This is a genomic window from Microcoleus sp. CAWBG27, assembly GCF_020883145.1.
In the GTDB taxonomy this organism is placed as follows: domain Bacteria; phylum Cyanobacteriota; class Cyanobacteriia; order Cyanobacteriales; family Microcoleaceae; genus Microcoleus.
The window spans coordinates 1-57381 of the sequence record NZ_JAHREU010000053.1 but is presented as its reverse complement, the minus strand read 5'-3'; the positions used below and the strand labels follow the sequence as shown (position 1 = coordinate 57381).

44 protein-coding genes are annotated in these 57381 nt (G+C 46.5%); 29 read left to right on the top strand and 15 right to left on the bottom strand.

The annotated features are described in order from the left end of the window. Nucleotides 1–125 precede the first annotated feature (125 nt). The 16 genes from QZ938_RS24160 (at nt 126) to QZ938_RS24085 (ending at nt 16735) form a co-directional block, all read left to right on the top strand. A complete protein-coding gene (locus tag QZ938_RS24160) occupies nt 126–686 on the top strand; it encodes a Crp/Fnr family transcriptional regulator (protein WP_293365648.1) in 561 nt (186 codons plus the stop codon). Next, nucleotides 683–2605: a M61 family metallopeptidase gene (locus QZ938_RS24155; protein ID WP_293353328.1), complete on the top strand. Its 1923-nt coding sequence runs from the start codon at nt 683–685 to the stop codon at nt 2603–2605. Before QZ938_RS24160 ends, QZ938_RS24155 begins: the two co-directional genes overlap by 4 nt. Before the next feature lie 132 nt (nt 2606–2737). Then, a complete protein-coding gene (locus QZ938_RS24150) occupies nt 2738–3214 on the top strand; it encodes a TerB family tellurite resistance protein (RefSeq protein ID WP_293145884.1) in 477 nt (158 codons plus the stop codon). A gap of 594 nt (nt 3215–3808) precedes the next feature. Beyond that, on the top strand, nt 3809–4900 hold the full coding sequence (locus QZ938_RS24145) for a glycosyltransferase family 4 protein (protein WP_293353330.1): 1092 nt from the start codon (nt 3809–3811) through the stop codon (nt 4898–4900). 31 nt (nt 4901–4931) lie between these two features. Further along, complete coding sequence (gene map, locus QZ938_RS24140; protein WP_293145878.1) at nt 4932–5693, top strand: type I methionyl aminopeptidase; 762 nt, start codon at nt 4932–4934, stop codon at nt 5691–5693. Between the two features lie 273 nt (nt 5694–5966). After that, on the top strand, nt 5967–6941 hold the full coding sequence (locus tag QZ938_RS24135; protein WP_293353383.1) for an LD-carboxypeptidase: 975 nt from the start codon (nt 5967–5969) through the stop codon (nt 6939–6941). A gap of 218 nt (nt 6942–7159) precedes the next feature. Further along, a complete protein-coding gene (locus QZ938_RS24130) occupies nt 7160–7954 on the top strand; it encodes a hypothetical protein (protein WP_293353332.1) in 795 nt (264 codons plus the stop codon). A gap of 352 nt (nt 7955–8306) precedes the next feature. Further along, on the top strand, nt 8307–8504 hold the full coding sequence (locus tag QZ938_RS24125) for a hypothetical protein (RefSeq protein WP_293353334.1): 198 nt from the start codon (nt 8307–8309) through the stop codon (nt 8502–8504). Further along, nucleotides 8501–8770, top strand: a complete 270-nt coding sequence (locus tag QZ938_RS24120) for a hypothetical protein (protein WP_293353336.1) — start codon at nt 8501–8503, stop codon at nt 8768–8770. Before QZ938_RS24125 ends, QZ938_RS24120 begins: the two co-directional genes overlap by 4 nt. Before the next feature lie 311 nt (nt 8771–9081). Next, nucleotides 9082–9225 carry a hypothetical protein gene (locus QZ938_RS24115; protein ID WP_293353338.1) on the top strand — a complete coding sequence of 48 codons (144 nt, stop codon included), beginning with the start codon at nt 9082–9084 and terminating at the stop codon, nt 9223–9225. Nucleotides 9226–9251: 26 nt separating this feature from the next. Further along, the gene (gene hemE, locus QZ938_RS24110; protein ID WP_293145860.1) at nt 9252–10316 is read left to right on the top strand and encodes a uroporphyrinogen decarboxylase; all 1065 of its coding nucleotides are present in this window, start codon (nt 9252–9254) and stop codon (nt 10314–10316) included. A gap of 491 nt (nt 10317–10807) precedes the next feature. Further along, entirely contained in the window at nt 10808–11770 is a 963-nt protein-coding gene (locus QZ938_RS24105) for an NAD(P)-dependent oxidoreductase (RefSeq protein ID WP_293353340.1), read from the top strand. Between the two features lie 613 nt (nt 11771–12383). Further along, nucleotides 12384–13982: a B12-binding domain-containing radical SAM protein gene (locus QZ938_RS24100; protein WP_293353342.1), complete on the top strand. Its 1599-nt coding sequence runs from the start codon at nt 12384–12386 to the stop codon at nt 13980–13982. 524 nt (nt 13983–14506) lie between these two features. Continuing rightward, nucleotides 14507–14983 (top strand): Panacea domain-containing protein, encoded by a 477-nt coding sequence (locus tag QZ938_RS24095; protein ID WP_293145845.1) that lies wholly within the window; start codon nt 14507–14509, stop codon nt 14981–14983. Further along, a complete protein-coding gene (locus tag QZ938_RS24090; RefSeq protein ID WP_293363499.1) occupies nt 14964–15398 on the top strand; it encodes a hypothetical protein in 435 nt (144 codons plus the stop codon). Before QZ938_RS24095 ends, QZ938_RS24090 begins: the two co-directional genes overlap by 20 nt. A gap of 440 nt (nt 15399–15838) precedes the next feature. Beyond that, the gene (locus QZ938_RS24085; RefSeq protein WP_293353346.1) at nt 15839–16735 is read left to right on the top strand and encodes a M48 family metalloprotease; all 897 of its coding nucleotides are present in this window, start codon (nt 15839–15841) and stop codon (nt 16733–16735) included. 72 nt (nt 16736–16807) lie between these two features. Here QZ938_RS24085 and QZ938_RS24080 read toward each other — a convergent pair whose 3' ends face one another. Together QZ938_RS24080 and QZ938_RS24075 are read right to left on the bottom strand one after the other, a co-directional pair. Next, nucleotides 16808–18235 (bottom strand): hypothetical protein, encoded by a 1428-nt coding sequence (locus QZ938_RS24080; protein WP_293353348.1) that lies wholly within the window; start codon nt 18233–18235, stop codon nt 16808–16810. Between the two features lie 2 nt (nt 18236–18237). Further along, on the bottom strand, nt 18238–20895 hold the full coding sequence (locus tag QZ938_RS24075) for an NERD domain-containing protein (RefSeq protein WP_293353350.1): 2658 nt from the start codon (nt 20893–20895) through the stop codon (nt 18238–18240). A gap of 139 nt (nt 20896–21034) precedes the next feature. On the opposite strand from QZ938_RS24075, the gene QZ938_RS24070 reads away from it, so the two are divergent. Further along, nucleotides 21035–21196 (top strand): hypothetical protein, encoded by a 162-nt coding sequence (locus QZ938_RS24070; RefSeq protein WP_293353352.1) that lies wholly within the window; start codon nt 21035–21037, stop codon nt 21194–21196. Between the two features lie 189 nt (nt 21197–21385). On the opposite strand, the gene ftsH4 is transcribed toward QZ938_RS24070, so the two are convergent. Beyond that, nucleotides 21386–23251, bottom strand: coding sequence for an ATP-dependent zinc metalloprotease FtsH4 (gene ftsH4 / locus QZ938_RS24065; protein ID WP_293353354.1), 1866 nt, complete (start codon nt 23249–23251; stop codon nt 21386–21388). Nucleotides 23252–23688: 437 nt separating this feature from the next. Between ftsH4 and QZ938_RS24060 the strand changes: the two genes are divergently transcribed. Next, entirely contained in the window at nt 23689–25050 is a 1362-nt protein-coding gene (locus QZ938_RS24060) for an ATP-binding protein (RefSeq protein ID WP_293334630.1), read from the top strand. A gap of 266 nt (nt 25051–25316) precedes the next feature. Continuing rightward, a complete protein-coding gene (locus QZ938_RS24055; RefSeq protein WP_293334633.1) occupies nt 25317–25892 on the top strand; it encodes a hypothetical protein in 576 nt (191 codons plus the stop codon). Nucleotides 25893–26204: 312 nt separating this feature from the next. Here the strand turns inward: QZ938_RS24055 and QZ938_RS24050 are convergent, their stop codons facing one another. The 7 genes from QZ938_RS24050 to QZ938_RS24020 form a co-directional block, all read right to left on the bottom strand. Then, entirely contained in the window at nt 26205–27392 is a 1188-nt protein-coding gene (locus QZ938_RS24050) for a GNAT family N-acetyltransferase (protein WP_293353356.1), read from the bottom strand. Between the two features lie 259 nt (nt 27393–27651). Next, entirely contained in the window at nt 27652–28425 is a 774-nt protein-coding gene (locus QZ938_RS24045; protein WP_293353358.1) for a RibD family protein, read from the bottom strand. A gap of 82 nt (nt 28426–28507) precedes the next feature. After that, the gene (locus tag QZ938_RS24040) at nt 28508–29062 is read right to left on the bottom strand and encodes a Uma2 family endonuclease (protein ID WP_293145803.1); all 555 of its coding nucleotides are present in this window, start codon (nt 29060–29062) and stop codon (nt 28508–28510) included. 113 nt (nt 29063–29175) lie between these two features. After that, entirely contained in the window at nt 29176–29523 is a 348-nt protein-coding gene (locus QZ938_RS24035; RefSeq protein ID WP_293353360.1) for a type II toxin-antitoxin system PemK/MazF family toxin, read from the bottom strand. Further along, nucleotides 29484–30038 (bottom strand): hypothetical protein, encoded by a 555-nt coding sequence (locus tag QZ938_RS24030; protein ID WP_293353362.1) that lies wholly within the window; start codon nt 30036–30038, stop codon nt 29484–29486. The genes QZ938_RS24035 and QZ938_RS24030 overlap by 40 nt, the downstream gene beginning before the upstream one ends. Before the next feature lie 375 nt (nt 30039–30413). After that, nucleotides 30414–32621, bottom strand: coding sequence for a hypothetical protein (locus QZ938_RS24025; RefSeq protein WP_293353364.1), 2208 nt, complete (start codon nt 32619–32621; stop codon nt 30414–30416). Further along, complete coding sequence (locus QZ938_RS24020; RefSeq protein ID WP_293353366.1) at nt 32614–34659, bottom strand: ATP-binding protein; 2046 nt, start codon at nt 34657–34659, stop codon at nt 32614–32616. The genes QZ938_RS24025 and QZ938_RS24020 overlap by 8 nt, the downstream gene beginning before the upstream one ends. 568 nt (nt 34660–35227) lie before the next feature. Here QZ938_RS24020 and QZ938_RS24015 point away from each other — a divergent pair. The 4 genes from QZ938_RS24015 to mdh all read left to right on the top strand — a co-directional run bounded on the left by QZ938_RS24015 (nt 35228) and on the right by mdh (nt 38254). Beyond that, nucleotides 35228–35599 carry a photosystem I reaction center subunit IV gene (locus tag QZ938_RS24015; RefSeq protein ID WP_293145774.1) on the top strand — a complete coding sequence of 124 codons (372 nt, stop codon included), beginning with the start codon at nt 35228–35230 and terminating at the stop codon, nt 35597–35599. A gap of 2 nt (nt 35600–35601) precedes the next feature. Further along, nucleotides 35602–36510, top strand: a complete 909-nt coding sequence (locus QZ938_RS24010; protein ID WP_293353368.1) for a DNA-formamidopyrimidine glycosylase — start codon at nt 35602–35604, stop codon at nt 36508–36510. Nucleotides 36511–36712: 202 nt separating this feature from the next. After that, nucleotides 36713–36928 carry an NAD(P)H-quinone oxidoreductase subunit O gene (locus QZ938_RS24005; protein WP_293145768.1) on the top strand — a complete coding sequence of 72 codons (216 nt, stop codon included), beginning with the start codon at nt 36713–36715 and terminating at the stop codon, nt 36926–36928. Nucleotides 36929–37300: 372 nt separating this feature from the next. After that, complete coding sequence (mdh, locus tag QZ938_RS24000) at nt 37301–38254, top strand: malate dehydrogenase (protein WP_293145765.1); 954 nt, start codon at nt 37301–37303, stop codon at nt 38252–38254. Between the two features lie 723 nt (nt 38255–38977). Here mdh and QZ938_RS23995 read toward each other — a convergent pair. After that, nucleotides 38978–39154, bottom strand: a complete 177-nt coding sequence (locus tag QZ938_RS23995; RefSeq protein WP_293145759.1) for a hypothetical protein — start codon at nt 39152–39154, stop codon at nt 38978–38980. A gap of 492 nt (nt 39155–39646) precedes the next feature. On the opposite strand from QZ938_RS23995, the gene QZ938_RS23990 reads away from it, so the two are divergent. Beyond that, nucleotides 39647–44206 carry a PAS domain S-box protein gene (locus QZ938_RS23990; RefSeq protein ID WP_293353370.1) on the top strand — a complete coding sequence of 1520 codons (4560 nt, stop codon included), beginning with the start codon at nt 39647–39649 and terminating at the stop codon, nt 44204–44206. A 466-nt stretch (nt 44207–44672) separates the two neighbouring features. Here QZ938_RS23990 and QZ938_RS23985 read toward each other — a convergent pair whose 3' ends face one another. Continuing rightward, nucleotides 44673–48620 (bottom strand): EAL domain-containing protein, encoded by a 3948-nt coding sequence (locus QZ938_RS23985; protein ID WP_293353372.1) that lies wholly within the window; start codon nt 48618–48620, stop codon nt 44673–44675. Nucleotides 48621–49076: 456 nt separating this feature from the next. Between QZ938_RS23985 and acnB the strand changes: the two genes are divergently transcribed. The 5 genes from acnB to QZ938_RS23960 all read left to right on the top strand — a co-directional run bounded on the left by acnB (nt 49077) and on the right by QZ938_RS23960 (nt 53478). After that, nucleotides 49077–51692, top strand: coding sequence for a bifunctional aconitate hydratase 2/2-methylisocitrate dehydratase (gene acnB, locus QZ938_RS23980; RefSeq protein WP_293353374.1), 2616 nt, complete (start codon nt 49077–49079; stop codon nt 51690–51692). 155 nt (nt 51693–51847) lie between these two features. Further along, nucleotides 51848–52036, top strand: coding sequence for a hypothetical protein (locus QZ938_RS23975; protein WP_293145747.1), 189 nt, complete (start codon nt 51848–51850; stop codon nt 52034–52036). Further along, nucleotides 52029–52487, top strand: coding sequence for a hypothetical protein (locus tag QZ938_RS23970; protein WP_293353376.1), 459 nt, complete (start codon nt 52029–52031; stop codon nt 52485–52487). The genes QZ938_RS23975 and QZ938_RS23970 overlap by 8 nt, the downstream gene beginning before the upstream one ends. A 3-nt stretch (nt 52488–52490) precedes the next feature. Then, on the top strand, nt 52491–52946 hold the full coding sequence (locus QZ938_RS23965) for a nucleic acid-binding protein (RefSeq protein ID WP_293353378.1): 456 nt from the start codon (nt 52491–52493) through the stop codon (nt 52944–52946). Between the two features lie 142 nt (nt 52947–53088). Next, nucleotides 53089–53478, top strand: coding sequence for a cupin domain-containing protein (locus QZ938_RS23960; protein WP_293146115.1), 390 nt, complete (start codon nt 53089–53091; stop codon nt 53476–53478). Nucleotides 53479–53807: 329 nt separating this feature from the next. On the opposite strand, the gene QZ938_RS23955 is transcribed toward QZ938_RS23960, so the two are convergent. From QZ938_RS23955 to QZ938_RS23945, 3 genes are all read right to left on the bottom strand, one after another. Further along, on the bottom strand, nt 53808–54467 hold the full coding sequence (locus tag QZ938_RS23955) for a pentapeptide repeat-containing protein (protein ID WP_293353379.1): 660 nt from the start codon (nt 54465–54467) through the stop codon (nt 53808–53810). A 163-nt stretch (nt 54468–54630) separates the two neighbouring features. Then, a complete protein-coding gene (locus tag QZ938_RS23950) occupies nt 54631–56280 on the bottom strand; it encodes an ABC transporter substrate-binding protein (protein ID WP_293353381.1) in 1650 nt (549 codons plus the stop codon). A 251-nt stretch (nt 56281–56531) separates the two neighbouring features. Beyond that, on the bottom strand, nt 56532–57381 hold an 850-nt coding region (locus tag QZ938_RS23945), incomplete at its 5' end, for an adenylate/guanylate cyclase domain-containing protein (protein WP_293365647.1).

The following is a 57381-nucleotide window of genomic DNA, read 5'->3' as shown; positions in this document are numbered from 1 at the left end:
GCAAGACTCTTTGTTATTCTAAATGTGAGGAAATGCTCAAGCATTCTATTAAATTATTAATACATTACTTGAAGTTTGACGATATTCCCATTCCTGGAGCATTCATACCTTGATTCAGCAACGCCATGGAGGATTCTTGGGGTAACGCGATTTATTTTGTGGTGTCCGGCTGGGTCAAAGTCCGGCGCCTGTCAAACGATCGAGCTGTATCAATGGCTATTTTAGGACGGGGAGCTTTCTTCGGCGAAATGGCCATTCTTGATGAATCTCCCCGATCGAATGACGTACTTGCTCTATCGCCCGTGCGGCTGATCAGCGTTACGGCTCAGCGATTTATCCAAACCCTGTTTAAAGATCCGCAATTGCATCACCGGATGCTGCAACTGATGGTGCGGCGCCTGCGCCAAACCAATCTTCGCTCTCAACTACAGAACCGCCAGCCAGCGGTTAAACTAGCAAATACTTTAGTTGAGCTGGGAGAAAACTACGGTCAGAAAACTGCTGAGGGCAGAGATATCTTCAATATCCCTTATGAAGATTTAGCTGACGTTACAGGTATCGCCCTAGATGAAACCAGCAAAATTATGGAAAAACTAGATAGTAAAGGCTGGATCAAAATCGATCCAGAGCACCAAACTATCCATTTGATCAACCTCAAGCACTTGATGAATTTGGCAAGTCAATGACCGATGTCACTTATGAGGATACCTCGTCCGCTGCCGATCGCGCGATCGGACAACTAACAGCACCGACCATTCACTATTCGGTGGCGATGCCCAATCCTGAATCCCACCTGTTTGAAGTGACTTTGCGCGTGCAGGGTTGGTCGGAACCTGTGCTGGATTTAAAAATGCCTGTCTGGACTCCCGGTTCTTACTTGGTTCGAGAGTACGCCCGCCACCTGCAAGATTTTCGATCGCTCTCAGGCGATTCCCTGCGGGATAGCTATGCCGCGCGTGCTTTACCTTGGCGCAAGATTAGCAAAAATCACTGGCAAATCGAGACAAATTCAGTGTCGGATGTCACGGTTTGCTACCGGATTTTTGCCAACGAACTGACAGTACGAACCAATCATTTAGACTCGACTCACGGTTATTTTAATCCAGCAGCTCTTTGCTTTTTCTTGCCCGGTTTTGAGCGCAACTGCTATACGGTGACAGTGGTGCCACCGCAGCCCCAATGGCGCACAGTCACAACGTTGCCAACTGTTTCGGGCGATAATCTTACTTTCGCTGCTGCGGATTTTGACACCCTTGTCGATACTCCTTTTGAGATTGGATGTCACGAGTCCTACGATTTTGAAGTGCTGGGAAAACCCCATCAGCTTGTAGTTTGGGGACAAGGCAATTTAGAACCAGAACGGGCAATTGGAGATATCAAGAAAGTCATTGAGGTAGAAGCAGAAATGTTCGGCGGTTTGCCCTACGACCGCTATGTGTTTTTGTTGCATTTGTCTGGCTCTGGTTTTGGCGGCTTGGAACACAAGGATAGTTGCACTCTTAACTATTCGCGTTTTGGTTTTCGGGCCAAGGAAAAGTACGAACGGTTCATTCAATTGGTGGCTCACGAGTTTTTTCACCTCTGGAATGTCAAGCGCATTCGACCGAAAGCTCTCGAAATATTTGACTACGAGCAAGAGAATTATACTCCTTCTTTGTGGTTCTCTGAAGGCACGACCAGTTATTACGATTTGCTAATTCCTTTTCGAGCAGGTCTCTATGGCGTGAAAGGTTATTTCCAAAATCTTGCCAAAGAAATCACTCGCTTGCAGACGACTCCGGGGCGGAAGGTGCAGCCTGCGAGCGAGTCGAGTTGGGATGCTTGGATTAAACTTTATCGGAGGGATGCTAATAGCGATAATTCGCAGATTTCCTATTATTTGAAAGGGGAATTAGTTTCGTTTCTGCTGGATTTGTTGATTCGAGCTAAACACGGCAACGCGCGATCGCTCGACGATGTGATGCGTTTGATGTGGCAGCAGTTTGGCGGTGGTTCTCCTGAAAATGAAGATTTTGACCAGAAGTCGCCAACAGAGGCAAAGCAGGCGCATCTGACATCAAATGGCAAGTTAAATGCTCGCTCGCGGACGGCAGAAATAGGCTTTACTCCAGAAGAGTTGCAAAGTGCGATCGAGTCTGTAGCCGGCATGGATTTGAGTGACTTTTTTGCGCGCTATGTAGACGGTACAGAAGAGTTGCCTTATAACGAATATCTGGAACCTTTCGGGCTGCAAATTTGGGTAGATGAAAGCGAGCAAACGCCTCGGATGGGTTGGACGTTGGGAGCGGAAAACGGGCGGCAAATGGTTAAATTTGTCGAAGCAGAATCTCCGGCACAATTGGCGGGAATTGACGCTGGGGACGAGTTGCTGGCGATCGCAGGTTTTCGAGTAAATGCCGAACAAGTGGCTGAAAGGCTGAAAGACTATCAGCCGGGGGACACGGTAGAAGTGACAGTTTTTCATCAAGACGAACTGCGGACTTGTTCTGTTACTCTCGCCCAGCCGCGCCCCGGCCGTTATTCGATCGTACCAGTCGATCGGCCAAGCACTATTCAGAAACAAAACTTTACTGGATGGCTGGGTGTTCCTCTGTCGAATTTGTGAGATAAATAAAGGGAAGGGGAAGGAGAAGGGGGAACACAAAAAAGGACGATCGAATTACCAATTACCAATTACCAATTCCCCATTCCCCATTACCAATTTTCAATTCCCAATTAGCAATTACCAATTTTAATTATGCAAACCCCACCTCCTCCATCAATTACGCCTCGCCAGATGAACCTGCTGCGAATCGTTTCCTCTATGGCCTGGGCTGATGGCGAACTCGCAACAGAAGAAGTTAATTTAATGCTCGATCGCTTTTGCCGTTTGTTTGCCGCAGATGACGACGCCCAACAAATGCAACAGGAACTGCGGGATTACATCATGCAAAATATTCCCCTTGATGAGTTGATTCACCAACTAGAAACTCAAGAGGAAAAAGAATTAGTCTTGCAACTCGGCTATGAAGTGATTGCATCTAGTTCTCGGACTCCCGACGAACCAAACATTAACTCTGAGGAAGCCGCAGCTTATCAAAAATTAGTGCAGTTGCTGAATCTTCCAGAAGATACTGTCAAGCGTATTGAAGCAGAAGCATCATCGGCGACACCTACTTCGGAGGGAATTATAGAGAAGATAGCTCACAAATTAGAACAGTTCATCAAACGCTAGTTTGGGACTGGCGCGCGGCTGATTCCTGGTTGATTCCTGTATTTCTTGTTACTAAACCTGAAATTTTTAAGAGCAACCGGGAATAATTTCCATCGGTAAGTCTTTTTTGCTTAATACTTTTGGACTGGGTAATATAGCCCTTCTCAGATAGGTGAGGTACGTTGTTGGGCTTCAGCCCTCTTCGTTTAAGCGGTTATATAAGCTGTCAGTTATACCTCATATTTCTGATAAATGCTATACAATTTTTCCCAAATAATGTAACCTAACAATTATTGGGCTAGAGTGTTAGAAAGAGTTGTTGATTATCCCGGATATGTAATATCAAATTCGGCTGTCCCGGAATGATTGAACCGCAGAGGGCGCAGAGAACACAGAGGGAGAAAATAGAGAGATGAATCATCTGACGATGAAAGAGCAGATTTGATATATAGCCTTTCTCAAAAGGATGAGGTAGGTATAACTGACAGCTTGTATAACCACTTATTAGAATTAAGAGGGCTGAAGCCCAACAACATACCCGATATTTTTAATAACACCAATAACTAATAACCAATAACCAATAACCAATAACTAATAACTGAAAACTAATAACCAATGACTAATAACTCTTTAAAATTATTGTTTCTATCAACTTCTGTAGGTCAACTCGGTTCGGGGTTGGGCGGCGGAGTCGAACTTACAGTCTTGAACATTGCTAAAGAATTGCAGCGCCGAGGTCATAAAATAACTGTTGTAGCGCCAGTAGGTTCAGTCTTAGAATCAATTCCAGTCATTGAAATTGCGGGCGATTTGCAAGTAACTGCCCAAACACAAGATTACAACGATCCTATTGTGATGCCTGCCGATTCTGTGCTGGCAAATATGTGGGAATATGCTCGCCAAGTTCAAGATGATTGGGATCTGATTGTTAACTTTGCCTACGATTGGCTGCCGTTTTATTTGACGCCATTTTTTAACACTCCGATCGCACATTTTATCAGTATGGGCTCGATGTCGCGATCGTTCGATCGCATCGCCGGACAAATCGCTGTCAAATTTCCCGGTACGCTGGGAGTTTGCACGCTTACCCAAGCCCAAACCTTTGCCTTTGCTAGCGAGTGCGAATTGGTGGGAAACGGCGGCCTAGATTTATCGCTGTACGAATTTTGCAGCCAACCGGAACCAAAATTAGCTTGGTTGGGCCGCATTGCCCCGGAGAAAGGCTTAGAAGATGCTGTGGCGGCCGCAAAAATTACAGGCATTCCCCTAAAAATTATGGGCAAAATGCAAGATGAAGATTATTGGCACAAAATTTGTACAGATTACCCCGACGCTCCAGTAGAATATTTAGGGTTTCTGACCACAACGAAAATGCAAGAGCAAGTCCGCCAGTGCCGAGCATTGTTGATGACGCCGCGCTGGGTGGAAGCTTTTGGAAATGTGGCGATTGAGGCTTTAGCGTGCGGTGTGCCTGTGATTGCCTACGAGCGCGGGGGGCCGGCGGAAATTGTTCGAGACGGGCTGACGGGCTTTTTAGTGGAACCTGATAGTGTAAATGGCTTGGTAAGTGCGATCGACCGTTTAGACAAAATTGACCGCAGCGCTTGCCGGCGACAAGCAGAGGTAGAATACAATTTAGGAGCCGCGGGCGATCTTTTTGAACGCTGGTTCAAGTCTATTGTAAAATTGAGTCAAATAAACTCTTAATCGACCACAATAAAAGACCACAAAAATAACTATGTCAACTGAACGTTTAGTGCTTTTATCGAGCAGAGAAATCGAAAAAATGCGTCAAGCAGGCCGCTTAGCAGCTCAGCTTCTCCTGCATCTTGAACCAATGATTAAACCGGGTGTCAGCACTCTGGCAATTAATGACGAAGCGGAACGCTGGACTTTAGCCCACGGTGCAAAAAGTGCTCCGTTAGGTTATAAAGGATTTCCCAAATCTCTGTGTGCTAGTGTCAATGAAGTTGTCTGTCACGGCATCCCGAATGCCAAACAAATTCTCAGAAAAGGTGACATTATTAACATTGATGTAACACCTTTGGTTGATGGCTATCATGGCGATACTTCTAAAACTTTTTTTGTTGGGGAACCTTCACCTGTAGCTAAAAGGTTAGTTGAAGTAACTGAGGAATGCCTGAGAAGAGGAATTGCGGAAGTTAAGCCTGGTGCTCGTACCGGTGATATCGGTGCGGCGATTCAAGAATATGCTGAAGCCCAAGGTTTTTCGGTGGTGCGAAATTTTGCGGGACACGGCGTGCACCGCGTTTTTCACACTGAACCGGAAATTTTGCATTACGGTAAGCGGGGGACGGGGAAAAAGCTCAGACAAGGCATGGTTTTTACGATCGAGCCGATGATTAATGAGGGTACTTGGGATGTGGAAATTTTGGCCGATGGTTGGACTGCGATAACTAAGGATGGTAAGCTTTCGGCTCAGTTTGAACACACTCTGGCTGTGACTGATTCTGGGGTGGAAATTCTGACTTTACCGTAGGTATCAAAGGTGGAAATCCACTGCATGGAATTCCGAATTAGGTACGTAGTTCCGCCTGGGCGCTCTTAGTATTATATACGGAAAGAGCAATCCTAAATCATTTTCAAGCTCGGGAAATTATCAAATCCTTGCTATAAAATGAGTTGAGCAAGACGAGAGGTAGTCGTACCTTGAAACTTAGAGAGGATTACTATATTTACGAAAAGAGCGCTGAAGCGCAACTACTTACCTTTGAAAGAGCGCTGAAGCGCAACTACGTACCTTAATAGATAAATTATTAATATGAAATGGCTGCAACCGGGAGATTTGCTGCGGGTAATTGCACCTAGTGGCGCGCTGCGAGAATTGACTAATTTTGAACGCGGTTTGGAAATTTGGAAATCCCGCGGCTATCGAGTTGAATTAACACCCGGTTTTGACGATCGCGCTGGCTATTTGGCCGGTTCCGACGCAAACCGCGTCCGACAGTTGGCAGATGCCCTCAGTGACCCGGATTGTCGCGGTATTCTGTGTGTTCGAGGCGGTTTCGGCAGCACTCGACTTTTGGAAAAAGCAAAAGTCGGACAAAAGGAAAACCCGGAACTCCAAAAAAGTGAAAATGCCCGATGCCCAATGCCCGATGCCCAATTCCCAATTAGCAATTCCCATGCGCCGAAATGGTTGATCGGTTTTTCCGATATTACGGCTTTGCTGTGGAATGACGACAAACTCGGGATTTGGGGCGTTCACGGGCCGCTGCTGACAACTTTGGGCGCGGAACCGGATTGGTCGGTCGATCGACTTTTTGACTGCATCGAAGGCCGTCCGTTACAATCTTTGCAAGGTAAAGGATGGGCTGGTGGAAAGGCTTCGGGGCGACTGTTTCCGGCGAATCTGACGGTGGCTACTCATTTGCTCGGAACCCCGTATCAACCGGATTTGACTGGTGCTATTCTCGCATTTGAGGATGTTTCGGAGGCTCCTTACAGGGTCGATCGTATGTTAACTCAGTGGCGGATGGCGGGGGCTTTTGCGGGGGTGCGGGGGATTGCTTTGGGACGGTTTAGTCGCTGCGAGGTGGGCCCGGATAGTCCTAGTTTTACTATAGAAGAGGTTTTGCGCGATCGGCTCTTTGACTTGAATATTCCCATTGTCTCGGATTTGCCGTTTGGGCATGAAGGGGTTAACGCTGCTTTACCGATGGGAATTGAGGCGAGTCTCGATGCTGAATCGGGATTGCTGATTTGTGGGGATACATCGCAACTTTAGATGCGGCATCAACGTCTATAAGTTGGTAGGGTGCGTCAGGGGAAAAATAATTAGTCTGCGATTAAAAAATTCAGCCCTGACGCACCCTACAATAAATCCTAAATAGTCCTGTTGGGTGAGGTTAACACGGTTGACAGAAATTAGATTTAAAATAGAGAGTGTATGCAAATGTCGGCGCAAACAAGGCAAAAAGATTTTAAAATTTTTGAGAGGTTGATATGAAAGCACACAACTGGTTAAATAGTATTGCTGCCACTGTGCTAGTTGCCGGATTGGCACTTACGGCGATTCCTCAGAGTGCTGTTGCCGAATTGATACAAAATAACGATCGCATAGATGGAGTAATCCGCCGCAATTCCCCGATTTACCGTTTCCGAAATATGTGGACTCCCGGTGCTCCGACGGAAGAATTGCGCGGTCAAGAATACACTTTCAACGCTCGGGAAGGCGACAACATTGAAGTGTTTTTAGATACGGATAGAAGCCGCGGTTTTACTCCCGTCATGGTACTATTTTACGGAAATAACAAACAAGTTGCTTTTACCCAAGACCGTTCTTTTAATTATGTGATTCCCCGCAGCGGCGATTACAAGCTTTTGGTGTTGGCGAAAGATGCTGCGAGGGGCGGTAGCTACACGGTGGAAGTTGCGGGAATTGATGGCGGCGACAGACGGGCTAGCAATAGGCGCGATGACAGAAGCGATAGGGGCCGTAACAGCAGCTACGATGGAGAAACGATTTTGCGAGATGATTTTGGCTTAAACCCGATCGACTGTCGCCTCAGACGTACTATGGTAAGAGTAAGATTTGACGATACCGGCAGGGACGGGACTTATTGTGCTGTACCGACTAGGGCTGTTCCCGCGGGCGATTATTATTACAATTCGCGGACTAGGGATTTAGATTCGGCGAGGGCGGATGATGGTAGATTCGATCGCTCTAATGATAATAGCAGGTTCGATCGTCCCGAGCAATGTCGCGTATCTGTAGGCGGAGTGTGTGTGACGAGATAGTTTCGATTTAATTAACCGTAGGGTGCGTCGCCCGATACAATCTCAACTAAACTTGAAAATCTCACAGCGACGCACCCTACAAATATGCTTGGAAAATCAAGCAATTAAAGTGCTGGAAAATCTAGCCAAAATGATGATTTCTAGAGAGAGATTCCAGTGCTTATACTTCTAGATGAAAATCTTTGGGGTGCAGCGGCTTGTGCAAGGCAAATATGTTTGTAGGGGCGAAGCATGACCGCAGTGAATATAAGATTATAACTAATAATTTATATGCGGTCATGCTTCGCCCTCTTCAAAAACCAGATGCACCAAATATTTGGTATATTGATAATATAATGATGTGGCAAAAATCATGAGCGTTAAAGAACTTGAAACAGCAATTATGAACTTGTCGGTTAAGGAACTATCTGAACTCACTGCTTGGCTGATAGAGTATCGCCAACAAGTCTGGGACAGGCAAATTGAAGACGATTTGGAGGATGGGCGCTTAGATGCGCTACTTGATGAAGTTGATGCAGAGTATGAAGCGGGATTAGCTCAAGTGTTATGAAGCATCTGACTTTACCGCGTTTTTGGCAGTGCTATCACCAGCTACCTCAAGAAATACAAGCTTTAGCCGATAAAAACTACGAATTACTCAAAGTCGATCCCTATCACCCTTCGTTACATTTTAAAAAAGTTGGCAGGCGAAAGCAATTGCAATCGGTGCGAGTAGGCGATAGTTACCGCGCTTTGGGAGTTGATAAACCTGAAGGTATTGTCTGGTTTTGGATAGGGACTCATGGTGATTACGATGCAATATTAGCTCAGAAATAGAGTCCTAGATCGAGTGTGACGATAGACGTTTAATTAGTCTCCCCAGCGAGTGGAGAGAGTTCAAAAGTTGACAGTTGACAGTTGACAGTTGACAGTTGCACCCCAGAGAGCGACCTCTACCTAGAAGGAAGAGGATTGCAGTAATGAATCGTCTAATTTTAATTTCTCCCTAAAACGAAGAGGCTTGCAACCAATTCTTTCTGGTAAAGTAAATAAAACGTGTGATTTGCACGTAGCGTTTCCATTCAATTAGTTTGCCCTGCGAGTGAGGATACTTCCAATATAACCCCCATAAATTGGAAGCAGTCTAGATGTCATTTGGCAGCCTCGCAACCAACCTGACTCCGACTCCCCAAAATCGAACTCAGCCAATCCCCCCATCTTTCTCATGGCCGATCGCCGAATTTTCGATCGAAAAGGACGATCGCACAGTGGTAAGCTACCAAAGACATTAAAAGATCTAAATTCGAGAAAAGTTAAGATGTCATCATTAAATGAAGTTCCCTTGCTACTGCGGGCAGCCCGCGGCGAAACCCTAGAACGCCCGCCCGTGTGGATGATGCGCCAAGCCGGCCGCTACATGAAAGCCTATCGAGATTTGCGAGAAAAGTATCCATCCTTTCGCGAACGTTCTGAAATTCCCGAAGTTGCAATCGAAGTTTCGCTTCAGCCGTGGCGCGCGTTTCAACCCGACGGCGTAATTTTGTTCTCCGATATCGTCACTCCAATGCCCGGTTTGGGCATCGACATGGACATCGCCGAAGGTAAAGGCCCGATTATCCACGCACCCATCCGCACTCAGCAGCAAATCGACGCCCTGCAACCGCTGAATCCAGAAGAAAGTTTGCCTTTTATCAAAACAATCCTCAAATCCCTGCGCGCGGAAGTCGGCAACAAATCCACCGTGCTCGGTTTTGTCGGCGCGCCCTGGACTTTAGCAGCCTACGCCGTTGAAGGTAAAGGTTCCAAGGATTATGCCGTCATCAAAAACATGGCATTTTCCGATCCAACTTTACTGCATCAGTTGCTCTCAAAATTCGCCGATGCGATCGCAGTTTACGTGCGCTATCAAATCGACTGTGGCGCCCAAGTAGTGCAAATGTTCGACTCCTGGGCCGGCCAACTGTCCCCGCAGGATTACGACACCTTCGCTCTACCTTACCAAAAACAAGTATTCGAGCAAGTCAAAAAAACCCATCCTGACACACCGCTAATCCTGTTAGTCACCGGTAGCGCGGGCCTCCTCGAACGAATGACAACATCCGGCGCAGATATCATCAGCGTCGATTGGACGGTTGATATGGCCGACGCCCGCAAGCGTTTGGGCCCCAACATGAACGTTCAGGGAAATCTCGATCCCGGTGTGTTGTTTGGTTCTCAACCGTTTATTCGCGATCGAATTCTTGATACAATTCGCAAAGCGGGCGATCGCGGACACATCCTCAACTTAGGACACGGCGTATTGCCGGGAACCCCCGAAGATAACGTGCGTTTCTTCTTTGAAACCGCCAAACAAGCCGACAAATTGCTCGCAGTTACTGCTTGAATTTGACAGGAATTCAAACCCCAAAAACCCGTAGGGGCGGGTTCACCAACAACCTTAAAAGTTACAAACAAGTGAAATAAACCCGCCCCCAATACTTAAATTTGACAGGAATTCAAACCCCAAAAACCCGTAGGGGCGGGTTCACCAACAACCTTAAAAGTTACAAACAGGCTAAATAAACCCGCCCCCACCCACCGAAAATCCCCTTTAAATTCTGGTAATAAAACCCGGAGATCCCCCCTAACCCCCCTTAAGAAGGGGGGAACAAGAGCCTTCAAAGTCTCGCTAAAAAACGAGGTAATCAAGAGCATTCAAAGTCCCCCTTCTTAAGGGGGATTTAGGGGGATCATACCTCAACTGTCACCCAAATTAATTGCCTACTAAAGCCTGAATTTCACACAAATAACTCCCCCTCTCCCCCAACTGTCAACTGTCAACTGTCAACTGTCAACTGTTGAACCCCTCTCCTCTCCCCCCTTCCCCTTCTGCAAATGACAAAAAAAATTTTCATAACGGGTGCAAGTGGCTGTATCGGTCACTACATGGCCGAAACCTTGATTCAACAGACAAACCACGAACTCTACCTATTAGTTCGCAACCCCGATAAGCTAAAATTTGACTGGAAAGCGCGATCGGGCATCAATATCATACAAGGCGACATGAGAGATATCGATCGCCATTCCGAACTGCTGCAAACAATAGACGTAGCAATTTTAGCAGCCACAGCTTGGGGAGGAACCCAAGAAGTTTTTGATGTCAACGTTACCAAAACCCTGCGCCTAATCCAACTACTTTCGCCCCAGAATTGCCAACAAGTAATATACTTTTCAACCGCCAGCATTCTCGGTAGAGATAACAACTTGCTCAAAGAAGCAGGCGAACTGGGGACAGATTATGTTCGCTCCAAATACGATTGCATGACGCAATTATCTACGTTAAAAAACGTACCTCCAATTACCGCACTTTACCCAACCTTAGTATTAGGAGGAGACGCCGAAAAACCAGTTTCTCACCTATCATCCGGTTTGCCGCTTGTCGCGAAATGGATTGGTTTGATTCGCTGGCTGAAAGCAGATGGCAGTTTTCACTTCATCCACGGTGCAGACATTGCTACAGTAGTTAATTACTTAGTCGAACATCCGTCCGATTCCGAAGAGCCGCGACATTTTGTACTCGGAAATCCGGCGATTACCGCGAACGAAGTTGTCGAACAAGCTTGCAAGTATTTGCATACAAAAATCTTCTTTCGGATTACTCTGTCACCTTGGCTTGCCGATTTCTTTATTTGGTTGTTCCGAATTCAGATGGCTGCTTGGGATAGATTTTGTATCAGCTACCGCCATTTTACCTATCAAAATCTGGTCAATCCCGAAAGCATCGGATTGCCGAGTTACTGCGGAACTGTTGCTGATATGTTAAGAACTAGCGGGATTCCAGATAAAAATACAAAGTAGTCCGTACACTCCGCACCAATATCAGAGCGAGTTCGGGGAGGGAGTAAGAAAAAGTTCACAAATGATATCATTTCTGGTTGTATCGGAATGATTTAACCGCAGAGAGCGCAGAGGACACAGAGAGAGAAGATAGAGATGAATACCGATGCAATCGGATTTGATATTTAGGATTGCTATAGAAGCCGATCCCACAAGAAAGATTGTGGGATCGGCTTCTAGCATCGTCCCTAATTATTTTTGGGCTTCTCAAATCCCATCCCACAAGAAAAACAATTTGTGGGACGTTGCTCCGAGCATCGTCCCTAATTCTTTATCCTATTCAACTTTACTATTTCAAATTCTTTTTTGCCTGATTCGGGCACTTTTGAAGCGATTATCGTCAATCCATGGTGAGATACGATAAGATATCAACATTTGCCAACTATAACAGGGAACTGCAAGCTAAAAATTGCGCCCATTATCTTTGTGTTAGGGGGTGTCGCCCCTTTCTAGATAGTCGATCGCGCGCAAGATCGTAATTTTAGCCTTAACATTAAATATTGAGAGTCGATCGAACTCTCATACCCCGCCAGCCCGATCGCAAGTTATTTACTGATGTGAGGTTTAACATACTATGCGAGTGCTTCTAGTTTACCCCCTGTTCCCGAAAACATTCTGGTCTTATGAGAAAATCCTAGAATTAGTCGATCGCAAAGTGCTGCTTCCACCGCTGGGTTTGGTCACAGTAGCAGCCATTCTACCCCAAGAATGGGAATTCAAGTTAGTCGATCGTAACATCCGACAAATCACCGAAGCAGAATGGGAATGGGCAGAGCTCGTTATTCTGTCAGCGATGATTGTCCAAAAAGAAGACTTGCTAGACATCATCCGCGAAGCCAAGCGGCGCGGTAAATCCGTAGCTTGCGGCGGCCCCTACCCAACTTCCGTACCAGAAGAGCCCCAAGCAGCAGGCATCGATTACCTGATTCTCGACGAAGGCGAAATCACCCTACCGATGTTCGTCGAAGCCATCGCGCGCGGTGAAAAAAGTGGCATTTATCGATCGGACGGCGTCAAACCCGATGTTACCACAACCCCAGTACCCCGCTTTGACTTGCTGGAACTAGACGCCTACGACTCAATGTCGATTCAATTTTCCCGAGGCTGTCCCTTCCAGTGCGAATTCTGCGACATCATCGTCCTCTACGGGCGCAAACCCCGCACCAAAGAACCCCAACAATTAATAGCCGAACTAGACTGTCTATACAACCTAGGTTGGCGGCGCGGCGTGTTCATGGTAGACGACAACTTTATCGGCAACAAACGCAGTGTCAAACTATTACTAAAAGACTTAGAAGTCTGGCAAATAGAACACAAATTCCCGTTCAACTTCAACACAGAAGCATCCATCGACTTAGCCCAAGACCAAGAATTGATGGACATGATGGTGAAATGTCATTTCAACGCAGTATTCCTAGGAATTGAAACCCCCGACGAAGAAAGCCTGCAAATGACCAAGAAATTTCAAAATACTCGCAACTCCCTGATAGAATCAGTAGAATTAATTGCCAAATCAGGTTTGCGAGTCATGGCCGGATTCATCATCGGATTCGACGGCGAAAAACCGGGCGCAGGCCAACGCATCGTCAACTTCGCCGAAGCAGCAGCAATTCCGAGTACAACCTTTGGAATGCTGCAAGCTTTACCGCACACTGCTTTGTCGCACCGACTAGCAAAAGAAGGCAGATTGCGCGACAAATCCGGCAACCTGAATCAGACTACATTAATGAACTTCATTCCCACGCGGCCGCTAGAAGACATCGCCAGGGAATATGTCCAAGCATTTTCTGACGTGTACGATGCTGAGAAATACTTAGACCGCACCTACCGCCACTTCTTGATGTTAGGTGCACCTACAGCAAATATACCATCAAGAATCCCCAGTTTGATCGACTTGCGAGCGCTGCTAACCGTAGTTTGGCGCCAAGGAGTCAAGCGTTCAACTCGCTGGAAGTTCTGGCATCATTTATTTAGCATTATCAAACGCAATCCTGCCGTTTGGGATCACTATTTAACAGTGTGCGCCCACAACGAGCATTTCCTGGAATACCGCCAAATTGTGCGGGATGAAATCGAAGAACAACTAGCCGAGTTTTTGGCTGACGAAGCTCAACAGGCGCAGCAAAAAGCCCTGATTGCTTCCATTGCTGAAAAACAAGTGCAAGTAGTTTAAGATTTACATTTATCTGGAAGGGTAATCAGAAACCGGGTTTTTTACAAATATCTTTCGTCGCAGTCGATCGATTAGGTAAAAACCCGGTTTCTTTATGCGCTATGTGAGTATATGTAGGGTGTGTCGCTATGAAAAGTCCCTAAATGCGATCGATAATTTCATGGATGCGCACCTTACAGAATAGTTCAGAAAACAAGTGTTAAGTTTTTTCCTCTCGCGATGGAACAGGTGCGAATCTATTAGACTGTCGCTCTTTCTTGAAGATTGTCGATGTATCCGCACCCTAGGACTTTGCGTGCTAGAAATGTGAGTCAGAAACCGGGTTTTTTACAAAAATATTTCGTCGCAGTCGATAGATTAGGTAAAAACCCGGTTTCTTTGCTATAAGCGCACTAATCTCGTTTCCAGGCTCTGCGTGGAAATGTGATATCCTGCGGCTCTGCCACCTCTTGAGAGGGTAATCTAGTTTAATATAGTAGATAATTATGATATCATAGAATCCAAAACTTATTGACTGAAACTATATGACCACAATAACTACAATAACAACAGCCTCCCAACTAGCAGATTACTACATTTGGTTTGCCAATGACGTAGGCTCCTACCTCAGCAACCACAAGCTCCAAAAACTCTTATACTACGCCCAAGCATGGTATTTAGCCTTTGAAGACACACCGCTTTTTGATGAGGATTTTGAAGCCTGGGTGCACGGGCCAACTATCCCGACTTTATTTTACGAATACAAAGAACAATTTGACTGGAAGCCAATTCTGAAAGAAGTCGAAAAACCCGAGTTTCCCGAAGAAGTACAAGAGTTTTTAGACGAGTTGTCAGACGAGTATTTCTTTCTCGATGCTTATGAGTTAGAATTGATGGTGCGCCGTGAAGATCCTTGGATTAAAGCTAGAGGTCGGCTGCCGAAAGATGAACCTTCTCATGCTATTATTACGAAGGAATTAATGCAAGAGTTTTACAAAACCCGTGTCATCGAAGAAAATTAAAAAGGCAGATATACGTCGCCAGCAATCTTTATCTAGCATCAATCGTCTAGATGTCAAAATACCGGAAGGAGTTAGTTTTTCCTTCAGGTATTATCAGGATGACAAAGATAAATTTTCACTAGCTAACCGAGATTCTAGATATCTAGCATCTCTATTGAGAAGGCTACGGGATTTATCACAATTGAATTCTCAAGAAATCATCAATAATCAGAGTAAAAGCCTGCGCTGTCATGGCATAGCATGGCAAGATACAACGGAGCCTAATGGTTTTGGGATTCCCAATGAAGCTATGCTAGTAAATATTCCTTACCAATTTCAAATATCTGCTAATGAATACGGTAGGGTGCATGGATTTTTTAGTGAAAATATTTTTTATATTGTTTGGCTAGACCCCGACCACAATCTTTATAGTTGAAATGTCATAATTTTTAGCATTCAATCGATGTTAGATCGTATAATAATAAAAAACTTATTTAGCTAACTCGCTGTAATGTGAATCAGGGATTTTTTTTAGTCCCGGTACGGTGCGGATCCATCAAAAATTCCCCAAAAATTGTACATCTGATAGAGCCGTACCACACAATAGTCAGGTGCGCCACCTCACAAAGCCCCCATTATTCATCAAAAATATGACATATCCGCACCATACTTCATAGCTTTTTCAACAGCAGATGTAGGCGCTTCGCCTTATTGAAGGGTACGCAGAGCAACGCAGATGAATCCGAGATAATGGGCGGTAAATACTACTATTGGCCGCCCAACTTACTTCGACAGATAGAGACGATCGCGATCGCAAATATGAAACTCTTATAACAAGCTCAAAAATATCAAAATTCGCGATCGCCCTCAACCCCCATGCTAGGAACCAATCAACTCAGAACAGCAGCCCTACTAGGACTTCTCAGCGGCCTGCTCGTCTTGGGAAGCCATTACTTAATCGGCAACGAACAAGGACTTTACATCGGTTTAGCGCTAGCCGCCTTCAGCAGTTTTAGCTCTTGGTACTATTCTGATACCGCAGCATTAATGGCTTACCGCGCCCGCCCGATCGCCCGCAGCGAAGCTCCCGAAATCTACGATATTGTAGCATCGTTGAGCGAAAAAGCGGAAATTCCCGTACCGAAAATATTTGTAGTTCCGACTCAATCTCCCAACGCATTCGCCACAGGAAGGGACCCGGAACACGCGACAATAGCAGTTACCGAAGGCATCATCAAACTGCTTTCCCGCGAAGAATTGGAAGGCGTTATAGCGCACGAACTAACGCACATCCGCAACCGCGACACTCTGACTCAAGCAGTAGCAGGGACGATCGCCGGTGCGATTACATTTGTCGGGCGAATACTGACATTTGGAGCGCTTTACGGCCCGGTAACGCGGGATAGCAGACAAGGCCCGAACCCGTTTGGTTTGCTATTTTTAATCATTTTAGCACCGCTATCAGCAACCTTAATTCAACTGGCGATTTCTCGCACGCGGGAATTTGCAGCCGATAGCGGTGCGGTGGAAATTACCAATAATGCGATCGGCTTAGCAAACGCGCTGCAAAAATTGGGAAAAATCGGCCGCGAAATTCCGATGCACGGCAATCCGGCGATGTCGCCGCTGCTGATTGTGAATCCTCTTTCGACTCAAGGTTTGCAATCGCTTTTCCGCACTCACCCTTCTACCGAAGAGCGAATTCAGCGGCTTTTGACGATCGCGCAGCAGCAGCAAGATGCTCCTGTTATGGCTTACATGAGCGGGATTTAAGCGATCGAAAATGCAGCAAGAATATTGAAAAACCAGGTTGTTTGAAGCAGCCTGGTTTCTGTGTGTTTGTAACTAATTAAGTATGGCGATCGCACTCAAACCCCATTTATCTTTCTTTTTGTCAAGCTTTTTGACAACAGCAAGATTAACTGTTTGATCGTTTTGCAACTGACAAGCTAATTCATGAGGAACATAGACATCCTCTACAAACCCAAAACCATTTTGATGCAAGCGAAACCGACCTTTTTTACAAGACATAATATCAAAGAGTTTGCCCGATTCGCGTTTTTCAACCGCAACCACCGTTTGTTGATCGCCGTTTTTATCGACAGTCACCGTCACGGGTTCACCTACTCGCAGATTTAAATTTTTCAGCATTCCCCGCTCGGGACTAACCACTTCTTCAGCTCCGCTATGAGAAGAATTCAAAGCAAATTTGACCATAATCTTTCCGGTTTTTGCTGAAAATTTGTCCAGGTAATTAGCATAAAATCGCGGGCAACTTTTCCAAATCACCTTTTCGGCATCAGCAGCTATATTTTCTAACACTTCCTCTACGTTAGAGAGATTTTCTGCATTAGCGTACCAACTAGCAGTCAACAGATTGCGTAGCGATTCTGGGATTTTCCATCCGTTATTATTGCGAACATTAAAAGCTCGATCGGCAGCCCATTTCGCAACTTTCCATTGGCTTCTATTGGCTGCAAGTCGGCTGAGATCCTCAAAAACGCTAACACCAAAATTTTCATCCCTGCAAGTCAAATAGGCTTTTGCACAAAGTGTCAGGGCTAGTTGAGGATCGGAAATTGCCACGACTTTAGCTAAGGCGTGCCACGCCCAATAATCGCTACGCTTCTGCTTCACAAAGGAAACCAGCAGTTTTTGAGCTTCTGCCGATCGCCCCAAACGACTTAGCAATAAAGCCTTGCGATAATTCAGCCATTCTGGTTTTTGAACTTTTGCGCGATCGAGTGCAACATCGATCAATTTAATCGCAAAATTTTGTAAATCTCGCACATCGGGATAATCTTGAACAGTAAATTCACAAGCAATTTTTCCCACATCTCTTGCTGTTTTCTCCACCAGAGACTCATAAACTTTACCGTCATTACCAGTAGAAACCTGAAAGTCTTCCGCTCGAAAACTGTCAATACCCGCCCATTTTACGAACTTGGGTAAAAACTTGATTTCCTTTTTTAAGCGAACAATTCGGGATAGCAAAACACTAAATAGTAAATCTGGTCGATTCAACTTTAGATTGTAATATTCTGCTAATATTTCCCTAAGTTTGCTGACAGATGCGTCTGTATCTGTGGATTGAGATTGTTCATTGGCAGCCTCTACCAGTTTTTTTACTTTGTCACAAAGAACCCAACCAACACTCTTAGGCACCCCTTTGTCATCTGGATGCTGTTTCAGCAGTTCGTACCCTCTGGAATAAGCTTCATCTATGCGTCCAGATTTTCTCAAATTATCGATTTCTTCCGTGAAATTAGACATTTTTATAACTCCAGTGCGAGGCGAACTAATTCTGCAATTTTTAAATTTGTGTAGCCGATCGGCCAAACTTGCGTCACAAAACCATCTCCATCGTAAAAAACTTGCATTTTCAGCTCGCCCTGTTCAGATTTGAGATAGTAAATTTGGTTGTAATCGTGGTGTTCAATTCCCCAAATCGTTATTTTGTGTGACGCTAGTTTTGCTTGAATTATAGCTTGAACTGTTTGCTGAAATTCATTTCCCGCTCGCAGCTTTGATGCAATCGCATCGCGAACTAAAGCGGCAAAATCAATCGGCTCAGATTTCCCTTTTTCAATTCTCGTTACCTGAAACTTTGCATTGTAATGCAAGCGAATACAGCAAGAAGATCGACCGTCTTCAGAGGCAAACTCGTAAACTTCCTGATAACTATTATGCTTGTATGAAGTCACCTGGATTTGATGGACTATCAGACTTGCCGCGATATGTAAGTAAAGATTGATTAAAGGTTTTCCCAGGATAGGGAAAGGCGAAACATTTGCATTTCCTAGTTCTGAATTTGGGTCAAATGCAATAAGATCCTTGAAAACAACCGAATCTAGCTTGCCTTGACTGTTATTCCAATTTGCTTTAAAAAAGGGTGTGATTGAGGGAAAATTAAATAAAAAAAGCCGATTTTGAACGACAGAAAACAAGGTATAAACCCATCGAAAATAAGCAGCATTTGTTTTTCCTTGGCTGGTATCCATATTCGCGATCGCAGTTTTAAACTTCTGACCCTGGGCGCGATGCAGAGTCAAGGCGTAGCCAAACCTCAGGCGCGCTGCATTTAAGTAGGGATCGGTACGTAAAAACTTTGCTAATTCCATAGATTTATCTGATTCTATTATCTGTTTCTGCTGTTCTTTAAATTTGTTTGTTGCTGCCACCCGCAAAGCTAAAAGTGTGTCTTTGTCAACTTCCGGCTTTTCCGAATATAAATAATCTCTCAGACAGTAAAACTCGATTTCTTTACCGTTTTCAAGCAGCCGCACTCGCACGCGCAAAAAGTTTACCTTAACTGGCTGTTCGCGTCCTTTCAGCGGTTGGATTAATGGTGAAATATGGGGATTAACTGCTATGACTTCAGCAAAAGAGTTATTTGATATATAACTTTGCTCTAGCTTGCCTTCGTCTGCGGCAACAGGGCTGTTGTGGATATGTACGATATCACCTGCAACAATCTCTTTACCTCGATTAAAAAACTCTTGTCTAACTCGATCGTTGATGCGGTTAGCCGCTTCGTTGCTAAAAACTATAAACTTGGTGAATTGGGAATCTTCCAGGAATACACTTCTCGATACCTCTTCTTCATTATCGCGATCGACTATTTGGATGCAATTCGAGTCATCGGCGATCGCTCTGAGCTGATTAAACCTGCCATGATGTATGCTTTGAGCGATTTGTTGACAATTTTGCACAAACAAATCTTGCACTTTATCTGGAAGTATAAACTCAAGATTGATGCGCTCTATCTCACCATAAATCGCAGCTTGCAAGCGCTCGCCACACAGCGCAGACTCATCTTTTTTTCCTCTCATTAGCTGGAACGGATCGCCCAGAAAAATTACCTGTCTTTGAGTTTTGTCCAGTTGCGTATATTCCAAAAAATCCGTGAGAATTTGCCCGCTACCGTAACGAAAAAAATCCGTTTCAAACTGTGAATCGGATATCAGGTGGGCATCGCCGACGATGTAAACTTGTTGCTCTGTATCCAGATTTTTGTTCAATCCATAGACGAGCTGCTCCTTCTCTACTGTATAGTTTTTTGTGAAGATATACGAGTAAATACTCTTTGACTCAAGTGGATAAACAGAGGCAATTTTACTATTAGGAGCAAGCACCGAGTAATTTCGGCTTAAGGATCTAGATTTATCTCCAATAGCTGTTTGCAGAAGATGCAAACCAGTTCCCATCATCCCAGTCACGATTAAAATCTTCTTTGAAGAACCTAAAAATTGCTCAATGCCAGAAACTACAGATTCAAGAGACTTAGGTAGCTGACTTTTAGCAGAATCGCCTGCTGACAAATAACCGGGAATTGCCTTAATTCCCCATCCGGGATGAACATACTCAGGAATAGAAAAATGTTGAACTATGTCTGCTAAATCTTGATTGGAAAGATTGATATCGGGGCTAGCTATCTGAGATAACCTCTCTAGAGCGCGATCGAACTCAACAACATGAAACCAGCTTTTAATCTTAGGCGGTAGCTGTCCCTCATCAAAGGTAATGGGCTGGTGAAAAAGCACTAACCCAGAGATGTGTCCTAAATTTTGTTGTCTATCTGACGGGAATCTAATTTTTTTTAAAACATCGAGTAGCGCAAATCTGTTATCTCTGACTTGAATAAATGGATTTGGCTTGCTTCCTCCTCTCACCTCCACATCACCAGCCAGCCACGGCCCGTTTTCTGAAAAACTAATATTTCCGCCATAGTCTTTGAAGTCGATGACAGTAATACTGTTTTTTTTCAGAATTGCTGCATCAATTTCGCTTCCTTGACAGTAGAAGTTTCCTAACAAAATTATCAAATCATCCGAATCGCCCCAAACCCGTTCCAATTCGTTTCCCAAATCATCGAACAGACGGTTCTCATGGGTGGTTTTGTAAGATTGTGTTCTATATACCTGAACAGTCATAGCTCGAGCGCGATTAACTTTACTAGCCGAATATTCTCACAGATCGATCGCCGCTAGCAATAGTTTTCAGAGAGAAAGAGTTTTTATCAGCGATTCAGTAACGATCTCAGTTTTTCTGTAGCCTATACTACAGGGTAGCATGGGATTGTTTGCTGCTGCCAAAAGTAGAAATTTTCCCGCAGCTATCAGAGATGTAAAGCTTTGCAGGGAAGCAAGTCAGGCGTTTGGAGTAGAAAGGGAATGCAGGCCGATCGAGACGGGAGTTATCTCGGAACACGCGGCGTCTGTTGACACGAGTTAACGCCAGAACTCACCCGCGCACTAAAAAACGCAGATGATGGTAATATCATCTGCGTTAATCTGCGGTTTAATTAAACAGGATTTAGGCACTCCAATCAAGAAACCGGGTTTTTTCCGAATCTCTCGGCTACAGCGAATTATTCTCGTAAAAACCCGGTTTCTTGGTTCGTCGTTGCAAACCCTTTTAAACTTAAGCGACAGCCTTATCTAAAGATTTCACTTCAGCCAGGTATTTGTGTAATTGGTCGCCTTCAACTACCTCAGTTTCTAATAGCTTCTGCGTGATTGTTTCCAACAATTCGCGATTGGCTTTCAGAATATCCAAAGCGTGCTGGTGCGCTGTTTCCACAATCTCTTTAACTTCTTGGTCGATCGCCTCCGCAGTCTGAGCACTCACCGCACGGCGCGCATTTCCCATCCCATCGCCGAGGAAAGATTGTTGGGCCCGATCGTAAGCTAGAGGCCCCAACACCTTACTCATACCGTAAGTTGTCACCATTCTCTCTGCTAAATCAGTCGCCCTTTGCAAGTCATTGGAAGCGCCGGTAGTGATGCTACCAAACACGACTTCCTCAGCCGATCGCCCTCCAAGTAGTGTAGCAATTTGCCCGCGCAATTCCGATTCATCCAACAAGAAACGGTCTTCAGTCGGTACTTGCAACGTGTAACCCAATGCAGCCATACCGCGCGGGACGATCGAGATTTTCGACACTTCGCCGCCGCCAGTCATCACAGCGCCAACCATGGCGTGCCCGACTTCGTGATAAGCCACAATCTTTTTCTCTTTTTCGTTGAGCACCCGGCTCTTCTTTTCCAAGCCAGCTACAACGCGCTCAAATGCCTCATAGAAGTCTTCCTGTGCCACAGTGAGGCGCTTGTTACGGGCAGCTAGCAAGGCAGCTTCATTGACCAAATTTGCCAAGTCTGCGCCCGAAAAACCGGGGGTACGAGTGGCGACGGCCTTTAAGTCAATATCCGGGCCCAACTTCACTTTTTGAGAGTGAATGTTCAAAATTGCTTCGCGGCCAGATAAATCCGGGCGATCGACTAAAACTTGGCGATCGAAACGGCCCGGGCGCAACAAAGCAGCATCTAAACTTTCCGGGCGGTTCGTTGCAGCGAGTACAATTACCGTAGTATTACCCGCTGCAAAACCATCCATTTCAGTTAATAGTTGATTGAGAGTTTGTTCGCGTTCGTCATTCCCGCCGAATGCAGCGTTAGTGCTGCGAGATTTGCCGATCGCATCCAATTCATCAATGAAAATAATACAAGGAGCTTGCTTCTTAGCCTGCTCGAATAAATCTCGGACTCTCGCAGAACCAACACCGACAAACAGTTCGACAAACTCCGAACCGGAGATGCTAAAAAACGGCACACCAGCTTCACCAGCCACTGCTTTGGCTAACAGCGTTTTGCCAGTTCCCGGCGGCCCGACTAACAGCACACCCTTCGGAATTCGCGCGCCAATTGCCGTAAATCTGTCGGGAGTTTTCAGGAACTCAACAACCTCAACTAATTCTGTTTTAGCCTCTTCTACTCCAGCGACATCAGCAAACGTAATTTTCGCCGAGTCTCCTTCCACGTAGACCTTAGCCTTGCTTTTGCCGATCGACAGCGCACCCTGCGGCCCGCCACCGCCCCGGTTCATGAAAAATTGAAATATTGCCACAAAAATCAGCGGCGGCACTACCCAGCTTAAAACACTGCCAATCCAGCCATTTTTAGAAGGCGGAGTTGCCGCAAATTCAACGCCTTTTTCTTGCAAAAGTTTAGGCAGTTCCAGGTCAAAAATTGGCGTAGTTGACAAAACTTGTCCTGGTTTGTCGCCTTCGCCTTTGAGTTGGTAGCGAATTTCATTTTGACCTACCGAAGCTCTAACTACATCTTGTTCTTGGACTTGATGGACGAACAAACTGTAAGGCACTTGGGGAATTTGGGGCCCGAACAAATTGGGCAAAAAGATGTTTGCTAGCAGAAACAAGCTTGATAGCAATAACACGATATTGCTGATTTGCCGAAAACGAGGGGGTTGGGGCTGGTCTTTAATTGCCATTGATAACGTTCATCCTTTAATATTAAGCAGTTTAATTCATTTATTTTCTCATCAAATACGCAGGTCGTGTCAATCGGATTTCCTCACTCTGTCGGGTCGGTTAACCGGGTAGCATGGATTTGAGATTTAAAACGAACCGCTTTCGTCGCGAAGGGCGCAAAGGAAGATAAGAATAGAAGAACAGAGCAAGGCGCATCTCATTTTTGCAAATATATTCCTAGGGACTCTAGCATTGTGGCAGTAAATATGTGGTTGTTACTAATAAATTGTCTGCCGGAATGCGAGAACCATTGCAAAATACCAGATGCACTCGCAGAGCGTTATACTTGTGAATGGTTGGTTAATAGTTATTACTTCAACATCCCTTTAAAATTCTCTTCCTCTTTTCTTACTTCGCGCCCTTTGCGCCTTCGCGGTTCGTTATTTCCAAATTTCCCATGTTTCAAACTACTCGCCGCCGCCTTGCTATTTGGTACACTGCCGTTACTGCCGTGTTGTTACTTGTATTCGCCACGGGTTTCTATTTCTACGTTCGCAATACTTTGATCGATCGCATCGACGACACTCTCAATCACGTTGTAGAAATAGTAGAGCGAACTCTCGCGATCGAACCGATAACTTCTTCGAGTAGGGGTGCTAAAACTAAGTTGCAAGTTAATATTCAAAAGAGTTTTCGAGACAGCACGGATGCAGTAGAAGACGACCACATTGATTTAGAATGGTTCAGTCCTACGGGCGAGTTGCTGTGGTCTACTTTGTCGGAACCGCTGAATGTGCCGATTCGCGCTAATCGCACGGGCGAAACGGTTTGGATAATTAATAATAAGTTGCAGGATCAAAACTATTCTCTCAGACAAGTTACGCAGCGTGTGGAAATCGGCCGCCAAGTTTTGGGATATTTGCGAGTCAGCCATCCTTGGTTTGAAGTGACAAAACCGATCCGACAATTAATTTTTGATTTGATTTTGGGCGCGAGTTTAACTTTAATTTGCGTGGCGGCTATTGGCTGGTTGCTGTCAGGATTGGCGATCGCACCTGTGCGAGAATCTTACAGCCGTCTCAAACAGTTTACCGCCGATGCTTCCCACGAACTCAGAAATCCGATCGCCACTATTCAAACAAATGTCCAAGTAGCCTTGGCCGAACCCGACATCGAACCGCAGCAACACCAACAGCTACAGGTTATCGAACGCCTGACGCGCCGTTTGGGGCGGTTGGTTGACGATTTGCTATTTTTAGCCAGACAAGACAGCGGAATCGTGCAGCAGCAGTGGGTTGATGTTCCTCTCGATGCTTTGTTGATGGAGGTAATTGAAGAACAACTCGCGATCGCCCTTACCCAAAATCTCTCTCTCTGTTTGGAAATAATCGATTCGCCCGACACTGAAAATAACTTTACAGTTTTAGGCGACTGGGATCAACTAGCGCGACTGTTTACCAATATTGTCAGCAACGCCGTACAGTACACGCCCTCTGGCGGGGAAATTGAAGTAGAATTGCAGTTGGCAGCTAAAAACAAAAGAAATTCGTCGCCAATCAATTCTGCACTGCAAATCAAAGTCACAGACACCGGAATGGGGATTTCCCCGGAAGCGCTACCGCATTTGTTCGATCGATTTTACCGCGCAGATCCCGCCCGCACCCACCGCAGCGCCGCCGGTTCCGGTTTAGGATTAGCCATAGCCAAAGCCATTGTCGAAAACCACCGCGGCCAAATCCGGATTGACAGCCAAGTCGATCGGGGAACCGCTGTTACCGTAACCATCCCCGCCCACAAATTAGAAACATCTCGCCCCTAAAACTTCCCCTCTTCCCCTGCGCCCTCTGCGCCCTCTGTGGTTAAAAAATCTCCCCCTCAAACCCTGATTAGAAACATCTCGCCCCTAAAACCTCCCTCTTCCCCTCTTCCTCTGCGCCCTCTGCGCCCTCTGCGGTTAAAAAAATCTCCCCCTCAAACCCTGATTATTTGTACCTCGGGCGCATAACCAGCTATTAAAATTCAATTCGGGCATAGACTAACATAAACTTTGTTGGAAATCTCGATCGAACTTGTGAGGAGTTATTTATGTTTCGCCACAATCAACCCTTGAACAAAATCAGCTTGCTAGCAGCCACCTGCGGCGGTTTACTCGTCAGTCTAGCCACACTTTCCCAAGCAGGCGGCCCCCCGCCCCAACAAGGAAAACCCGTTTCCCAACCGAGTCCCGCAGCCACTCCGGGAACAGGAAAGCCCGTTTCCGAACCGAGTCCCGCTGTAAGTCCCAGCCCCAACGGGATGCCCTCAAAACCTGCAACAACAGACGCGCCACCCCGCTTCCCGATGCCCGCTGCGCGAGTGACGCCGACATCCGGTATGGTAGTAATTAAACTGGTGAATACCACCAATGCAGTCATCAATTATCAAGTAGTGGGCCTTACCCCACCGCGCACTTTGGGCGAACAATCGGAAATTGTACTCACAAACATCAAAGTGCCAATCACCCTCACCTACCAACGTCCAGACGGCGGATTGATGCTGGTTCGCCCGCAAGCCACAGCGACGACAGGAATGTTGCAAGTAAATTTCGGCGCGACAACCGACTTGGGCATCGATACAAAATCGATGGAAATTCAAGAAGACGGGCGAGTATTCTTGAATTAAATCAAAAAAAGGTTCGTAGTGAGGACTTCAGTCCTTCTTCATCCCAAAAAAAACTCACAGTCCTCATGACAAACCAGGTTCGTAGTGAGGACTTCAGTCCTTCTTTATCCAAAAGAAAAGAACTCAATTCCTCATGAAAAACTAGGTTCGTAGTGAGGACTTTAGTCCGCATTCATCCATCAGGAAAAAACTCAAATTCCTCATAAAAAACCAGGTTCGTAGTGAGGAATTTAGTCCTTCAGGTTCGTAGTGAGGACTTTAGTCCTTCTTCATCCATCAAGAAAGGACTGAAGTCCTCACTACAAACACGGACTAATCCGAAGAATCATCCTGATTGAAAGGCAAATCCTGATTAACTAAATCAATTTCCTCCTGTTCCCTCTCATTGATTTGACCGATATAAGACTTGAGAATTTGCGCCAAACGGTTGTTATAAAATCGGTGCAAACTATAATTTGGCGTAGCTGGAAAACCGCGCCGTTTTTTGTGCCGCCCGCCGGCACCCGGATCGAAGGTTTTGATGCCGCGATCGATCGCCCATTCGATCGGTGTATAGTAACAAGCATCGAAGTGCAAGCAGTCAATTTCCTGCAAACTACCCCAATAACGCCCGTAAAGTCGATCGCCCTTATACAAACAAAAAGACATTCCCATCGGCTGTCTCTCATCTTCCTTATCGTAGGCGGCGACAAACAAAACGCGATCGCGATAATTGTGGTGCAACTGTTCAAAAAACCGCTTAGTCAGATACTTGCTACCCCACCAACCAAACTTATCGCAAGTATTCTCATAAAAAGCATACATTTGCCCGAACATCGCTTGCGGAATTTCATCGCCCGTCAGCGTTTTTATTAACAAACCTGCTGTTTCCACAGCTTTGCGTTCGCGCTTGATATTGCGGCGCTGGTTGGCATTAAAAGCGCCTAAATAACCGTCAAAATTTTCATAGCCTTGATTTTGCCAAATATAGCTGTGGTGCAGCCAAGCGCTGAAACCGTGTTTTTCCATGCGCTGTCGCCATTCTGGATCGACATACAGGAAATTGCAACCGGAGATATTGTGGCGATCGCAAAAATGGTCGATCGCGCTTACCATTACTCCCGTTAACTCATCCTCATCTTCCCCATCCGCAATCAAAAACCGATAGCCTTCAGCGGGAGTAAACGGTGTCATTCCCATCAATTTCGGATAGTATTCAATACCCAAACGCTGAGCTAAATCGGCCCACTGATTGTCAAATACAAATTCGCCATAACTGTGACTTTTGACATAAAGCGGCGCGCAAGCAATCAACTGTTTGTCTCGCCAGACTGTCAAGTGATGCGGCAACCAACCATTGTTACCTGTGGCGCTACCGGAAGTTTCGAGATTATTCAGCCAATCCCATTCCATAAAAGGCGTTTTGAGTGGCATCGCCAAGGCATCCCACGATGCTTGGGGGATATCTGCTAGTTTGCTAATCCAGGCTACAGAATATTGAGGTTTCGGCTGTTTCAGCATAGGGAGATTTGAGCGTAGAGCGATCGAACTTTGTCAAGACTTACGCAGAGATCCCCCTAAATCCCCCTTAAGAAGGGGGACTTTGAGAATACTCTTGTCCCCCCCTTAAAAAGGGCGACTTTGAGAATACTCTTGTCTTCCGCTTAAAAAGGGCGACTTTGAATACTCTTGTCCCCCCCTTCTTAAGGGGGGTTAGGGGGGATCGAGTTTTGAGACTCTCAATGCGTAAGTCCTGTTCATTTAAGTTAATACAACTCCCCTATTTATGGGTATTTTGACTCTGCGCTCGATCGCACCGATAATGCAAAAACACCTCACCTCCCACCTGTTTTACCGCCAAAAGCTCTAATTTCGGCGCTAAATGCGCTAAAAAACCCTTTCCCTCCACAGGTGTCGGTGCATCCGCGCCGCCCAAAATTAGCGGGCACACCGTCAGCCAGAGCTCGTCTATCAAGCCCGCAGCCAGCACAGACGCGACGAGTTTTCCGCCTCCCAAAATTGCCAAACGTTTGATTCCGAGGGTTTCTAGCTGTTGAAAAGCATCGTTCCAATCGATTTCGCCATCGATAGTGTTGGCGGTTAAAGTGCGATCGAACAGAGATGTTGCACCACTGTCAAAAACTTGTAGGGGCGGGTTCACCAACAGCTTTAAAGCGTGCAGACAGGCTAAATAAACCCGCCCCCACCCACAAAAAAGCCCCCTGTCTTTTCCAGTTAGCAGCCAGCGGGGAACCGGTTGCTGGAAAAATCGCAAGTTTGGGTCAAATTGGCGCGATCGCGAACACACAATTTGCACGGGTTGTGGGGGCTTTCCTTGCAGTTTCCTTTGTTCTAGCAAATCGGGAGAAATTACTCTCAGAGTGGTTCCATAGGCGCGTAAAGTGCCGTTTCCGAAGAGAACTGCGTCACTGGCTGCGACTTGTTGTTCTAGGTGGGATTTGTCGTTAGCTGAACCGAATCGGGCGGCGGTGAGGGCGGAATCTGTAATTTTGCCATCGGCACTCATGGCGAGTATTACTGTTGTGTGAATCATTCGATTTGGGATTTAGGGTTCGGGATTTTAGAATACAAAAAACCCAGCGGTTGAAATCGCCGAGTGTTTCTACCTCATTTACCTAATTCCCGAATAAACGATCGATCGCAACTGAAACATTTGGAAAAGCGAGGGGATTAATATTACCGTGAGTCAGAGTTTCTCTGAATTGATAGCCAGCATCGGTAGGATCTCGAAACACGATTAATTCCATAGTTCGCAAATTGACAACCCAATACTCGGCAATCCCGGCGGCGGCGTAAATTTTGTTCTTGATTCCCAAGTCTTTAGTCAGAGTAGAATTTGAGTATTCTATCAGCCAAAAGATATTTTCTGGATAGGGATGATGTTCTCGATAATTTTGTCCCAAACGTTGAATTACAGCGATATCTGGTTCGGGTTCGGAGTTGTTAAGTGGCAAGGTAATGGGCTTACCTTGTCGCACTTTAGCCCGATCGCCTAGCAAGTACATTAGGTACTCTCCAGCCTCATCGCTACAGTAAGCATGAGATTCTCCTTCGGGAGCCATTTCGATTATTTCTCCACCGATTAGTTCAACTTTTCGTCCTTCCAGAATGCCGGCTGCAATGATGCGGTGGTAGTCTGCAACCGTCCATTTTACAGTTGTGACGCTCACGGCGATTACTCCTGTGTTTTTATTGTTATTTTACAGTCGATCGCACATTTCTCCCAAATTCCATACTTTTTATTCCCATGAGGAAAGCGGATTGAAGATTCGATCGCTCTTTTTTAAGGCAAGTAACCCAAGGTAAATAATACGATATTTTCTAATTGTATCAGTATCTCTGGATTGACTTCACCAATTTTATTTCGCAATCTTGTTTTATCCAAAACTCGCAGTTGATGGCACAATGCAACAGAATCTTGAGTCAATCCTCCCTCACCGCCGGGAATCAAAACACAGGAAGGAAGAGATGCGCGGCGCAGATTTGTGGTGAGAGGAATACTGATGACAGTAGTGGTGTATCTCGAAAGAGTATCGTTTTGAAAAATAATTGTGGGACGCACGCCTGCTTGTTCGGAACCTTGTGTGGGATCTAGGTTGGCAATCCAGATTTCACCTCGCCTGATTGGCATGATAAATCCTCATGTTTGAGGAGTTCTGAATATTCGCTGATTCCAAGTTCTGCAAGTTGTCGGTCTTCTTCGGCAAATTCGCTGTAGAGTGCAGCTAAGTTAGTTTCATCGATCGCAGGAATAGTCACTAATCTGGCACGGAATTTCAGGAAGGCAATAAATTCAAATACTTGTTGGAGTTGTTCTCGATCGAACTTTTCTAATTCTTGTTGGATTAACTCTCTCATGACAGTTGTTTTTGTTGTCAAGTTTTCTGTATTATAGCCGATCGCCCCCATCAACCAAAAACCCGATCGCCCCTCCACAAAAAACCCGATCGCCCATCCACCCAAAAATGCGATCGCCCATCCACCCAAAAATGCGATCGCCCATCCACAAAAAAACTCGATCGCCCCATCCACAAAAAACCCGATCGCGGGGCCCCAGAAACCGGGTTTTTTCCGAAATACTTCCCTACAACCGACAGATGTGGACAAAAACCCGGTTTCTTGGCTGGGTGGCGAGGCCCCACTCACATTTCTGTCAAATTCGATCGCGCTGAAACCGATCGAAAATTTGTCTGTTTTGTGGCACAGTCCGCCGGGGGTTCAAACCCCCGTCTCATAGCGAAAGTCGGTTGAAACCGACTAAAGATTCGCCTGAAACCTATACACATCAACTAACTCTTCAGTCCTCTTTCAGAGGACTTTCGCTATGAGACAGGGGTTTAAACCCCTGGCGGACTCCGCGACGAACCAACTAGCCCTTGGCGCGGACTAACTAACGGACTAACAAATCAAACCCGATCGCCCATCCACAAAAAACCCGCTCGCGGGGCCCCAGAAACCGGGTTTTTTCCGAAATACTTCCCTACAACCCACAGATGTGGACAAAAACCTCGCTGTCAACTGTCAACTGTCAACTGTCAACTGTCTACCTCCCTCCAATCGCAGGAAATGCACCCGGCCCGATCGATCGCCCGCTACAACTGTCACTCCATCAGGGGCGATCGCACAGCAATGAAACTTATACTCTCCGCTGAAACTAGCAACCTCCTTGGCAGTAGGCAGATCCCAGACTTTCAGGGTGTTATCTTCAGAACAGGAAATTGCTTGGAGGCCGTCGGGTGCGATCGCCACTGCCCGTACCGGGTCAGTATGACCGGTCAGAGTTCTCAGTTCTTTGCCACTTTCTATGTCCCAGATTGTAAGGGTGTTACCGAATGAAGCGGAAATTGCTGTTTTGCCGTCAGGTGAGATCGCGACTGCATATACCCAGTCAGCATGAGCGGTGAGGGTTCTCAGTTCCCTTCCACTGCTTGTGTCCCAGATTTTCAGGGTTTTATCATATGAAGCCGAAATCGCTAGTTTGCCGTCGGGTGCGATCGCCACTGCTGTTACCCCCTTACTATGACCGGTGAGAGTCAAACGTTCTCTACCGCTGTCTGTGTCCCAGATTTTCAGGGTGTTATCGTGTGAAGCTGAAATCGTCAGTTTGCCGTTGGGTGCGATCGCTACAGCCGATACTATGTCAGTATGACCGATGAGAGTCAAAAGTTCTGTGCCGCTGTCAAAATCCCAGATTTTCAAAGTTTTATCGCCTGAAGCCGAAATCACTCTTTGGCCGTCGGGTGCGATTATGACTGCATATACGGTGTGAGCATGACCGGTAAGAGTTTTCTGTTTTGTACCGCTTTCGATTTCCCAGATTTTTAGAGTTTGATCCAGCGAACCGAAAATTGCTCGTTTGCCGTCGGGTGCGATCGCAACTGCTGTTATCCAGTCTGTATCGTAGGTGAGGATTCTCACTTCTGTATCGCTTTCAAAATCCCAGATTTTCAAGGTTTTATCGCCTGAAGCCGAAATCACTCTTTGGCCGTCGGGCGCGATTGCAATTGCTGATACCCCATTTGTATGACCAGTGAAAGTTCTCAGTGGGATGCCACTGTCTAGAGCCCACATTATTAGGGTTTTATGACTACTGGAAATTACTCGCTTGCCGTCGGGTGCGATCGCCACTGAGGCAGTATGACTGATGAGAGTCAAAAGTTCTTTGCCACTAAGCAGATCCCAGATTTTCAGGGTGTTATCGTCTGAAGCTGAAATTGCTCGCTTGCCGTCTGGTGCGATCGCCACTGCCCGCACGGTGTCAGTATGACCGATGAGAGTCAAGAGTTCTGTGCCACTAAGCAGATCCCAGATTTTCAGGGTGTTATCGTCTGAAGCTGAAATTGCTCGCTTGCCGTCTGGTGTGATCGCCACTGCCCAGACCTGGCCAGTATGACCGATGAGAGTCAAAAGTTCCCTGCCGCTGTCTATCTCCCAGATTTTCAGAGTTTTATCAACAGAAGCGGAAATCACTCGCTTGCCCTTGGGTGCGATCGCCACTGCTGTTACCGAGTTAGTATGACCGGTGAGGGTTAATAGTTCCGTGCCTGTCTCAGTGTTCCAGATTTTCAGGGTTTTATCCCATGAAGCTGAAATCGCCGTCTTGCCGTCGGGTGCGATCGCCACTGATCCTACTGCATCACTATGACCCGTGAGAGTTCTCAGTTCGGTTCCGCTGTCTGTGTCCCAAATTTTCAGGGTTTTATCCATTGAAGCTGAAATCGCTCGCTTACTGTCGGGTGCGATCGCCACTGCTCGTACCGCCCCAGTATGACCGATGAGAGTTCGCAGACATCCTTCTCCTGATCGCTCTAAATTACCCTTCAAAGGCCGCAACCAAAGACTATCTTTCCACTGCTTTGCCTGTTCAAGCAACCCCTGAATCTCTGGCACTTCAAAATCCAACAACCTCCCCAACAAATGCCCAGCCAATTGCGTTTTATCCCTATCCAAAACGTGCGCCGACTTCCGAATCGCCCCTTGAATCAACCGCAAAGTTTCCCCTTGCCCCTCCGACAACAAAACATCAGAAACCCTCGCCAAATCGTAATCCTCAATTAACCCTTGCACCCCGATCGCATCCAACTTCGCCTCAATAAAATCAAAATCCGTCAACAACTGATGCAACCGTTCCCCTTGAACACTCTCCGCCAAATGCCCCGGCAAAGTTTCCAAAGCATAAAGCCGCTTTTTCGGCGACAGTTTCCCCAACCGTTCTTTAAACTTACTCATCGCCGTACAAATCCTCCCACAAATTATCAGAAATCGCCGTTTCAATATCCCGCAGCGACACCCCAGCTTTCTGCACCACATCAATACGATGCAGAAATCTTTGGAAACTCGCGTGATAGATACTGTAATCGGGAGGACTATCACCGCTACGCCGCAGAAACTGTTCCCAATCATCCAGAACTTCCTGCACATCCAAAGCATCTTCCTCAGCAAAATCCGCCAAAATATCGCAGCAAACCGGCTTGCGAGTTTTCGTCAACAAATAAATCACCTTCAACTTCCGGCGGCGCAATTCTTTATCTTTAACCGCCATTTCCATCCGCGCCCAATGCTTCTCATAATATCCTTCCAACTCCCTCGGCAAATCTTGCAAATTCACATCGCTGTACTTGCCGCTATCGATATCATTCAGCACGTAGCGCAGGTACATAAAATTATTCTGGCTTTTTTCTGCCACCGCCGCCACAAACTGTTCGCGCTGCAAATTTTGACGATTAATCCAACTCTGAATTGACGCGCTGTTCCCCGTGCGTTTGTCAATATAAACCTTGACATCCGCCAAACTTTCTGCACTGTACTGCATCAAATCAAAAACGTGATGATTTGGCAAAGGCAGAGTTTTCGGCTGCTTGGAAACAATAAAATAAACGTTATCCGGCAAAGCATCTGGCAAATACAAAACATTGCTACCGCGCCCCTGCAAACCCAGATCCACTTCATCCAGGGCATCGACGACAATAATCAACTTTTTGCCGCCCAATTTAGCGCTGACTTCCCCCAACAATCGACTCAGAAAATTGCCATCTCTGGTCGCATTTTCCGGCAGTTGCGGGTAATTTAGTTGATAACGTCGAATTAACTGAGTGCAGGCATTTTCCAGAAATTGTTCGGCGCGGACAATGCCTTGAGATTGCGAGTTAAAATGGGCAACGCAGCGCCGCTTCAGCAGCAGCACTAACTTCGCCATAATTGAACTTTTGCCGACACCCGGATCTGCTTCTAAAACAAAATAGCCTTTGCGATTGTTCTGCAAAAATTCCGCAATTGCTGCAAACACAAATTGGCGGCCGGTAAAGTCTTGAGTCCGATCGGCAATAATCGTTTCGCACTCGTAGGGAAGCGGCAATCTCGGCGTACCAGTATCAACAAATCGTTCCAGCAAATTCTGAATCTGCGCCAAATCGTCCCGGATGCCAATTTCCATCGCCTCCAACTTCACCATCACTTGACAAATCTGCTGCTGCGTCGCCACGGCCTCCAATTTGTGCAGGATTTCCCCATTTTGCAGCCCCAAATCTCTCAATTCTGCCAAAGCAATTTGGTGCAGATTCAACAGCATCGCGGCAAACTTTTCGCCTCCCTTCGCCGCATCCAGTTTCAGCACTTCGCGGTAGGCTTTCGGGAAAGTTGTATACAGCTTGTCCGCCACAAATTCCACGATTTCCGCATCGAAGGATTTGCCCTCGCGGGTGGCGAATTCCCGCAGGAAAGTTGCCCAATCTGCTGGTGTCAATCCGGTAACGCGATCGAACTCCTCGACATCCGCAGAAAAAATCTGGGTTAACTGCTCTTCCGAAATCTGTAAACCCCTTGACAAATCGGCTGTACTCGTGTTAATATCCAGCCAATATTGGGGAGTTTTCTCAGCTAATTGATCTAAATGCTGTTCTGGATAAGGCAACCTTTTGGTTTCAGCGATCGCAATTAATCGATCGGACTTCGCAACCTCTCTCAAAATATAGCCGATCGCCTCACCCGCCGCCTTAACCAAATCATGGTTATCGAGAATATTCGGATTTTTCCCCAGTTTTTCCGTCATCCGATTTCCCAAGTCATTCGCCGCGATATTCCCCGCGACACCACCGGCGATCGCTGCTAAGATCGAAATGCCTCCAAGTGCGATCGGGCCACCAATCATCCCTGCTGCTGCTTGTGTTCCCGGATTGGCGATCGCATTTGAAATAACTTGCCCAACAGCCATCACCGCACTGCATCCAATTACGCGAATTTTAGTATTAGCTAAATCAACTAACGACATAATTTAAATACTTCCCATACTTTGCCATAGTTTAGCGCGGTGAGATAATTAAATACAAGGTTAATTTACCGGATTAACCAGAGACTTTAAATACTCTTGTCCCCCCCTTCTTAAGGGGGGCTAGGGGGGATCTCCGGGTTTTCAACTGAAGACTGAAAACCTGTGTATCTCTCGTTTGTATCGAAGTCTATATCCCCCTAAATCCCCCTTAAAAAGGGGGACTTTGAGAATGCTTCCATTCCCCCTTGTAGGGGCAGTGCCCCCGTGAGAGCCCTCTTGGTTGGGGGGATCTCCGGGTTCTCACCCCGCCAGCAGCCCCCACTCTCCGATTTGTAAACTTTTTTATCAACCCGATCGCACAGCTTGTATTTAACGGATAATGTTCGTTTATTTATTTTTACCCTCCAGCGATCGCCCTCAAAACAAGTTTACTTTTCTTTACAAACCAACAACCAAAACACGTCGCCGAACACAATAATTTCGTTACAGACTTTAAATGCGTCGCGCGATCGACTAAAGTAAAAAAAATGGCTTTATCCGTTTATTCATCGCAAAGGAAACAAAGCTCATGGTTCAACGCGGTTCAACAGTCCGGATTCTCCGCAAAGAATCTTACTGGTATCAAGAAGTGGGCACCGTTGCTACGGTAGACCAAAGCGGCATTAAATACCCAGTTATCGTTCGCTTTAACACCGTAAATTATGCAGGCGTCAACACCAACAACTTCGCCCAAAGCGAATTAGTCGAAGTCGCTGGCCCCAAAGCAAAAGCATCGACCACAGCCTCCGGTGGCAAGCAAACGACGATCAACGAGAAAACTCGGAAAACCGGCAGCGGAGCAGCCCCCAACCAGCCCAAAACTTCGACCGGCAGCAAGCCCGGTGCGGAAGTTCCCGGCAGCGTCGAAGGTGCACCAAATCAAGGAACAGAACAACGCTAATTGTGCCAGAACTGCCAGAAGTTGAGACTATTTGCCGGGGTTTGAACCAACTTACCCTCGATCGCGAAATATTGGGCGGAGACGTGCTGTTAAATAGCTCGATCGCCCGCTCAATCTCTGCGACCGATTTTTTGACAAAACTCAAAGGAAAGTCGATCGCATCTTGGTACAGGCGCGGCAAATACCTCCTGGCAGAACTATCGCAATGTAGGGGCGGTGCCCCCGTGCCCGCCCTCCCCGTGCCCGCCCTCCCCGCGCCCGCCCTCTTCCTTCCCTCAAACGCTGGCTGGTTGGGCGTTCACCTGCGGATGACCGGACAATTGTTGTGGGTAAACCAATCCGAAGCTTTGCCCAAACACACGCGAGTTAGGTTGTTTCTTGAAGGAAACCAAGAATTGCGGTTTGTAGACCAACGCACCTTCGGTCAAATGTGGTACGTCCCCTCACAAACCGAGGTTTCCAGTACAGTCACCGGCCTGAAACTCCTAGGCCCGGAACCGTTTTCCGACGAATTTACCACAGAATATTTAGCCCAAAAGCTGCACCGACGGGCGCGACCAATTAAAACAGCTTTGCTAGACCAGTCACTGGTAGCGGGTTTGGGAAATATTTACGCAGACGAAACTTTGTTTTTGTCGGGAGTGATGCCGACAACTCTGTGCGCTGATTTGACAAGAGAGCAAATCGATCGCATTCATACAGCTATTATTCAAGTTTTACAGCAGGCGATCGCCTCCGGCGGCACCACATTCAGCAATTTTCTCAACGTCCAAGGCGTCAACGGCAACTACGGCGGCGTCGCTTGGGTGTACAACCGCAAAGGCCAACCCTGCCGCACTTGCTCCACGGCGATCGAAAAGATAAAATTAGCAGGGCGATCGACTCATTACTGCCCCGCCTGTCAGAAATAACCAATTCCGCAACGGATTTTGTACCAGATTTCACGGATCTACCAAATCTCAGCTTCCGACTCTTCAGTCTGCGGAGGCAGACATCGTTCGTGTAGTCGCGGTTTCAACCGCCGACTCAATCAACCACCAATTCTTTTAACTGGTATTAAAGCCAAATCAGCATTAAAATTTATATACTTTTATAAACTCAATAGAGCAAATTATGGCAATCAAAAAAGGTAGCATAGTCCGCGCAATTCGCGAGAAACTCGAAAACAGTCTAGAAGCCCAAGCCAGCGACCAGCGCTTTTCCTCCTATATATTTGAAACCAAAGGCGAAGTAATGGACGTTCGCGGCGACTACGCCTTCGTTAAATTCGGCAAAGTCCCCACCCCGAATATTTGGCTGCGCCTAGACCAACTCGAAGATTTTAAGTAAACTCCAGTCGCGGAGGTAACTCTTTGGTACGTTGTTGCGCTTCAGCGCTCTTTCATATATAAAAGAGTGCTGGGCGTTGTTGCTGTAAAGGAATAAACAACTCGATGTGAAAAAATCAAACAAGCAGTCAGTCAATATAGCTGAATTTTCATGTTATCCAGTTTCATACACCGATCGAGCAATGCTGCCAAAGAGCGCTAAAGCGCAACAACATACCTAATCTAAAGAGCGCTCAAGCGCAACAACATACCCACTCAAAAGAGCGCTAAAGCGCAACAACATACCTGAGCAAAGGTAACGTAGAGTACATACAGTGCACTCGATCGCAATTAAGCTCATTCTTAAAGTCTCAAAGTTAGCATCTAAAATCGCATGAATTCCCCATCAACCCGCGTCTCAATTATTGGTGCAGGCAAAGTTGGTAGCACCTTAGCCCAACGAATTGCCGAGAAAAATCTAGCAGATGTAGTATTGCTAGATATCGTCGAAGGTTGGCCGCAAGGCGTTGCTTTGGACTTGATGCAAGCCAGGGGAGTCGAACGGCACGATCGCCAAATTGTCGGTACAAATGATTATATAGATACAGCCAACTCAAATATCATCGTCATTGCCGCCGGAATTCCGCGCAAACCCGGTATCAATCGCGAAGATTTAATTAAAATCAATGCTCAAATTGTCACAGAAGCTGCCAAACAGGCGATCGCCCATTCCCCGCAAGCAATCTTAATTGTAGTCACAAATCCCCTAGATATTATGACATATCTAGCCTGGGAAGCTTCCGGTTTGCCAAAACACCGAGTTATGGGGATGGGCGGCATTCTCGACTCCGCCCGCTTTCAAACTTTTATTGCCATGGAATTGGGCGTTTCCATTGCCCAAGTGTGCGCCACAGTCATCGGTTCCCACGGCGATTTGATGGTTCCCTTGCCGCGCTATTCTACAGTCAACGGCATTCCCATCGCTCAACTGATGGATGCAGGGGCGATCGATCGCATCGTACAGCGCACTCGCCACGGTGGCGCCGAAATAGTAGGATTGATGAAGAATTCTAGCGCCTATTTTGCACCCGCATCTTCCGCCTGTTTGATGGTAGAATCAATTTTACTCAATCAGTCGCGACTCTTGCCTTGCTCAGTTTATTTGGACGGTCAATACGGCGTGCAAGATATATTTTTAGGCGCTCCCTGCCGCTTGGGATATCAGGGCATCGAACAGATACTGGAACTCGAACTCAGCGATGCAGAAAGAGCCGCTTTTCATGATTCTGGTAAACTTGTTTTGCAAAGTATTCAGGAAGCCAAAACCATACTGAAGAATGCTGGTTAAGCAAATCAGCAGAAAGTATCCACCTTGTGCACCCGAAAAAAATGTACAGCCTCAATATTTCGGGTGAGACAATTTCATCAATAGGACTTACCAGAAAGAATTGGTTGAAAGCCTCAATCCCGATCGGGAGAAATTAAAATCAGACTATTCATTACTCCAATCCTCTTGCTTCTAGGTAGAGGTCGCTCTCCCATGGTCAACTGTCAACTGTCAACTCTCAACTCTCAACTGTCAACTGTTGAAGCAGTCTCGACTCAAGAAGCCCGGTTGATTGTTCTAACCGCTCTTGCTTTCATCACTTAATTATGTTAAGAAACTGGGTTTCTGTCTCAGCACCGATTTAACCTAAAATCCCTTGACTTTAACCGAAAATGTGATATATATATAGTTAAGTAACATATTTTCATCAAAACAGTTAAAAATCACAACAAAAGCGATCGAAAATAAAAAAGTCTTAGATAGTCGGCTTTGTTTGTTTAATTTAAGCAGAGCCTAAAAAGAAAGCCAACTGCTTGACAAAAAAGTCAGCTTGAATGAGGTGGATTTCAATAAGTTTAATAAATAGAAGCGATATCATAAAATAATTTGAAGGCCCGGAAAATAATCGAAATGATTCCATAGCTCAAAAATCTGGATTAAATCGAATTTAAAACAGATAAGTTGAGAATTCGAGAAAACTAGAAAAAACTCAAGAAAAGCCGATCGCCTAAATTAAAATAAATCTTAATAGAGGTACTCCCAACAGGATATTCGATCGCCAAACTCAGGACAACATCGATCGAGTTTGCGATAATCAGAAAAAGGTGATAATTGCAACCACAGGCGATCGGAAAAAAATGTCAACATTAGTTCAGGACTCTGGGCGCGCTTGCGCCGTGAAACCGGGTTTCTGCTTTTCACTTTCGGAGATTCCCTGATTTAATTACCTTAAGATACCGGGTTGATGAGTAAAATTCTCAATTATTGACAATTTATGCACTAGCACATCACCTATCGCCCGTTTTTACAGTAAATATACCGAGTTAAGCTCCTGGTTCGACCTCCCAATCTAGAAAAAATACGGAAATGCAGCGCGAGTAGCTGCTAAGTGCTAGGAGAAGGAGGAGAATTTGCCCTCTGCCTTCCTTTTAGATTTACAGCAACCGCGCCCGATGCTTAGGACGTTCTCGCATGGCACAAACCCTTGCGTTCGATTGTTTCTTCCTTCTGTTAACTGTTAACTGTTAACTGTTAACTGTCAACTGTCAACTGTCAACTGTCAACTGTCAACTGTCAACTGTCAACTGTCAACTGTCAACTGTCAACTGTTAACTGTCAACTGTCAACTGTCAACTGTCATGGGATGCTATGTACCTCGATACTAAACCGCAAAATAACTAAACAAATAACAATATGTTTCATGAATATTTGTATCAAGAAGTAACCGACTTGCGCCAAAAGCTAGCTCACCTAGAAAGAGAAATGCAGTCTCAAACCTGGTTCAAAAAGCTGCAAGCGCTGATGGGAGTGATTGGCAAAATTCGTCAATCCTTAGACTTAGAAACAATATTTAAAATTACAGCCACCGAAGTTCGGCAACTCCTAAATGCCGATCGAGTCGCCGTCTACCGCTTCATTCCCGAATCTGAGTGGAACGACGGCGAAGTAGTATCAGAAGACGTACTTCCCCAATTCAGCCCATCCCTGGGTGCAAAAGTTCACGATCACTGCTTCGGCGAACAATTTGCAGCCAACTATGCCAAAGGATACGTTCAAGCAGTCAGCGACATCTACAAAGCCCGGTTGAGCCCCTGTCACCTCAGAATCCTCAAGCGATTTCAAATTCGAGCTAACTTAGTCGTACCCCTGCTACAAGGGCAACATTTGTGGGGATTGCTGTGCATTCACTCCTGCGGTCAACCCCGCGATTGGCAAGAAGACGAAATCGAATTTGCCAAACAAGTAGGAGAACATTTAGCAGTTGCAATTTATCAGGCCGAATTGCACTCGCAAACCCAAAGACAATTAGCAGAAATCGAATCGACGCAGCAGAAACTCCGCGACAGCGAGCAAAAATATCACCAAATTCTCGATTCGATCGCCGATATGGTATTGGTCAAAGGCCCAGAATCGAAAATCGTCTGGGCAAATCAAGCATTCCGCAACTATTACGGCATGAGTCAAGAGGAACTCCAAGGCACGATAGACGCACCTTTCTCCAATCCAGACAATACTCTCCAGTACATCAAAGATGACGCTTTCGTATTTGAAACCGGACAGACTCTGCAAATTGCCGAAGAACCGGTGACGCGCTACGACTCAGAAGTGCGACTGTTTAGCACAGTCAAAACACCCATCCGCAACGAAGACGGCCAAATCACAATGACTGTCGGCGTCTCCCGCGACATGACGGAACGCAAAGCAGCAGAAGAAGCCGTCAAAGCCAGCGAAGCCCAATACCGTCGTTTGGTAGAAACCTCCCAAGACATGATTTGGTCGGTGAATGCGGAGGGGCGATACACCTTCGTCAACCCAGCAGTTAGATATATCTACGGTTACGAACCAGCAGAAATGCTCGATCGACCCTTCTCGGACTTTATGACACCAGAACAAAGCCAGAAAGATTTAGCAGTTTTCGCCCGCCTGCTTGCAGGAGAATCAGTTTTTCAGTACGAAACCACCCAAATCGCCAAAGACGGCAGCATCAAACATTTGATGTTCAACGCGATCGCCCTGTACGATGAAACCGGAAACGTCGTGGGCACCACCGGTACAGCCACCGACATTACCGATCGCAAACGGGCAGAAGCAGCATTGCAGCGTGCCAATGCAGAACTAGAAATGAGAGTAGAAGCCCGTACCGCCGAACTGCAACAGACTTTTGCCGCCCTCAGTGTCAGCGAAGGCAAGTTCCGGACGATCGCGGCCACCATCCCCGGAGCTCTGTTTCAATTTTGCAGCCGCGATGGAGTCTGGAGAGTTGACTATATGAGCGATCGCATCGCAGATATAGCCGGCATCACCGCAGCAGAAATGATGGGAAACATCGCCTCTTTCATTTCCTGCGTCCACCCCGAAGACCTCGAAAGCTTGATCGCTTCCATCAACGAAGCCGTTGAAAATACCTACCTGTGGCACTACGAAGGGCGGTTAGTCAAGCCCGATGGCGAGATTCGCTGGTGGCAAGGCGACTCAATTCCCACCCGCAGCGAAACCGGCGAAATCGTATTTTCCGGTGTATTGCTCGACATCAACGATCGCAAAGTTGCCGAAACCGCCATCCGAGAAAGCCAGCGACAGCTACAAGAAGCCCAAAGACTAGCCCACGTCGGCAATTGGGAACTCGATGCGACAACGGGAACCGTCACTTGGTCAGAGGAACTCTTCCGCATCCACGGACTCGAACCAGCGGCCACAGCACCCAGCCGAGAAGAGCAAATCGCTCTGATCCATCCAGAAGATTTAGAATTTTGGCATACAGAAGTACAGCGGGGAGTTGACTTCGGCATCCCCTTTGATTTTGACTTCCGCATTTGCCGTCCCGACGGCACCCTGCGTCACCTCAACGCCCTGGGCCGCTCCGAAACCGATGCCAGTGGCAAGGTACTAAAATTGTTCGGCACGGCGATCGACATTACCGATCGCTTCCTTGCAGAAGAAGCCCTGAGACAAGCAGCAGCCGAGTTGGAAGACAGAGTGAGCGATCGCACTGCCGAACTTTCCCAAGCAGTCACTCAGTTAGAACAAGAAATTGGCGATCGAAAACTTGCAGAAGCAGCGCTGCAAGTTTCCGAACAAAACCTGCGAACCATCTTTAACAATGTCTACGATGCTATCTTCATTCACGATGTAGAAGGAAACATTCTTGATGTCAACAATCGAATGTTAGAAATGTACGGAGTGAGCCAGGAACAAGCAACCAAATTATCACTTATCAACGACTATTCAAGCGGCGACAATCCCAGAGAACAAACGGCAGAACTTTGGGCTAGAGTATTAGCCGGCGAAACAGGTCGCATGGAATGGAAAGCGAGGCGTCCCAACGACGGTTCAACTTTTGATGCAGAAATTGCCATGTCCAAAATCAATCTTAACGGCAATGTTAACATCATTGCCAACGTCCGAGATATTAGCGATCGAAAACAGGCAGAATTAGAACTGCAACGCGCTCAACAATTTATGGAATCAGTCCTCAAAACCATACCCGTAGGAGTAGTTGCCAAGGAGGCCAAAGAGTTGCGATTTGTACTGTGGAACCCCGCCGCCGAAACTTTGCTCGGTTTCAGTGCAGCAGAAGTTATGGGCAAAAATGATTACGACTTTTTCCCCACAGAACAAGCCGATCTTTTCACCGCCAAAGACCGGGAAGTGCTCGACAGCAGGCAGATGGTAGAAATCGCCGAAGAAGATATTCAAACAGGCCAAGGAGAATCGCGGATATTTCATACCAAGAAAACATCCATACTCGATGCTGATGGCACACCGCAATATCTATTAGCTATTACCGAAGATATTACCGATCGCAAACGAGTAGAAATTGCCTTGAGGCGATCGTCAGCCCAACTCAAGCAGCAAGCCGAGCGAGAAAAATTGCTCAACAGTCTCACCGCTCAAATCCGCAATTCCCTGGACTTCGACAGCATTGTTACAGTCGCCGTTAAGGAAATTCGTGCTTTCCTGAAGATCGATCGGTGCAACTTTGCCTGGTATCGCGAAGACGGGGAGGAGCCTTTCTGGGAAATTATTAAAGAATCTCGCCGTACCCAACTTCCCGATTTAAGAGGTCGCTATCTGGCTTGCGACTTAGGCCCTGTGGCCGAACAACTCTTGCATATGGAAATGCTGCGGGTGGATGATGTCGAAACAGTCGCAGATCCTGCTTGGAAACAAACCATTCAAGCGATGGGCTACCAGTCTGTATTAGCCATCCCCATGCAGGCACTTTCCGGGGTAATGAGCGCAATTACCTGCTGCAACAGCAATGTTGTGCGGCCCTGGAGCGATAGCGAAGTCGAATTGTTGCAAGCGATTACAGTTCAATTGGCGATCGCCCTCAACCAAGCCGAACTTTACGCCCAAACTCGCAATAAAGCTCGCGAATTAGAGCAAACCTTGCTGCAATTAACCAGCGCTCAATCGCAGTTAATTCAAAGCGAAAAAATGTCATCTCTCGGTCAACTCGTCGCAGGAGTTGCCCACGAAATTAACAATCCAGTTAACTTTATTTACGGCAATCTCAGCCACGCTAACGAATATACTCAAGACTTGCTGCACCTGATCGAACTTTACCAAAACTACTATCCCGATCCAGTGCCGGAAATTCAACAAGAAGTCGAAGCAATTGAACTCGAATTTCTAATGGATGACTTACCGAAACTGCTTTCCTCAATGAAAGTTGGTGCAGACAGAATTCAGCTCATCGTTGCATCTCTACGCACATTCTCCCGCATGGACGAAGCAGAAATGAAAGCCGTCAACATCCACGACGGTATAGATAGCACTCTGATGATTTTGCAGCACCGGGTCAAAGCAAAACCGAATTCTCCCGAAATAGAGGTGATCAAAGAATACGGTCAATTGCCGTTAGTAGAATGTTATGCCGGACAGCTAAATCAAGTGTTTATGAATATCTTGAGCAATGCTTTAGATGCTTTGGAAGAAAGAGATGCGCGGCTTTCTGTCGAGCAAATGCGGGAAAAGCGCAGCTCGATCCGCATCTGGACTGAAATGCCAAAACCCGATCGAATATTAGTTCGGATTGCTGACAACGGCCCGGGCATGACAGAGACTGTCCGCAATCAACTTTTTAACCCATTTTTCACCACTAAACCTGTGGGGAAAGGCACTGGGATGGGCTTGTCAATTAGCTATCAAATTGTTACAGACAGACACAACGGCTCGTTGAAATGCACTTCTGCGCCGGGAGAGGGTGCCCAATTTGCGATCGAGATTCCGCTCAAAGCTAATCGCTAATCCTAGGTACGTTGTTGCGCTTAAGCGCTCTCGATCTATGAAAGAGCGCTTAAGCGCAACAACATACCTAAAAGTTAATTTCTAGGTATCTCATTCCTAACCGCTTCTAACAACCTATCTAAATCTACTCATGAACAGCTTTCACTAGAGTCAGTCCAAGTCTGCGGTGTAACTTCCTCAATGTAAAAAGTAGCGCATCACTGCTTGCTTACTGCTCGGCTTGGGCTCAACAGTAGGCTTGACCACAATTCCCCCGACGCGAGTTTGCGACTTTGAGGTAAAAATATTGAATTGTAGTTAATGATTCATTCGTGCCTGGTGTTTGTTCGGTTGTCACACCAACTAAGCCGGGAGCAACTCGCATGAATCAAGCGCAAATGAATTATACAGCTATTGTCACCAGTTTTCAAATTCTGGGTAAATGAGTAAATTTAGGTAGAAATAGACAGATTTCTTGAAACAGATGTTAACCCGACTTGATATTGCCCAGATTTATCAGCATTTCTGTCACTGCGCCGCTGTCCAAAGGTTTAGAAAACAAATATCCCTGAGCTAATTCGCAGTCGAGTGCCCGAAGCTGGGCTAACTGTTCGGCTGTCTCCACACCTTCGGCGATCGCATTTAATCCCAAATTGTGAGCCAAAGTTACGATCGCCCGCACAATCTGCAAAGGCTGACCCCCACCGTTGCCGTTTTCGAGCGCCCCCAAGCGACTCACAAAAGATCGATCGATCTTCAGCGTATCCAGCGGAAAGCGGTGCAAGTAACTCAAAGACGAATAGCCCGTACCAAAATCGTCGATCGACAATCGAATATTTCTACCTTTTAATTGGGCAAGTACAATATTAGCTTTAGCCACATTTTCTACGATCGCGCTTTCAGTGATTTCCAATTTTAAACAATTCGGAGCGCAGCCAGTTTCTGCCAATATTTCATCTATATGTTCGATTAAATTCGCCATTCCTAACTGCTTAGGAGAAATATTCACACTCATTGTTAATTTTGAAGGATCGACAATTGATAACTCGGAATTGGGAATTGGGCATTGGGCATTGGGCATTGGGCATTGGGCATCGGGCATCGGGCATCGGCCAAACAGGGCATCGGGCATCGGGCATTGCCGAACTTCCTGCTTCCTTGTATTAGTTAAATCCGTTACATCCGTTACATCCGCTACAAAATCCGCTGCCGAACTTCCTTCTTCCATCAACATTTCTTGCCAAACGCGCAATTGTCGGCAAGCTTCGCGCAGCACCCAGGCTCCCAGAGGCACGATCAAGCCTGTTTCTTCAGCTACAGGAATAAAAGTAGACGGCGGCACTAGACCCCGAATCGGGTGCTGCCAGCGCACCAAAGCCTCAAAACCTTCGATCGCACCGCTGGCGAGGGAAAAAATTGGTTGGTAGTGCACAATAAAGTGCGAACATTCATCCTTACTTTTCCCTAATTCCTCCTTACCAAAAATAGCTAACCGCAGGTCTGTTTCTAACTGCAAGAGGGAGATAGTTTGGTCGTGCATCGCCAAATTAAACACCTCGTGGCGGGCTTTACCCAAAGCTTTAGCACGGTACATAGCAATATCAGCATCGCGCAGGAATTCTTCGGGATGGCTGTATAAAGCACTCTGCTGGCCGTTCAACTCGTCACTTTCTACTATTCCTAACTCACCTCGACTGAAAACAATCCCAATGCTAGCGGTGGTAAATACTTCATGCCCTTCGAGGTTAAACGGAATCTTCAGTTCTGTTTGTATCCTGTTAGCTGCTAGGGTGGCGTCGCTGAAGCTCTGAATGCGGTCTAGCAGAATGGTAAATTCGTCTCCCCCCAACCGGGCGACTGTATCGGAAACGCGCACGCAATCCTGAAGTCGCTGCCCTAGGGCAATTAGCAGTTTATCCCCAAGAATGTGTCCTAAAGAATCATTAACTATTTTGAAGCGGTCTAAATCTAGGAACAAAACGGCAAATTTGTAATCTGGGGAATGTTTGGAACGGCGGATCGCTTGTCCTAGCCTGTCGATGAACAAAAGGCGGTTAGGTAAACCCGTCAGCGAATCGTGAAAGGCGCCGTGCAGTAGTTGCTGTTCTACTCGCTTGCGCTCGGTGACATCTCTGATAATAATTTGGGCGGCGGCTGAGCCTTGATAAATAGCGGGGATGCCGGCAACTTCAACGTCTATGATTTCTCCGTCAAGCCGCATCAATTTTTCTTCGGCAAGCTCTATCGGCTGATTTTCTTCCTCGACTTGTCTCATCCGTTCTCTGGCTTTTTCGACATAGTTTGGATGAACCATATTCAATACCGGAAAGCCGATGAGCTCTGCCGGAGATCTGGCGCCGAGGAGTTTAGCGCCGGCGGCATTGATGTAGACGATTTTTCCTTGACTGTGAACGGCGATCGCTTCGGGAGATAGTTCTACTAAACGACGATAGCGTTCTTCACTTTCTTGGAGAGATACTATCAGCTCGCAGCGCTCTTTTTCGGCTCGCTGGCGTTCGACTTCCATTCTGTGAACTGCCAGAAATTTACCGATGCTTTGAGCCATCAGTTCTATGATTTCTCTGGTCTGCGATTCAAAAATTTTATGTCGGGCTTTTTGCGAACAAAAGCTCAAAGTACCATAAATTTTATCGTTGACAAATATCGGTGTGCCAATGTATGATTCTATGTTCAAATCTTGATAAACTTGATGGTCGCCAGTTTTCAGTATTTCTTTGATGTGAGAACACGCCATGGTTTTTTTGGATTTGATTACTGCTGCACAGTAAGTATCGCTAAGATTTAATTTTAAGCCTTTGTTAAAATATTTGATGTTGCTTTTGACGGAGCGAATCAGAAAAGATTGACTTTCAACTTGAGCAATAATACCAATAGAGAGTCCAAAAATTAAACAGCCTGCTGTCAGATAATCATCAACCAGTTCTTGAAAGTTTTGATAGTGATAAGTTGTAATCCGGTGCAAATGTTTGAGGTTGGCACTGAATGTGGCTAAATCTTGAGACTTTAAAAATAATTCTTCTTCCGAGCGCTGGCGGTCTGTAACATCGGTTTGAACTGCTATAAAGTGAGTTAAGTGTCGCCGAGAGTTGTATACTGGAGCAATAGAAAGTTCGTTCCAAAAAGGTGTTCCATCTTTCCGAAAATTACGCAAGATAACTTGGCATTCTTTCCCTTCTTGAATGGCAGTTTGCAGCTCTTTTGCCGCAGGGCAATTGGTGTTTTTTCCCTGTAAAAATCGGCAATTTTGACCAATTAATTCCTCTCTGCTATAACCGGTGATCCGCTCAAAACTGGGATTGATATAAATAATTGGATTATCTGCAACTGTGGCGTCGGCGATCGCAATGCCGTTGCTGGTACTCTCGATCGCCCGTTCCATCATTTGCAAGCGCTCTTGCGATCGAATGCGATCGATCGCCGCAGCTAACAGATTGGCGATCGCTTCTACAAAATAAACGTCATCCTGGTTAAAAACCCGCTCTTGCTTGCTGTGCACCCCCAAAATGCCCCAGATCGGCGACTCAGCAGTGTTCGCTGGTTCTGCTTGTCCCCAGTTCTTTTTCGCCTGTCCCCGATTTCCGGGAACGATCGCAGTGATGCCGCTGACAGCCTGGTGGTTGTGCAGCAGTGGCGACTCGCTAAACCGGGTTTCTACCCGCAAATCTGCGACGATTATCGGTTCACCAACTAGCAATGTGTAACCTGCTTGCGATCGACTAGAAGCGGTAACAGTAGCGTTACCGACAAGTCCGGGCTGCCAGCCAATCCCCGCTCGCAACAGAAAAGCATGGCCAGAAGGCAACAGTTCCAGAAACTGGCAATACTCAACATCTAGGGTTTGGGCAATTAACACCGCAGCTTTTTCCATCAGTGCGGACAAATCTGTTTCTACCAGAGCCTGCTGCCCCAAGTAAGCGACGGCCGCTTGCTGGCGGGCCCGCAAGTGGATTGACGCGAGCAATTCCTGCTCTTTGGCGGTGGCTAGCTTGCGCTCGGTAATGTCGCAAAACACCGACAGTACCGTTTTTTCCGACAGTAATGTCAAATACCGCATGGATACAGTGGCCCAAAACAGGGTACCGTCAGCTTTTTTGAGGCGGACTTCTGTCTCGCGGACGTATCCATTGCGAGCGAGATCCTCCAGTAGTTGCTGGCGTTCTGCGGGATTGTTGTAGAGGATGGAGGCTGGCTGGCGGTCGATCGACACAAATGCTCTCAGGCCGAAAGCCTGACGGCATAAATCGTTGCTATAAAGAATTGTGCCGTCAGGTAGACTGCTAACGATCATGGGCATCGGCATCGAATTGGCGATCGTCAGCAGCAATTCTTTGGTTTCTTGCAATTCTTCGTACAAGTCTGGCTTGGCGGCACAGCCCTGACAGTCTTCACCGTTTTCAGGGATAAAACTTTCCATTTTTTAATTGATCCATTTCTGCGGACAATTTTTGTCAAATTGTGGTTAGTGACGATTTCAGGCGATTTTTAGACGTAGAGGACGATCGACAGTACCTCGTACCACATTCATCTTAACCAAAACAATGCAACTCAGCAGTCCAAAACTGCTCGGATCGAGTTTTAGGTAGACTGCCGGCGGAGCTCGCATCTGTCTGTGGTAGGAAAATGTACAGTTTCTGAACTTGCGTTAAATTTTCATGTATGGCTCAATAGGGTTCAGATAAGATCGGACTTACGGTTGAAACCCCGTCTTGTCAAACGATGTCCCAGCTCAGAGGGACACAAGAGGATAATGTAATTTTAATCCACCCTGGTTTTTCAACCCGCGGAGGCGGGTTTTGTTTGTATAGGAGCGGTTTCAACCGCCCGGTCATCTGCTAACAACTACCCAAAACTATCCGAAGAGAGAGAGAAAATGCTTGAATCTTACCGCCTTCACGCTGCCGAAAGAGCCGCATTGGGAATTCCACCGCTGCCGCTAGACGCCCAGCAAACGTCGGAACTCTGCGAATTGCTGAAAAATCCGCCACCGGGAGAAGAAGAAGCCTTAATCGAATTATTGCGCGATCGCGTACCTCCAGGCGTAGACAGCGCCGCCTACGTCAAAGCTGGTTTTTTAACCGGCATCGCCAAAGGTGAAATCCACAGCCCCCTAATTGCTCCCAAATGGGCAGTTTACCTGCTGGGGACAATGATGGGCGGTTACAACGTCCAATCTTTAATCGATTTGCTCAATCCTACTGCCGAAATCGCTATCCCCGCCACCGCAGCCCGGGCCTTGAGCAAAACGCTGTTAGTATTCGACGCCTTCCACGACATTCTCGCCCTGTCGGATACTAATCCCTACGCGAAGCAGGTAGTCGATTCCTGGGCTGATGCCGAGTGGTTTACCGGCCGCCCCGAACTAGCCCAAGCCATTACTGTTACAGTCTTCAAAGTGCCAGGAGAAACTAATACCGATGACTTGTCTCCCGCACCTCAGGCTACCACGCGGCCGGACATTCCCCTGCACGCTTTGGCGATGCTGGAAAGCAAGATGCCAGGGGCCTTAGAAACGATCGCCCAATTAAAGGAAAAAGGCCATCCCGTAGCCTACGTCGGCGATGTTGTCGGCACCGGTTCCTCGCGGAAATCGGCGATTAACTCCGTGTTGTGGCACATTGGTAACGATATTCCGTTTGTACCAAACAAGCGCAACGGCGGATATATTCTAGGAAGTGCGATCGCCCCGATTTTCTTCAATACCGCTGAAGATTCCGGCGCATTGCCGATCGAATGCGATGTCGCCAAAATGGAAACCGGCATGGTAATCACCATCCATCCCTACAAAGGCGAAATCACCAACGAAGCCGGAGAAATCATCTCCACCTTCACCCTCAAACCCGACACAATCCTCGACGAAGTTCGCGCCGGCGGTCGAATTCCCCTATTAATCGGACGCACCTTAACCGACAAAGTTCGCGAAGCTTTAGGACTAGGAATCAGCTCTATTTTCACCCGTCCAACTATCCCCGCCGATACCGGAAAAGGCTTCACCTTAGCTCAAAAAATGGTAGGGAAAGCTTGCGGTTTGTCCGGCGTTCGTCCCGGCACATCTTGCGAACCAGTGATGACCACAGTCGGTTCCCAAGATACCACAGGCCCAATGACTCGCGACGAGTTAAAAGAACTGGCTTGTTTGGGATTTAGCGCCGATTTGGTAATTCAAAGTTTTTGTCACACTGCTGCCTATCCGAAACCAGTTGATGTCAAAACTCACCACGAATTGCCCGATTTCATGGCACAGCGGGCCGGCATAGCTTTGCGTCCCGGAGACGGCATCATTCACTCTTGGCTGAACCGGATGTTATTGCCGGATACAGTAGGAACAGGCGGCGATTCTCACACTCGTTTCCCTTTGGGAATTTCTTTCCCTGCGGGTTCGGGATTAGTTGCTTTTGCTGCTGCTTTGGGCGTGATGCCTTTGGATATGCCAGAATCAGTTCTAGTCCGGTTCAAAGGTGAATTGCAACCGGGAGTAACGTTGCGGGATGTTGTGAATGCAATTCCCTACGTAGCAATTCAAAAAGGTTTGCTGACAGTCTCGAAACAGAATAAGAAAAACGTCTTTTCTGGGCGGATTATGGAGATTGAAGGTTTGCCCGATTTGAAGGTCGAGCAGGCTTTTGAATTGACCGATGCCTCGGCCGAGCGTTCTTGCGCCGGATGCACGATTAAATTGAGTTCTGAGACGGTCTCTGAGTACATTCGTTCTAACGTCGCGCTGCTGAAAAACATGGTGGCGCGGGGCTATCAAGATGCGCGGACGATGATGCGCCGGGTGGCGAAGATGGAGGAATGGCTGGCGAATCCGGTGCTCCTAGAAGCGGATGCTGATGCCGAGTACGTGGAAATTATCGAAATCGATCTCAACGAGATTACCGAACCGATTGTAGCTGCGCCGAATGACCCGGATAATGTGAAGCTGTTGAGTGAGGTTGCGGGCGATCGGGTAGACGAAGTATTTGTCGGTTCCTGCATGACAAATATCGGTCACTACCGCGCCACTGCCAAGGTATTGGAAGGTTCAGGAGAAGTGAAAACTCGCCTGTGGATTTGTCCGCCCACTCGCATGGACGAACAGCAACTGAAAGAAGAAGGTTATTACAGTATTTTTGGAGCCGCTGGAGCGCGCACGGAAATGCCGGGATGCAGTCTTTGTATGGGCAATCAAGCACGAGTAAAAGATGCCACCACGGTGTTTTCAACTTCGACTCGCAACTTTAACAACCGCATGGGTAAAGATGCACAGGTTTATCTCGGTTCTGCGGAATTGGCGGCAGTTTGTTCGCTGTTGGGTCGCATTCCCACAGTCGAAGAATACCACGAAATTGTGGCGAAGAAAATCAATCCTTTTGCTGGTGATTTGTATCGATATTTAAATTTCGATCAGATTGCTGGTTTTGAGGATGAAGGGCGAGTGATTGCTTTGGAAGATATGCCTCGGATTGAGGATATTTTGGGGATTCCTGAGGGTGTTTTGAGCAAGTAATATAGCGGATAGAGCGAAAGATAAGGTACGTAGTTGGGCTTGAGCCCTCTTGGTTTAAGGGTTATATAAGCTGTCAATCATACCTCATTTTTTCGAGAAAGGCTATATCGTCGAAGCTGACTGAGATGGTTATTTTGAACCGCAGATAAACGCAGGTGTACGCAGATGAATTAATTTTATCTGCGTACATCTGTGTTCATCCGCCGACATCTGCGGTTAAAGAAATTCCCATTGTTTACAATATAAGTAGAGACGACTTCGATCGCCAATTTCTAATTCCCATCCAAAATATCGATCGACCCGCTGATTTAAATACGACAAAGGAGAAAAGTGATTATGTCTGAACAAGCTTTAATTGGTGAAAGTCCAGCGACAGCAACCTCAGCACCAGAAACTCGCATTGGCAATGAAATGGTAGAGTTTCTCAGTGTAATTCAGCAAACTCCGAGAGAATATTGGCCGAATTTGCTTAAAATGATGAGGTTATTTCTGGAAACCGTGAGAGTTAAGCCCGGATTACCGGAACCCGCCGAGACACCTGAAAACGTAGATTTTACGAAACTGTCGAAGGATAGAAATATCACAAGAAATCAAGCTATGAGCAAAATGCTGCTAGCGGGGCGAAAGGAAGGAAATGAGGATAACGAAAAACCAGAAACCATCGATCCTGTAAAGCAGCACGAAGCTCTGAGCAAGCTGTTACAGTCTTGGGTGGATGATGGAGATGAACAGGAACAAACAGAAACTGCTGAAGTGCTTCGCAAAGCACTAGAAGAAAACCAGGTGCATATATAGTCGATGAGCAGAATAGTTTTGTTAGATTCTGGGCCTTTAGGAATTGTTACAAATCCCAAAGCCGCCTCTCCTTTATATCAAGATGGTAAACTCTGGCTGCAATCTTTGCCGCTAAAAGGTTACATTGTAATGGTTCCTGAAATTGCTGACTATGAAGTGCGACGCGAATTAATTCGTGCAGGTAAGGCGGCAGGTATTAGACGACTTGATGAACTTAAATCGCAAATTCCCTACCGTCCTTTGACTAGGGAGGTAATGCTTCTAGCGGCTCAGTTGTGGGCGGATGCACGAAAGAGAGGAAAGCCAACGGCACACCCCGATGCACTTGACGGAGATGTGATTCTGGCGGCTCAAGCAATATTGGAAGTAAATGGTATGAATGAAGTGGTGATTGCTACCACAAATGTGGGGCATTTGTCTCAGTTTGTCGATGCTCGCGAATGGCAATTAATCTCTTAAAGCTGGATTCTGGGAGAAAAACTCAGGAATGAGCCTTTAGCGAAACTTGGAGAAGCCGATCGCACGCAACGCACCTTCCCCGACTTACCCAGTGCCTGATATACTTTCCACTATAGATATTTTTACACATACCATTAGCGAGATAAACAGGATGGTGGAAACAGTGGATACAATCGAAAAAACGGACGATCGCACGCAAACCCGGTTTTGGGGTAAAGTTACAGTCATAGACGCGGGCGATCGCTACAAGATCAATCGCATCGAAGTCAAACCGGGACACCACATCCGCACCCAAATGCACTATCACCGCAGCGAGCACTGGGTTGTCGTCTCCGGTACCGCTAAAGTTATCTGCGATGAGAAAGAGACCATTCTCATGCAGAAACAGTCAACCTACGTTCCCATGAATACCGCTCACCGCGTGGAAAACCCCGGCGTTATTCCCTTGGTGATGATTGAAATCCAAAATGGCGAATATCTAGGAGATGATGACATTATCCGTTTTCCCCAAGATGCCGCTGACGAAGATTGATCTCAAATCAAGTTAAATAACTCTCAGGTTTGTAGTGAGGACTTCAGTCCTCTCTCATCTCAGACTTAACGGAAAATTAAAATTACCAGAAAGAATTAGTTTAAAGCCCCAAGCCCGGGAGAAATTAAAATCAGGCTCTTCGTTACTCCAATCCTGTTCCTTCTTTTGTCAACTGTCAACGAAGAGGGCGGGCACGGGGGCACCGCCCCTACAAACTGTCAACTGATTGAAGGAAATTAAAATTATAGGGGCAATTTCAGAAATTGCCCCTACAGGATTATATTAAGGTTATTAAACACGATAGTCTGATATAGCAATTGGCGATCGTCCTACGGCAAAGCAGCGTTTTTCAAATCTACATTTGCCATATTGGCATCCTGTAAATTAGCGCCAGTCAAATCTGAACCGTTCAAGTTAGCACCGGTCAAATTTGCACCGGTCAAATTTGCATCCCGCAAGTTAACCCCCAGCACATCGATTCCCGCCAAACTACCGCCCCGGAGGGTGATACTTCCTAGATTCGCGACAGACTGACGGGCATTTCTCAGGTTCGCCCCAGCCAAATTAGCACTTTCTAAATTAGCCCCGACCAAATTAGCACTGGTGAGGTTGGTATTTTTCAAACTCGCAATTACTAAACCAGCCAAACTCAGGTTAGCCCGAGTCAAATCAGCACCCTCCAAATTTGCCCCGTGCATTTTAGCCCCAATTAAGCTCGCACTTTGCAATTTAGCTTGTGTCAGATTTACTCCGTTTAATTTGGCTTCGTTCAAATTTGTACCCCTCAAATTTGCACCGCTCAAATTTGCACCGCTCAAATTTGCACCGCTCAAATTTGCACCAGAAAGCTGCGCTCCTGTCAAGTCACATTTGCTGCAATTTTTAGTTTCTAATAGTTGCTTGACATCTGATACGTTTTCTGCTTTGACTCCAGAAGCAAAACCGATCGCAATTAGCAGCCCTGTTGTTGTTAAAATTCCAAATTTCATATACTCACCCTCAGCGATAGCTCTCTCTACTAATAATATCCAACATTTTTAGAGAGAGTGGGGTGATCGGTCTCTTCGATAAACTGTGACAATCATCACCCTGTTATGCACAAAAGATGATAGAATTATGGACGTTTAAACTCCTAAAAATTATTGTAAACAATTATTGCTTTTTCAGGAACCAAAAGGGAAAAGATTGCGTCGGTTCGAGACGGACACCCGTGATGCTGTTCTGAGCAAAAGTATAGTCCTTATCCTGCCATAGAGGGATGAAAGGTACATCTTGACCTAGTATGTCCTGAATTTCGGCAAACAAAGCTTTGCGGGTTTGAGGGTTGGCTTCTTTTCGCTGGTTGGCGATCAGTTGATTTACCCGATCGCTATAATAAAACGAACCCTGCCCCTGACTGGCACCCTTCTCGCACCCGCGGGCCGCCGAACCCGTCGCACAATCCAAAAACGGCTGAATGTAATTGTCAGCGTCGAAAAAGTCAGCGTACCAATCCACTAACACCGCAGGATAAATCCCCTTCTCTATATTCTGAAACAAAGTCGGAGATTCAACGCTATTAATTTCCACCTGCATGATCCCGTCCATTTTGAGTTTGGCTAAAGCTTTAATCGTACTCGCCACTAAACCTCGTTTTGTAGAACCGCTAGGATGCCAAATTTGAAAAATAAACGGATTGGTGGCCGAATATCCCGCTTTTGTTAACAATTCCTTGGCTTTTGTCATGTTGGCGTCGCCGTACATCTCTTTAAATACAGGCTTGGTAACGTCGAAGGTTGTGGGAATCAGGCTGTACAGAGGCTGGGCTTGTCCTCGGAGGACGCGATCGTTAATAAGCGGCCGATCCATCGCCGCTGCGATCGCCTGTCTCACCTCTAACTTATCCAGCGGTTTAGAATTGAGATTCAGCGTCATATAACTAACTGTACTGCTCTCCCCCACGATTTCCTGCCATTTCCCTTTTTTTGCTCCCTCGTCCAAGCTGCGAACTTGATCCGCATCCAGGGATAAATAAGCTACATCGATCGCACCAGTCCTAAAAGTATTGAACAAATTTGAAGAACTCGAAAGCAGCAAAATGTCAATACCTTTATTAACCGGTTTTTCTCCCCAATACTTATCAAAGGCGTCAAACTTCAGAGAATCGCTACCGTACTTCGCCAGTTTGTAGCGTCCAGTTCCCACAAAAGTATCGGGTTTAAATTTACCGTCCCCAATCTCATAAGCTTTCGGAGAAATGGGACAAAGACCGGCAAATGTCAGCAGGGAAGGAAAAGCAGCAAAAGGCTTTTTGAGTTGAAAAGTTAATTCGTATTCGCCCGTCGCTTTCACCGATTCTACTGCATCGCCCAACAAGAAAGCCGGACGACCGCCATTTTTGATAAATCGCTGCAAGGAAAATTCCATTGCTGCGGCGTTAAAGGGTGTGTCGTCATGAAAAATCACGCCTTGACGCAAGGGAATTGTATATGTCAATCCGTCTTTGCTCACTTTTGGCATTGCTGTCGCCAAGTGGGGGATTAACTTTGTCGTTCCCGACTCGTAGGTGTAGAGAGTATCGCCCAAATTTCGCAGCAGTTGTCCTGAGATGGTTTCGTAAGCGTCGGCGGGGTCGATCGTCCGCAATTTCAAGGTTGTGCCAATTGTCACGCGATCGTTGTTGGGCGAATTGGGCGAATTGGGCGATCGACTGGCACTCTGTCCGCAGCTTGCAGTTAACAAGCAGCACAGGCAGAACAGAGCTATAACTTTAATCACTGAAGGTTTTATAGATATTCTCGACTGCCGCTTGTTGATTTCCATCGTCTTTTATTGACACTCCAAATTAGTAATTATATTATCAGGACTTACGCACTTTTAAATAAGAAACCCGGTCTATTGGTAGGTGGAATGTCGCGAAACCTCTAAAACTGCCAACAGTCAACAGTCAACAGTCAACAGTCAACAGTCAACAGTCAACAGTCAACAGTCAACAGTCAACAGTCAACAGTCAACAGTCAACAGTCAACAGTCAACAGTCAACAGTCAACAGTCAACAGTCAGCAGTCAACTGACTAAAATTCCCTGAGGAGCGATCGCCAATCCCGACAGCGTTTCAGGTAAATGCGAGCTACCCGATCGCTCGGATTTGCCCGCAAACACTCTTCAAACAATTTTCCTGCCAATCGGTACTCATGGCGATCGCAAAGTAACATCGCTTCAGTATATACCGCCAAATTTGCTAGCTTAGCCGAGAGAATTTCCGGCGGATCGGCATCGAAGACCTCATATATTGTGACATATTGTAATTTTCCTTTTACCTGTACTTTATCCACAATCCGAATATTATAATCAGCCGGATTTCGCAACCGTTCCAATGTCTGCTGAGAAATTAACAGAGGAACGCCATAATCTTTCGTCAACCCTTCAATCCGAGACGCCAAATTAACAGCATCACTAATCACCGTGCTATCCATTCTGCTTTTGCCACCAACTGTCCCCAGCATCAAAGAACCAGAATTTATCCCAATCCCAATTTTAATCGGGATGTAGCCCACACTTAAACGGTATCTGTTGTAATCGTTCAGGATATTTAGCATCGCAATACCAGCTTTCACTGCATCATCTGCACAGTCGCTAAACAAAGCCATAATCGCATCGCCGATATATTTGTCAATAAACCCGTGATTGCTAGTAATAGCAGGCTCCATGCGCGACAGGTAAGCATTTATAAAATTAAAATTTTCTTGAGGCGTCATAGTTTCGGAAAGCGTCGTGAAATCGCGGATGTCCGCAAACAGGTATCGGCTCAATAAGTAGGGGTAGCAGTTAATCTGGCTGCCAAGACAATCCCAAGGGATAAAGAGCAGATTTGGAGCGAATAATAGTGGACAGAGAGGGAATAACTCCAAGTTGAGAAATTCG

Excerpts from the sequence above, each read along its gene's own strand:
- QZ938_RS24060 (WP_293334630.1), top strand. The coding sequence starts at position 23,689 with ATGTTTCAAACTACTCGCCGCCGCCTTGCTATTTGGTACACTGCCGTT.
- QZ938_RS24145 (WP_293353330.1), top strand. The coding sequence starts at position 3,809 with ATGACTAATAACTCTTTAAAATTATTGTTTCTATCAACTTCTGTAGGT.
- QZ938_RS24105 (WP_293353340.1), top strand. The coding sequence starts at position 10,808 with ATGACAAAAAAAATTTTCATAACGGGTGCAAGTGGCTGTATCGGTCAC.
- QZ938_RS23955 (WP_293353379.1), bottom strand. The coding sequence starts at position 54,467 with ATGAAATTTGGAATTTTAACAACAACAGGGCTGCTAATTGCGATCGGT.
- QZ938_RS24015 (WP_293145774.1), top strand. The coding sequence starts at position 35,228 with ATGGTTCAACGCGGTTCAACAGTCCGGATTCTCCGCAAAGAATCTTAC.
- QZ938_RS24120 (WP_293353336.1), top strand. The coding sequence starts at position 8,501 with ATGAAGCATCTGACTTTACCGCGTTTTTGGCAGTGCTATCACCAGCTA.
- QZ938_RS24115 (WP_293353338.1), top strand. The coding sequence starts at position 9,082 with ATGTCATTTGGCAGCCTCGCAACCAACCTGACTCCGACTCCCCAAAAT.
- QZ938_RS24150 (WP_293145884.1), top strand. The coding sequence starts at position 2,738 with ATGCAAACCCCACCTCCTCCATCAATTACGCCTCGCCAGATGAACCTG.
- mdh (WP_293145765.1), top strand. The coding sequence starts at position 37,301 with ATGAATTCCCCATCAACCCGCGTCTCAATTATTGGTGCAGGCAAAGTT.
- hemE (WP_293145860.1), top strand. The coding sequence starts at position 9,252 with ATGTCATCATTAAATGAAGTTCCCTTGCTACTGCGGGCAGCCCGCGGC.
- QZ938_RS23950 (WP_293353381.1), bottom strand. The coding sequence starts at position 56,280 with ATGGAAATCAACAAGCGGCAGTCGAGAATATCTATAAAACCTTCAGTG.
- QZ938_RS24045 (WP_293353358.1), bottom strand. The coding sequence starts at position 28,425 with ATGATTCACACAACAGTAATACTCGCCATGAGTGCCGATGGCAAAATT.
- QZ938_RS23965 (WP_293353378.1), top strand. The coding sequence starts at position 52,491 with ATGAGCAGAATAGTTTTGTTAGATTCTGGGCCTTTAGGAATTGTTACA.
- QZ938_RS24100 (WP_293353342.1), top strand. The coding sequence starts at position 12,384 with ATGCGAGTGCTTCTAGTTTACCCCCTGTTCCCGAAAACATTCTGGTCT.
- QZ938_RS23985 (WP_293353372.1), bottom strand. The coding sequence starts at position 48,620 with ATGGAAAGTTTTATCCCTGAAAACGGTGAAGACTGTCAGGGCTGTGCC.
- QZ938_RS24025 (WP_293353364.1), bottom strand. The coding sequence starts at position 32,621 with ATGAGTAAGTTTAAAGAACGGTTGGGGAAACTGTCGCCGAAAAAGCGG.
- QZ938_RS24080 (WP_293353348.1), bottom strand. The coding sequence starts at position 18,235 with ATGTCTAATTTCACGGAAGAAATCGATAATTTGAGAAAATCTGGACGC.
- QZ938_RS24160 (WP_293365648.1), top strand. The coding sequence starts at position 126 with ATGGAGGATTCTTGGGGTAACGCGATTTATTTTGTGGTGTCCGGCTGG.
- QZ938_RS24130 (WP_293353332.1), top strand. The coding sequence starts at position 7,160 with ATGAAAGCACACAACTGGTTAAATAGTATTGCTGCCACTGTGCTAGTT.
- QZ938_RS24070 (WP_293353352.1), top strand. The coding sequence starts at position 21,035 with ATGGGATTGTTTGCTGCTGCCAAAAGTAGAAATTTTCCCGCAGCTATC.
- QZ938_RS24155 (WP_293353328.1), top strand. The coding sequence starts at position 683 with ATGACCGATGTCACTTATGAGGATACCTCGTCCGCTGCCGATCGCGCG.
- map (WP_293145878.1), top strand. The coding sequence starts at position 4,932 with ATGTCAACTGAACGTTTAGTGCTTTTATCGAGCAGAGAAATCGAAAAA.
- QZ938_RS24050 (WP_293353356.1), bottom strand. The coding sequence starts at position 27,392 with ATGCTGAAACAGCCGAAACCTCAATATTCTGTAGCCTGGATTAGCAAA.
- QZ938_RS23970 (WP_293353376.1), top strand. The coding sequence starts at position 52,029 with ATGTCTGAACAAGCTTTAATTGGTGAAAGTCCAGCGACAGCAACCTCA.
- acnB (WP_293353374.1), top strand. The coding sequence starts at position 49,077 with ATGCTTGAATCTTACCGCCTTCACGCTGCCGAAAGAGCCGCATTGGGA.
- QZ938_RS24020 (WP_293353366.1), bottom strand. The coding sequence starts at position 34,659 with ATGTCGTTAGTTGATTTAGCTAATACTAAAATTCGCGTAATTGGATGC.
- QZ938_RS24075 (WP_293353350.1), bottom strand. The coding sequence starts at position 20,895 with ATGACTGTTCAGGTATATAGAACACAATCTTACAAAACCACCCATGAG.
- QZ938_RS24005 (WP_293145768.1), top strand. The coding sequence starts at position 36,713 with ATGGCAATCAAAAAAGGTAGCATAGTCCGCGCAATTCGCGAGAAACTC.
- QZ938_RS24035 (WP_293353360.1), bottom strand. The coding sequence starts at position 29,523 with ATGCCAATCAGGCGAGGTGAAATCTGGATTGCCAACCTAGATCCCACA.
- QZ938_RS24125 (WP_293353334.1), top strand. The coding sequence starts at position 8,307 with ATGAGCGTTAAAGAACTTGAAACAGCAATTATGAACTTGTCGGTTAAG.
- QZ938_RS24095 (WP_293145845.1), top strand. The coding sequence starts at position 14,507 with ATGACCACAATAACTACAATAACAACAGCCTCCCAACTAGCAGATTAC.
- QZ938_RS24055 (WP_293334633.1), top strand. The coding sequence starts at position 25,317 with ATGTTTCGCCACAATCAACCCTTGAACAAAATCAGCTTGCTAGCAGCC.
- ftsH4 (WP_293353354.1), bottom strand. The coding sequence starts at position 23,251 with ATGGCAATTAAAGACCAGCCCCAACCCCCTCGTTTTCGGCAAATCAGC.
- QZ938_RS23990 (WP_293353370.1), top strand. The coding sequence starts at position 39,647 with ATGTTTCATGAATATTTGTATCAAGAAGTAACCGACTTGCGCCAAAAG.
- QZ938_RS24085 (WP_293353346.1), top strand. The coding sequence starts at position 15,839 with ATGCTAGGAACCAATCAACTCAGAACAGCAGCCCTACTAGGACTTCTC.